Origin of the sequence: Corynebacterium sp. HMSC055D05, assembly GCF_001810365.1 — a bacterium.
In the GTDB taxonomy this organism is placed as follows: domain Bacteria; phylum Actinomycetota; class Actinomycetes; order Mycobacteriales; family Mycobacteriaceae; genus Corynebacterium; species Corynebacterium coyleae.
In genome coordinates, this window is record NZ_KV801051.1 from 1 (window position 1) to 57,671 (window position 57,671).

The following is a 57,671-nucleotide window of genomic DNA, read 5'->3' on the forward strand; positions in this document are numbered from 1 at the left end:
CTCAAACAACACCAGCACACCCAACAACCACAACTTTCAAAGTCACGGCCGTCTAAGCGGCGGAACCAGAGACTACAACACAACGTAAACCAAAGTCAAACCCAAGTTCAACCAGCGTTTACCTTGAACACGTAACCTCATGAAATTAACTCGTTCCCTCTCGCCAGCCCCTCAAGGCCGCTCGAAGCAACGGATGAAGATATAACCACGAACTCACAAACAACACAAACACCCAGGCAGATGGCGGTTTCTGCCTGGGTGGTGTCGTCGATAAGCAGTTGCTTATGCGCGCTTAGCGCCTGCGAAGTTCTTCTTGCCTCGGCGCAGGACCAGCCATGTGCCGTGGAGGAAATCCTGGTCAGACGGCGCCCACGCCTCGTCTTCGACGCGCTCGTTGTTCACGTACACGCCACCTTCCTTGATGGAGCGGCGCGCTGCACCCTTCGACTCTGCAAGACCAGCACCGACGAGAAGCTCCACGATATCCGTGGTTTCGCCGGCTGGGATCTCAAAGACAGAGGTTTCAGAGACTGCCGATGCGAGGGTCTTCTCGTCGAGGTCAGTAAGTTCTGCGCGACCGAACAGAGCTTGCGATGCGAGTTCGACAGCCTCACGGGCTTCCTTGCCGTGGACCAGATCGGTCATCTCCTGCGCCAAGCGACGCTGGGCTTCACGCTTGAATGGGCGCTCCGCCACTTCGGTCTCCAGGCGGTTGAGCTCTTCCTGGTCAAGGAAGGTGAACCAACGCAGGTAACGGATGACATCGGCGTCCGCAGTGTTTACGAAGTACTGGTACCAGGTGTACGGACTGGTCATCTCGGGATCCAGCCACAGCGAGCCGCCACCAGTGGACTTGCCGAACTTCTTACCTTCGGAATCCGTCACCAGCGGAACAGTCAACGCGTGAACCTGCTCGCCGTCCATACGACGATTCAGGTCAACGCCCGCAACGAGGTTGCCCCACTGATCGCCGCCGCCAACCTGCAGCACGCAATTGTGGTTGCGGCGCAGCTGCACGTAGTCATTCGCCTGCAGCAGCATGTAGGAAAACTCGGTGTAAGAAATGCCGTCGTTCTCCAGACGACGCTTCACCGTGTCGCGGCCGAGCATCGTGGACAGCGAGAAGTGCTTGCCCACATCACGCAGGAACTCGATAACGCCAAGGTCTTTAATCCAGTCGTTGTTGTTGACCAGGCGTGCTGCATTGTCGCCATCAAAGTGCACGAAGCGCTTGAGCTGGCCGCTGATCCGGTCCGCCCAATCACGGACGGTGTCCGCGGAGTTCATAGAACGCTCCCCCACATCGCGGGGGTCACCGATCATGCCGGTAGCGCCACCAGCAAGCACGATCGGTGTGTGGCCTGCTTCTTGGAAGCGGCGCAGCATGAGCAGCGGAACGAGGTGGCCGGCGTGCAGCGAGGGACCAGTCGGGTCGAAGCCGCAGTACAGCACGATCGGCTGCTCGGTTTCCTTCCGCAGTGCGTCGAGGTCCGTGGACTGGTTGATCAGCCCGCGCCACTCAAGCTCATCAATGATGTTTTTGCTCATTGGGTTTTTCTCCGTCTTCTACTTTGCCGAGATGTATGGCTCTGCTTCGTCGATGAGCAGAACTGGGATGCCGTCGTCAATGCGATAGGCAATGCCGAGGCGTTCGTTGACCAGCAGCTCCCGCTCTTGGTCATACTCCAGCGTTCCCTTGTCTTTGGGACACGCGAGGACGTTAAGAAGCTTCGGATCCAGACTCATGCTTTCGGATCGTACCCGCTGCCTCCGTGGTAGCTGTCGTCGAGTCCGGGCAACTCACCGAGCTCTTGACGCAGGAACTGCGCTTGTGAATCCATGGCGCGCAGATTGTCGTCCAAAATCCCCTGCTGCACCCGCTCAGCAGCGCGAGTGAGCGTGGTTAAAGAGTCCACAACCACGCTCACCGCAGACTTGTCTCGGTACTGAGGGGCATCAAGGTACGTATCGACGACCTCCGGGTAGTACACATTGACTACATTCCACATCGTCTGCCGGTGCTTAGGCGTCGGCTCGAGGTGTTCCCACTCGGACAATACGAACTTGGAGGCTTTTTCAAACGCTCGCGCCTGCATCATCACCTGACGTGGTGGCTTCGCCGATTCCAACCGATCAGTCGTTTGCCGCAGCGCATTCTCGAGAACTTGCGACGTGGGCAGGGTTGGTGCTGCTGGAAGTTCCTTGGTTTTCCGGGACGGCGCAAGAGCCGCGCCGGCGCCATACGCGGCCGCCGCGGCGACCGGCCAGAACAGTCCGATACCTACCGCAATATGAACCACAACCACGAGGGTAGCCAGCACCAACCCAAGCTGGTTCTTGGGTGAGGCGAAATACCGGGCTGCTTTTCCCGCAGACGAATTATTGGAATCCACGAATCTCCTTAAAGGCAGCAGCCAGGTCGCCACCAAGCGCGTCAAACACCTCACCACCGGTGAGATCTGCAAGTGCTTGCATCTCTATCGCATTAGCATCGCCGTACAAGATAACGAACACAGGCACGTTACGCAGCTGTTCTGGCAATGCTTCATACTGCCTCTTGAATTCGACATAGTCTGGGGCAACGGTGCTTTCACCATCACTCAGCAAAACTATCGACGGAATACCTCCGTTCGGGTCCGTATTCCTCAATGCCTTCAGCAAGGTTTCATACACCGCGGTTCCGCCCTCAGCCTGGAGACCATCGACGAAGTCAGATAGTTTTTCAGCAGACTTCGGATCTTCCCGGGAGAAGCGAACTGTCAACGGTTCGTGTGGTGCGAAATCAAAGGCTTGCAACGTGACGGTTTCCCGGTCGCGTAGGGAGACGTCACCGGTGAGTGTTGAAGCGGAGCCGTCGATAAGCGAGTGCATGATGCTTTTCAGCGACGCCAACCGCTGCCCTTCCATCGACCCGGAAGTATCTAGCACAAACGTTGTTCGTCCTGGTTTGCGGTAGGAGTTGTCGTACGCATAAAGCAGCTCATCGACGACTCCCTCGTTGGCTGGGAACGGCAGCTCGATGACGTGTTGGTTGGCTATCTCCACCGGCACGTTATCCACGCCGGTCACAGGCCTGCGATAGGTCTGAGCGATGTCCTCTTGGTGTTCCAGGAGCCAGCGCGACAGCTCTTCTACCCGACCCCGCGCGTCTGCATGCGCAGGGTTAGCCAGTGCCGATAACGGGTAATCTGCGGAAATCACGCCATCGGCGGGGACAACAACCTCAATAGGCACACCTTGGGCCTTTAGCTGGTGAAGTGTTGCTTCGTAGTTGATGATGCCATCGCCTCGGGACGAATCATTGACAAACGTCTCAGCCAGCCACCCGGAAGAACCGGAAACCATAGATTGCGCTTCGAACATTTCCTTGAGCTGTGGCCCAACGCGCTCCAAGTCAGTAGGGGAAATCGCATCGCCGGTGTCTGCGAGCGCAGTCGCCACCGAGACGAGTGCGGAGAATCCCGAGTTCGAGGCTTGCGGGTTGGTCATCCCGAACGTGAACTTGCCGCTTGCGGCAGCGTCGGCAAACTCGGCCCAGGTGGGCTGCTTGGTGTCCCAGCCGAGACGCTTTGCGCTGTCCTCCCATACACCGAACGCGACGGGGCTTGTGGCAATCTTTGTCTCACCGTCCAACTTGTCGGAGGCGCCGATCAGGTTGACGTAGCGGTTCGTAGCAAACCATGTGGCATCCACTTCCCCATCGAAACCTCCCTGTTTGAGCGTTTGGGAGTTTTCTAAAGTTCCGCCGGGGAACTGCATGTCGATAGTGAAGCCGAGCTCCTCTGCTGCACGATCAACCAATTCTTCGAGGTCTTTGAGCTCGGTTGCAGCGACAATGGTCAGATCGGCATTACCGCTGGGCCCTGCGCCGGATGTATCAGGAGTATTGGAAGTGCCTTCTTCGAAAGTGCTACACGCGACGAGCACCAGAGACATGAACGCAGCAAGCGCCGCGACGAGGCGATTCATTATTCCTCCTCCTTCACCGGTGCGGGTGCTCCGCCATAGCGTTGACCGACACCGTCGATGAGTTGTTCAAGCCTGTCGTAGGAGGGTGGGTCGATGGAATTGACGTAATCCGCAGGCGCATCGAGCCCTCGATCCTCCATCTCTTGGGCCAGGTTGCCTGAGGTCGCGGGCCGGAATCCGTGGTACGCGGCCAGCCTTTGTAGCTCGGGGTCGTTGGTGAGCAGACGACCGAGTTCTCTACCGCCCTCGCTCACCCCGACGATGCCGTGGTTAGCCAGCACTGTCGGACTGAGTTGCAGCAGCACCATATCGTCGCGGATTCGGGAATTATCTCGCATCTGCTCACCAATGAACTGTGCTTCGTACACCATCACCATCGGTACCGCTCCCATGCCTTGGCTGAGGTAGTCCGCAAAAGGGCCAGAGGATGAGGCTTCGCTGTATCCCTGAGCGGTGAAGAAGGGCGCGATCTCGTCGACAAGAAAACCAACGTCATTGGCGCGATCGGGTTCTCGCTGTGCTACCTCCCACGCCAACAGCGACAGATACATCGCGGCGGAGTTTGAGGTGCGGATATCTGTCGAGCGGACCTGTACATTGCGTGGCGACGGAAACGCGTCCCCGAGGTCGCGCCATCGTTTTCCGGAGCGGGCCAAGTCCATGTACTTGTTCACGTCCAGTGTGTAAGCGCCGTTCTGCTCAGCCACGACTCCCTCAGCTACCAGTAGATCCGCAATCGGCTTCCAGCTCGCTACCGCCATCGGGGAGAAAAACGGGAAATCCACCGAGTAGCCACTGCCCTGTTCGCGCACCTTTTGCGTGGCAGGCCCGGAAGACGGGAAAACGAAATCTTGTGCGGCAATATCCGTGGTGGTAGCTATCTGGCGGGACCCCGCTGTTGTCACGCTGACGCTGTAGCCCAACGCTGCAAGTCTGTCCTTGACCTGGGGATCTTCAAAGAAAGCCCGCTTTTCAGAGCCGATCACTCCGTGGAGTTGCTGCACGTCTCCATGAGACTGGCGATTTGATTCAGCGCCACTGTCTTTTTCGTCGCCATCACTGCCAAAGGGAAGAAGCCCCCGGCCTAACGCAACTGCGGCGATGACCACTGCAATAAAAATGAGGCCAAGCACCACGGAGACTGACCGTCCCCGGGGCTTGGCTTCATAGGTATTTGGCGCATCCATATCCCAATGCTAAAGGGAAACTCTGAACTGCGCTCTGCGAACGTGTATTTACTTCTTCCGAACTGGCTGCTCTGCCCACTGACGCGCAGCCTTGTTCGCTTCGCGGACACGCCCCCGCTGCTCCACCACACGCGGTTTCGCAGTACCGCCGCGGGTATCGCGGGATGCGACCGCCCCATCGACAGTAAGTACCTCGCGCACTTCGGGGAGCAGACGCTTATCGACGCCCGCTAGCTCCTCATCCGTCAGATCCACGAGATCGACACCACGGGATTCTGCGATGCGAACGCAGGCTCCCGAAGCCTCGTGTGCTTCGCGGAATGGAACGCCCTGGCGCACCATCCATTCGGCAAGGTCGGTGGCCAATGTGAACCCTGCTGGAGCCAGTTCGCGCATGCGGTCTTCGTGGAACGTCAACGTGGAAACCAGTCCAGTGAACGCCGGCAGGAGGATGGAGAGCTGCGTGACCGAGTCGACCAACGGCTCCTTGTCTTCCTGAAGGTCACGGTTGTACGCCAGCGGCATGGCCTTCAGCGTGGCGAGCAAACCGGAAAGGTTACCGATCAAGCGACCAGCCTTGCCACGGGCAAGTTCCGGAACGTCCGGGTTCTTCTTCTGCGGCATGATCGACGAGCCGGTCGACCACGCGTCATGCAGCGTGACGTAGCCGAACTCTGGCGTGGACCACGCGATGATCTCTTCGGCGAAACGAGAGATATCAATCGCAATCTGTGCCAGGACGTACGCGGATTCTGCAGCAAAGTCGCGCGAGGAGGTGCCGTCGAGCGAGTTGTCGGTTGCCGAATCGAAACCAAGCTCCTCTGCGATCGCCTCTGGGTCGAGGTGCAGCGACGAACCAGCCAGCGCTCCGGAACCGTACGGCGAGACTGCCAGTCGCTTGTCGGCATCCTTGATCCGGTCCAGGTCACGCAGCAGCGGCTGGGCATGCGCCAACAGCGAGTGCGCAAGCAGGATCGGCTGTGCTGCCTGGAAGTGGGTCTTGCCAGGCATGATCGCGTCTGGGTGGGCTTCCGCCTGTGCGACGATCGCGTCGATCAGATCGCTGACATCGAGTGCGACACCCCGCAGGGCATCGCGCAGCCACATCCGGAACATGGCCGCAACCTGGTCGTTGCGGGAACGTCCAGCACGCAGGCGACCACCGATCTCGGGCCCGACACGGTCGATGAGTCCACGCTCCATCGCACCATGGACATCCTCATCGGTCGGCAGCGGACCGAACGAGCCGTCGGCTACGTCGCGGCCAAGTTGGTCTAGGCCGTCGAGCATGACGGCGAGGTCGTCGTCGCTAAGCAAACCTGCCTTGTTCAGCACCTTCGCGTGTGCCTTGGATGCGAGCACATCGTATGGCGCAAGCACCCAGTCAATATGGGTAGACACGGACAGGGCGAACATGGCTTCCGACGGGCCGCCGGAAAAACGACCGCCCCAGAGCGCACCTTCGTTTGTCTTGTGCTGCTCCATTTACTTGCCGGCCTCGCGGTCGCGCTTGTTCGCGATCTGGGAGGACAGACCGTGCAAACGCACGAAGCCCTTGGCCAGGGTCTGGTCGAAGGTATCGCCGGTGTCGTAGGTAGCCAGGTTGAAGTCGTACAGCGAGTGGTTGGAACGACGGCCGTTGACCGTGATCTGGCCAGCGTGCAGGACCATGCGGATATCGCCGGTGACGTGCTCCTGGGTGGACTCGATGAACGCATCCAGGGAGCGCTTCAGCGGGCCGAACCAGAGGCCGTCGTACACCTCCTCGGACCAGCGTGCATCGATAAGACGCTTGTAGCGAGCCAGCTCGCGCTCAACGGTGACGTCCTCAAGAGCCTTGTGAGCGGTGATCAGCGCGACGGCGCCCGGCGCTTCGTAGACCTCGCGGGACTTGATGCCAACCAGACGATCCTCAACCATGTCGAGACGGCCAACACCCTGGGCACCTGCGCGACGGTTCATCTCTTCGATTGCTTCGAGGACCGTGACCTTACGGCCGTCGATGGCCACCGGCTTGCCGGACTCGAAGGAGATGATGACCTCGTCGGGAGCATTGCCGAGCGCCGGGTCCTCGGTGTAGGCGTAGAGGTCCTTTGTCGGCGGGTTCCACAGATCCTCAAGGAAGCCGGTCTCAACTGCGCGGCCCCACACGTTCTGGTCGATGGAGAACGGCGACGCGGCAGACTGCTCAATCGGCAAGTTCTTGCCCTCTGCGTACTCGATGGCCTTATCGCGGGTCCAGGCATAGTCACGAGCCGGAGCGATGATCTCCAGGTCCGGATCCTGGTTCAGGAATCCGACCTCGAAACGAACCTGGTCGTTGCCCTTGCCGGTGCAGCCGTGGGCGACGTGGGTGCCGCCGTACTTGTGACCAGCCTCAACGAGATGCTTGACAATCAGCGGGCGCGAAATCGCGGAAACCAGCGGGTACTCGCCCTGGTACATACCGTTTGCCTTGATGGTGGGCAGGCAATACTCCTCGGCGAACTCATCCTTGGCGTCCACAACAATGGACTCCACTGCACCGCAGTCCAATGCGCGCTGGCGCACTGATTCCATGTCCTCGCCGCCCTGTCCAAGGTCGAGGGAGACCGCGATCACTTCACCGCCGGTCATTTCAGCCAGGTATGGGATAGCAACGGACGTGTCCAAACCGCCTGAATATGCAAGAACAACGCGATTAGTCATGGTAGAACGATTCTCCTTCAAAAGATTTCATGAATAGTATGAGGTTACCTGCAGGGTAAAACTTTTTAGTCGCTGCCCCGGGCGTGTCCGCCGAAGAGTTCCACGGCAAGTTCTACGCCGGTGAGCGGTTCGCGTGCAAGAACAAAAATTGTGTCGTCGCCAGCAATGCAGCCGACAACCTGGTCGAGGCCTACGCGGTCAATGTAGCTGGCCAGGTACTGCGCCGCACCTGGGGGCGTGCGCAGCAGTGCAAGTTGACCCGAGCCATCCGCGGATACGACCAACTCGTCGATCATGCGGCGGAGCTTCTCACGGGGGCCAGTCTGCGCGTTTTCAAAACCATCGGCATCGCCGTTGATCGTGTAGTAGGCACGGCCGCCGCCAGATGGGCGGATCTTCTTCGCACCAAGTTCATCCAAGTCCCTCGACAGGGTCGCCTGCGTAATGTCGATGCCTTCTGCGAGCAGCAGCTCTGACAGCTGAATCTGCGAGGAAACACGAGTCTGCTCAAGCAACTCGAGGATCCGTGCTTGGCGTGCGGTACGGGATACAGGTTGGGACATTATTGGTGCTCCAGAAGCCAGGTCAGCAACGCTTTCTGCGCATGTAAACGGTTTTCAGCCTCGTCGAAGACGCGCGACTGCGGGCCATCAATGACCTCCGCGGCGACCTCGTTCCCGCGGTACGCGGGAAGGCAATGCAAGAATATTGCATCGTTTGCCGCGCGCGCCATCAGGTCCGCATCAACCTGGTAGGGCAAGAACGGTGTGCGACGATCCTTGCCGTCTTCTTCCATGCCCATCGAGATCCAGGTGTCGGTGATCACCACGTTTGCGTCTTCAGCAGCTGCAACATCATCAGTCACGGTGACTCGGGCGCCGGTTTCTGCGGCGCGCTTCTTGGCGCGCTCGACAAACTCGGCACGCGGCTGGAATTCCTTGGGCGCGATAACAGTGATGTCCATCCCCGCTGTAGCGAAACCGATCAGGTACGAGTTAGCCATGTTGTTGTCACCGTCGCCGAGGTACACCGCTTTCAGCCCCTTCAAACCAGCGGCACCTTCCTCGGGGCAGAACTCCTCGATGATGGTTTGCAGGTCCGCCAGGATCTGGCATGGGTGCAGGTCATCGGTAAGTGCATTGACCACAGGAACGGTGGCTGCCTCAGCCATGTCCACGAGGTTCTGGTGATCGTAGGTGCGCCACACAATTGCCTGTACGTAGCGGGACAGTACGGCACCGGTGTCCTGGAAAGATTCGCCCTTGCCCATCTGTGCGTGCCCAGTCTCAGTCACGATCGCCTGGCCGCCAAGTTGCGCAATACCGGCGTCGAATGAGAACCGCGTACGCGTCGAGGTCTTGTCAAACAGGACTGCCACTGAAAGCGGCCCTTCCAACGGCCTGTGCGACAGCGGAGCCTTTTTCAGCTCCGCTGCGAGTGCAAGGACTTCAGCCTGTTCTGCTGGGGTGAGATCGTCGTCTGCGAGAAAATGACGAGCCATTGGTCTAGTTCCTTTCTGCGGCTTGTACGATTGCGGCTGCGAGACGCTCAACCGCCTGCTGGATCTCGTTGTCGCTAATTACCAGGGGTGGGGTGAGTCGGATGACGGTGTCGGACGGCGCGTTCAGAATGACGCCGTGTTTGAGCCCATGCTTGACGACGAGCTTCGCAACCGGTTGCTCCAGCACAACGCCCAGCATGAGTCCCCGGCCGCGCACTTCCGCGACGCCGGGAACGTCCGTGGTTTCGTCGATAAGCACTGCTGCTTTGCGACGAACATTGGCCAGGAACCCATCGTCAATAGTGTCCAGCACCGCGTTGGCCGCAGCGCAGGCGACAGGGTTGCCACCGAAGGTTGTGCCGTGGCTGCCCGGAGTGAACAGTGTCGCGGCTTTACCGCGGGCTATCGTCGCGCCGATGGGCAGTCCCCCGCCGAGACCTTTGGCCATGGTGATGACATCCGGCACGACCTCTGCGTCTTCGAAGGCGAAGAAGGTGCCGGTGCGGCCGACTCCGGTTTGGACCTCGTCGGTGATGAAGAGAATGCCGTGCTCGTCGCAAAGCGAGCGCACCGCCTGCAAGAAGCCTTCGGGCGCCGGGATGACGCCGGTTTCGCCCTGAATCGGCTCCAAGATGATGGCGGCAGTATCGGTAGGGTTCTGCTCAACCAGAGCCGTCAGCGCATCAATGTCGCCATACGGGTAGAACTCCACGCCGGCGGGCAATGGCGCGAACGGGGCCTGCTTCTCTGGCTGTCCGGTCAGCGCGAGCGAGCCCATGGTGCGGCCGTGGAAACCATGCTCGGCTGCGAGGATGCGCCCCCGACCAGTGAGACGGGCAAGCTTAAACGCGGCCTCGTTGGCCTCTGCGCCGGAGTTGCTGAAAAACACACGGGCGGTCTCGTCGCCGACGCGTGCGCGCAGCTTCTCCGCTACTTCAACCACCGGATGGGAACCAAACAGGTTAGATACGTGGCCGAGAGTGGCCACCTGCTGCGACACCGCCTGCACGATGGCTGGGTTGGCATGTCCCAACGCGTTCACGGCGATGCCTGCGAGCATGTCGATGTACGTTTTCCCGTCGGCATCGGTGACGGTAGCGCCATCGCCAGAGACGAGTTCAACCGGCGGGGCTGGGTACGTGTCTAGCAGTGACTCCGACCAGCGTGTAGCGAAGTTGCTCATGCCTCATCCTTCCTAAAGATTGTGCCGTCTGGGTAGTGGGTGCGGTCGTAATCGTCTGGAAGCACCATCGTGCCCACACCACCCATGGTCAGTAGTTCGAGAAGCACTGAGTGGGCCACACGACCATCAATAACGTGTGCCGCTTTCACCCCGCCCTGGACCGCGGTCAGGCAAGCTTCCATCTTCGGGATCATCCCGGTGTCTAGGCCCGGCAGCATCTTCTCAAGCTCGGCCGCCTCGATCTTGGACAAAAGCGAATCGCGGTTGGGCCAATCGGTGTAAAGGCCCTCCACGTTGGTGAGAACTACGAGGCGTTCCGCGCCGATCGCAGCTGCCAGCGCGCCTGCGGCTTCGTCAGCGTTGATGTTGTAGACCTCGCCGTTTTCGCCCGGAGCGATGCCAGAGACGACCGGGATACGGCCGGCGTCGATGATGTCCATCACCGCTGCCGGATTCACGTCGGTGATGGTGCCGACCAGCCCGATATCGACGAGCTCGCCTTCCACTTCGACCTGACGGCGCTTGGCCGTAAACAAGCCGGCATCCTCGCCCGAGGTGCCTACGGCGTACGGTCCGTGCGAGTTAATCTTGCCCAGAAGATCTCGGCCCACCTGCCCAAACAGCACCATGCGCACGACATCCAGGATTTCCGGCGTGGTGACGCGGAACCCGCCGACGAACTCGCCGCCGTCGAGGCCCAAACGCTTGAGCATCGCGCTGATCTGCGGCCCGCCGCCATGTACGACCACGGGCTTCGCGCCCACAGTGCGCAGAAACACCATGTCTGCGGCGAACGCCGCCTTGAGGTCTTCATCAATCATGGCGTTACCGCCGTACTTCACCACCACAATCTTGTCGCGGTAGTGCTGCAGCCACGGCAGTGCTTCGGCAAGGACGGTGGCGCGCTGTTCACTCGTTAGATTAGGCATCAACTCACCCACCTCCTAGCTCGAGTACGCGGAATTGATCTCGACGTAGGCGTGCGAGAGGTCGGTTGTGCGCACGGTTGCGCTGCCCGCTCTCCCGGTGCCCAGGTCCACAACAACGTCGATGTCGGCTCCGCTCAAGTCAACGTCGCGGGCGCCCGGTGCGCCGGTCGACTGCTCGCAAACGGTCTGACCGTTGAAGGTTACGGAGATGTTCTCCGCATCCATCTCGGCATCGGCCATACCTACGGCTGCCAGCACGCGGCCCCAGTTCGGATCGGAGCCGAACATCGCAGTCTTGACCAGGCTGTCACGGCCGATCGCGCGCGCTGCGTTGAGCGCTTGTGCATCGTCGAGCGCTCCTTGGACGGTGATCGCGACACGCTTGGTCACGCCTTCCGCATCCGACTGCATCATCGCCGCTAGCTTCGCGCACGCTTCGTGCACTGCGGCGTTGAGTTCTGCTTGCGTTGGGGCCACGCCACTGGCACCGCTTGCCATTGCGACGACCGTGTCGTTGGTGGAAGTCGAGCCATCAATATCCAACGTGTTGAACGTCGTGGCACAGGCTTGCTCGAGCGCAGCCTGCAACGTGGCGCTGTCAGCCTTTGCGTCGGTGGTGATGCAGACAAGCATCGTCGCCAGCGACGGCGCCATCATGCCGGCGCCCTTTCCCATCGCCCCCACAGTCCAGCCGTCGCCCTTGACGACGGCTTCTTTCGCCACCGTATCTGTCGTCCGAATCGCGTCCGCAGCACCCGCTCCATCATCGCCGAGTTGCTTGACGACGACACCGATACCGGCTTCCACCTTGTCCATCGGAAGTGTGTCGCCGATCAGCCCCGTCGAGCAGACCGCAACGTGGGCTGGGTCGACCCCGATGCCTTCTGCGGTAAGACGCTGCATGGCCTTTGCGTCTTCGTATCCTTGTGCGCCGGTACACGCGTTCGCGTTTCCCGAGTTCACAATCAGAGCCTTAATGGTGCCGCCAGCTGCAGTCTCACGGCTCACTTTCACTGGCGCTGCAAACACTTTGTTCCGAGTAAATACGGCTGCACCAGCGAACTCCGGGCCTTCGTTGACAACCAATGCGAGATCACGGTTGCCAGACGCCTTGATCCCGGCGCTGATACCTGCAGCGCTAAAGCCCTTCGGGGCGGTTACTCCGGTGGTGGTCATGAATTGTTCGTTTTTCCTTTCAACAGGGGTGGAGAGTCGTTGTGAAGTGGCGGTTACGGAGCCACCGCAGCTCGCGATAGTCCTGCCCCTTCGTCCCACCCGAGTGCAAGGTTCATGCATTGCACAGCGGCACCACCAGTGCCCTTGGTCAGGTTGTCGATGGCACTCGTCGCCACCAACTTGCCGGCGTGCTCGTCCACTGCAACCTGCACGGCACACATGTTCGCGCCCACGACATGCTGGGTCTGCGGCTGCGAGCCTGCCGGAAGCAGCCTGACAAACTGTTCTCCCTGGTACGCCTGTTCGTACGCGCTTTTTACCGCCTCTGCTGTAACGCCCTGCGCCAATGGTGCGGTCACTGTGGTGAGAATCCCGCGCGGCAGCGGTGCCAGTACCGGGGTAAAGCTCACGGCAACGCTGGTGCCAGCAACCGACTCAAGGTTTTGTTGGATCTCTGGTGTGTGCCGGTGCGTCCCGCCGACGCCATAGGCTTTCAAGGAGCCCATCGTTTCCGCGCCAAGCAGATCGACATTGGCCTTCTTGCCGGCACCGGATACACCGGTAATAGCAACGATGGTCAGATCAGGCTCCACGAGCCCCGCTTCGAGTGCCGGCCAGGCCGCAAGCGTTGCCCCAGTGGGGAAACACCCCGGGACAGCGACACGGTTTGCCCCCTGCAGGGCGGCCCGCTGACCCGGCAGTTCGGGAAGCCCGTAAGGCCAAGATCCTGCATGCTCAGAGCCGTAGAAACGCGTCCATTGCTGCGCATCGCGCAACCGGAAATCTGCAGCGCAGTCGATCACGACGACGTCCTCGCCGAGCGCCTGTCCGATCTCGGCGGAGTGGCCGTGCGGCAAGCCGAGGAACACAACATCGTGGCCAGCGAGCACATCGATTGTTGTCGGCTCAATGACCCGATCTGCAAGTTCCGGCAGATGCTGCATAAGATCGCCGACCTGCTGGCCAGCGGTTGATGCTCCGGTTAGCGCACCAATCTCTAACGTTCCCGCCAGGTAGGCGGGGTGCCCGAGCAGCAGACGGAGAATCTCACCGCCTGCGTACCCGGTGGCTCCGGCGACCGCAACCTTGATCACACTTTCTGACATAGCGGACAGTGTATCAGTTATGCAGTGCGCCGTAAGTTATTCACGGATTAATATTTACCCGCGCATTTCTGCGCCGAAGCGCTCCTTAGCCAACTCGGCTGCCTTGAGGCGAGCCTCCGAGCCTTCCTCTTCCTTCAGCGTGCGATCGGGCGCACGGAAGGCCAGGCCGAATGCGAGAGACTTCTTGCCCTCGCCGAGGGATTCCGAACGGTAGACGTCGAAAAGCGTTACGTCCTCGACAAGCTCACCTGCGCCCTCAACGAGAGTGCGACGGACGTCTTCAGCCGGAACTTCCTCATCGACGACGAGCGCGATGTCCTGGTGCAACAGCGGGAACGACGACAGGCGCGGCGCCGGAAGACGCTCCTCCAGCGGGATCGCAGTCAGGTCGAGCTCCATCGCGCACGTGCGCGCTGGCAGGTTTAGCTTCTCCAGAATCTGCGGGTGCAGCTCGCCAGCATGGCCAACGACGATACGGTCGCCAGCAGCATCGCGGACAGAGAGTTCCGCACAGCGCCCCGGGTGCCACGGCAGAACCTCGGCAGCGACGATGTCGAGTTCAACACCGCATGCGCGGGCGACGATCTGCGCAGACTGGATCGCGTCCGACCACTCATAGGCGCGCCCATTGCCCCACGGCCCCTCGAGCTCAACGTTGCCGAGCGCCACCGTTGCGGCATGCAGATTCTGCTTTGGCAGCGACTGAATAAGTTCTGCGACAACGTCGTCTGCTGGACGCTGGGTAACGGCCGGCAACGGCGAAACATCCGCGCGCTTCTCAGAGGTCTGTGCAACCGAGTAGAGCGCAATATCGCCACGGCCGCGGGCAACATTGCGGCCTGCTGCCTCGAGCATCGACGGCAGAAGCGTCGTGCCCAAGATGCCGTAGTCAGCATCCAACGGGTTCTGCACCTTCACCGTGTTGCGGCGCGGATCGTCTGCGTCGAGCCCCCACACGTCGAACGTGTCGTTGGCAATAAACGGCGTCGGGATGATCTCCGCGTAGCCGGAGTACGCCAGCGCGTGCGTGACCGCGCGACGGCGACGCTGCAGCGGGCTCAAGCCGCGACCACCACGCGGTGTTGGCAGGATCGACGGGATATCGTCGAGTCCCTCAAGGCGCACGACCTCTTCGACAAGTTCCACCGGAACGGTGATATCGGTACGCCATGTCGGCGGCGTGACCTGAAGGTTCTCACCCTCGCCTGCGATAGTGCAGCCGACCTCCTCAAGACGGCGCACAACCGTATCGCGGGAGTAGTCCACACCGATGAGCTCCGACGGGCGCGAGGCACGCATGGCAATCGGCTCACGCGGTTTAACGTCACCGACAAGCGTACGGCCAGCCTCGATCGAGCCGCCAGCGATCTCGACGAGGAGCGCACAAGCGGCATCCAGAGCGACCTCGACGATGGCGGGGTCAACGCCGCGCTCAAATCGACGAGAGGCCTCCGAGCTCAGCTTCAGGCGACGTGCAGTACGAGCAACAGTCAGCGGATCCCAGGTTGCAGCCTCGAAGTGGACGTTCACGGTGTCGTCGGAAATCTCCGACGTCGTGCCACCCATAACGCCGGCGAGGGACTGGATGCCGTTGTCGTCGCTGATCACCACATCGTCTGCGGTCAGCGTCCGCTCAACGTGGTCGAGCGTTTCAAACTTCTGACCGACCTCAGCAGTGTGCACCCGTAAGCCGCCGGAGATCTTGTCGGCGTCGAATGCGTGCATCGGCTGACCAAGCAACAGCATGACGTAGTTAGTCACGTCAGTCGCCGCGTTTACAGAGCGAACACCGCTGAGCATGAGTTCACGCTGCATCCAGAACGGTGCCTGCGCCTTCGGGTCGATGCCCTTCACGGTGCGCAGACCGAAACGCTGCGCCTTCGTCGAGGCCTCAACCTCGACGGGGATGCTCTCGCCTGCCGGCTCCGGAACAACAGACATATTAACGCCTGCGATCGACGGATCCTGCGCGACATCCTTAAACGCCAGGTCGAAGGCGGATGCGATCTCACGGGTCAGGCCGCGCGCAGACAGTGCGTAGCCACGGTCCGGGGTGACGTTGACCTCGAACACGGTGTCGCCGGAGCCGAGGATCTCGCGAGCGTCATCGCCCGGGGTCGCTGCCCCCGCCTCCAGTGTGATGATGCCTTCGCTCTTTGTAGCCAGGCCAAGTTCTGCTGCGGATGCCATCATGCCGTTCGAAATGTGGTCGTAGGTTTTGCGCGCGGAGATAGCAAAGCCACCTGGCAATACCGCACCCGGAAGCGACACGATGACTAGGTCGCCTTCCTTGAAGTTTCGCGCGCCACAGATGATGCCCTGCAGTTCACCTGTGCCGTTGGCCTGTCCGACATCAACCTGGCAGTAGCGGATGGGCTTCTTAAACCCGGTCAGTTCCTCGATCTCGGCTACTCGGCCAATGACGAGCGGGCCGGTCACCTCAGGCAGCGGCTCGTAGCCCTCGGTCTCAAAACCGACGCGGACAAAACCGGCGTCCAATTCCTCGTCGGTGGGATTGAAGCCCTGGTTGCCTGCCTGATTAAGCAGGCGGGTGATCCAATTCTTGGAAATAAGCATTCTTGGTTCTCCTTTTACGCCTGCACGCCGAACGGAATAGTGAAACGGACATCGCCTTCGACCATGTCGCGCATATCCGACAGGCCATTGCGGAACTGCAGCGTGCGCTCAAGGCCCATGCCGAACGCAAAACCGGTGTACTCCTCCGGGTCGATGCCAACAGCACGCAGCACGTTCGGGTTGACCATGCCGCAGCCGCCCCACTCAATCCAGCCAGCGCCGCCCTTCTTGTTCGGGAACCAAACGTCCACCTCGGCAGACGGTTCGGTAAACGGGAAGTAGTTCGTACGCATACGGGTCTTGGTTTCCGGGCCGAACAGCACCTTAGCCAGGTGGTCGAGCGTGCCGCGCAGGTGCGCCATCGTCAGTCCCTTGTCCACAGCGAGACCCTCCACCTGGTGGAACACAGGGGTGTGGGTGGCATCGAGTTCGTCCGTACGGAACACACGGCCCGGGCACGCAATGTAGATCGGCACATCGCGCTCAAGCATCGTTCGCACCTGCACCGGCGAGGTGTGTGTACGCATGACCTGCTTGGAGCCTTCTTCGCCAATGTAGAAGGTGTCCTGCAGTGTGCGGGCCGGATGGTCCGGAATGAAGTTCAGCGCGTCGAAGTTGAAGTACTCCGCTTCAACCTCGGGGCCTTCGGCCACTTCCCAACCCATGCCGATGAAGATGTCGGCGATGTGCTCCGACAGTGTGGTGATCGGGTGCATCGCGCCGGCGTGAGCGCGTGCGGTAGGCAACGTAACGTCAACCTTTTCCTCACGCAGCTGCTTCTCGCGGTGCTCTGCTTCGCGGACCTGGCGCAGCTGGGCATAGACCTTTTCGGCGCGGCCACGCGCCATGTTCACAAAGCGACCAGCGTTCTTACGCTGATCCTTCGGAATGGACCCCAGCGACTTGCGCGCCTGCATGATTGGGGCCTTCTCCCCCAGGTGCGCGCGATGTGCCTCTTCGAGTGCTGCGAGATCCGCAGCTGCTTCGAAAGCAGCAACCGCGTCGTCTGCTGCCTTGTTCAGGGCTTCCTCGGTCAGTTCAATATCCGGAAGTTGTGTTGCGTTGTCGGCCACGCTTACGCTCACCCGCGCCTTTCCACAAGTGCTCTGCAGCTCAGGGCGTCTGCAGCGATGTCGGTTCAAAAGCGTCCACCACTTTACCCGTGGAGCCGACACATGAATGCGCTAGGGGGACATGCGATAGGTGTCGGTATCGTGATTACCTTTCGTCTGCGTCGAGCGCCTTGGAGGATTCCCAGAGGCACATGGATGCAGCGGTAGCGAGATTCAGCGATTCCGCGCTGCCCTTAATCGGGATGGAGATCCGGTGATCAGCATTGGTGAGAAGCTCATCGCTAAGCCCGTGGGCCTCGTTGCCAAACAGCCACGCTGTTGGGCGTGCAAGCACCTCGTCCGCTTGCGCGAGGGATGTCTCCCCCGACGCCGAGGTTGCCACCGTAGCTAATCCTGCAGAATGCAGCTGCCCAATTACCCGGTGGACATCACGGTCACGTGCCACTGGTACGTGGAACAACGATCCTGCGGTGGAACGCACCACTTTCGGCGACTCTGGATCGACGGTGTCCCCAGCGAAGATGACTGCATCCGCACCCAGCGCATCTACTAGGCGGATGATCGTGCCTGCGTTGCCCGGGTCGTTGGTCTCCACACACACTGCGACTAGACGGGGCCGGCCCTTGAGGATCGACGGCACCGTCCACAGCACCGGCCTACACACCGCGAAAATACCCGTGTTGGTCACCGCGTCGGCGAGGTGCTGAGCAGCTTTGTCGTTGATGGCATGCGTGTAGACATCCATGTAGCCAGCGGCGCGAACGATTTCCTCGAAACGCTCAGCCGCTGCTTCGGTGACAAACAAGTCTGTTGCTGCACCCGTAGCCACCGCCGCTTCCACGGCGTTCTCCCCTTCCGCGAGAAAAGCTTTTGCTTTGCGACGACCCGCCGCGCGTTTCAGCTTCGCAGCGTTGACCACACGCGGGGTGCGCTCAGTAAACGGCTGCTCAAAATCCAATGCCATGGCCGATTACCTTACCGCGAACAAAAACCGCCCCGTCCCACCTGGTGTGGTGGGACGGGGCGGTGTGTCGTCGAAAAGCGAAAGCGCTTACGCAGCGTTCTTCGGAGCGTTGACGTCCTCCGGCAGAGCGTTCTTTGCAACCTCGCACAGGGCGGAGAATGCAGCGAAGTCGCTGACAGCGAGCTCGGCGAGGATCTTGCGGTCGACCTCAACCTCAGCCAGCTTCAGGCCGTGGATGAGGCGGTTGTAGGTGATGCCGTTCATGCGGGCACCAGCGTTGATGCGCTGGATCCACAGCTTGCGGAACTCACCCTTGCGCTTACGACGGTCGCGGTAAGCGTAGGTCTGGGAGTGCAGCCACTGTTCCTTAGCCTTGCGGTAGAGGCGGGAACGCTGGCCACGGTAGCCCTTCGCGGACTTGAGGATTGCGCGGCGCTTCTTCTTAGCATTGACTGAACGCTTCACACGTGCCATGAGTCAAACTTCCTTTTCTTATCTCGTAATCGGTTGATTGATCGGGCAGTGCTTAGGACATGCCGAGGAGGCGCTTTGCGCGCTTGACGTCAGCCTTAGCGACGTCGGTGGTGCCGGAGAGCTTGCGGCGACGCTTCGAGGAGAGCTTCTCGTTCAGGTGGCGCTTACCAGCCTGCTCGCGGCGCAGCTTGCCCTTGCCGTTGACCTTGATGCGCTTTGCGGTGCCCTTGTGGGTCTTCTGCTTCATGGTGAAAGCCCTTCAGAGTGTCGGTTATTTCAAAACTTACTTTTTGCCCTTGCGAGCCGGTCCGAAGACCATCGTCATGTTGCGGCCGTCCTGCTTCGGGCGGGACTCGACCACACCCAACTCGCCGATATCCTCAGCGAGACGCTCCAGCAGGCGGTAGCCCAGCTCAGGGCGGGACTGCTCGCGGCCGCGGAACATGATGGTGACCTTGACCTTGTTGCCCTTCTCCAGGAAGCGCTCAACATTGCCCTTCTTGGTCTGGTAGTCGTGCTCATCGATCTTGGGACGGAACTTCTGTTCCTTGACCACGGTCTGCTGCTGGTTCTTACGGGCCTCGCGGGCCTTCTGATCCTGCTCGTACTTGAACTTGCCGTAGTCCATGATCTTGGCCACAGGCGGCTTAGCGTTCGGCGCCACCTCAACCAAGTCGAGATCCGCTTCGTACGCCAGCTTGCGGGCATCATCCGTACGGACAATGCCGACCTGCTCGCCGGACGGGCCGACAAGGCGAACTTCGGGGACGCGGATTCGATCGTTAATCCGAGCTTCAGCGCTGATGAGAACTCCTAGAGACTTCGAGAAACAATGTCGTTGCCGCTCTGGGTCACATTCGGGGTGATCTCACGCGAAAAACCCGCTCACCGGAAACGGTGGCGGGAGATCGTCCAGGTATGCCAACATGTGGCACACCGTTTGACCCGTATCCAACTGTGCTTTACAGCAAGCGGCTTGGGGTGGGATTCACTCCTCTTGTGGCCCGCGTGCCCGTCAAATGGTCACGCTGGGCGGTGCGGAGTGAATAGTACACGCATCACACGCGTGTACCAAATCGACCTTCCCTACCCTTTTGCCAACACATTCTCGAGGAACTGGCCGGTAAAGGATCCGTCGACCTTGGCCACCTCTTCCGGGGTGCCCTGCGCGACTACGGTGCCACCGCCTGAGCCACCTTCCGGGCCCATGTCGATGATCCAGTCGGCGGACTTGATCACATCCAGGTTGTGCTCAATGACCAGTACGGTATTGCCCTTCTCTACCAGACCATTGAGCACCAGCATGAGTTTACGGATGTCTTCGAAGTGCAGGCCGGTCGTCGGCTCGTCGAGAATATAGATCGTGCGACCATTGGAGCGCTTCTGCAGCTCCGCGGCGAGTTTCACGCGCTGTGCCTCACCGCCGGACAGCGTGGTTGCGCTCTGCCCGAGTCGGACGTAGCCGAGACCGACATCTACCAGCGTTTGCAGGTAGCGGTGGATCGAGGTGATCGGCTCGAAGAACTCGGTTGCCTCGGAGATCGGCATGTCGAGCACCTCGGCGATGTTCTTGCCCTTGTAGCGCACTTCGAGCGTCTCGCGGTTGTAACGTGCACCCTGGCACACTTCGCACGGGACGTAAACGTCCGGCAGGAAGTTCATCTCGATCTTGATCGTGCCGTCGCCACGACAAGCCTCACAGCGGCCGCCCTTGACGTTGAAGGAGAATCGCCCGGTCTTGTAACCTCGAACCTTCGCCTCCTGAGTCTCGGCGAACAGGTTACGAATTTTGTCAAACACGCCCGTGTATGTCGCGGGGTTCGACCGCGGCGTGCGCCCAATCGGGCTCTGGTCCACCTGCACGAGTTTGTCCAGGTGCTCCAGGCCTTCGACCTTCTTCACGCGCCCGGGCACTTGGCGCGCACCGTTCAGTTGGTTTTGCAGGGTTTTCGCCAGAATTTGGTTCACCAGCGTCGACTTGCCCGAGCCCGATACACCCGTGACAGCCACAAGTACGCCCAGCGGGATACTCACATCGACGTTGTCTAGGTTGTTCTCGCGGGCACCAACAACCTTGAGCATGCGCTGCGTATCGACGACACGTCGCTGCTCCGGAACCTCAATCTTCTTACGTCCCGCCAGGTAATCACCAGTGAGCGAGTCCTTCGCCTTCAGGATGCCCGCCGGGTCTCCCTGGTAGACCACCTCACCGCCATACTCGCCAGCCTTGGGTCCGATATCGACGAGCCAGTCAGCCTCACGGATCGTGTCCTCGTCGTGCTCGACTACAACGAGCGTGTTTCCGAGGTCGCGCAACTTCTTCAGCGTTGCGATCAGGCGCTGGTTGTCACGCTGGTGCAGGCCGATGGATGGCTCGTCAAGCACGTACAGGACGCCAGCCAAACCGGAGCCGATTTGCGTCGCCAAGCGAATGCGCTGTGCTTCACCACCGGACAGCGTGCCGGCAGAGCGCGCGAGCGTCAGATAGTTCAGGCCGACGTCGAGCAGGAAATGCAAGCGCGCCTGGATCTCTCGCAGCACTGCGCCAGCAATCATTTCCTCGCGGTAGCCCAACACCAGGTTGTCCAGGTACTCGGACGCATCCTCGATGGACAATTCCGTCAGCCCTGCGATGGACTTCTCCCCGTGCGTCGTTGATGCGAGACGCACTGCGAGGATCTCCGGCTTCAGGCGGGCACCCTTACAGGTCGGGCACGGCACCTCGCGGGTGAACGCAAGGAGGCGCTCTTTTTGCGTATCCGATTCGGCCTGTTCAAGCTTGCGCTCGATGTAGCCCACAATGCCCTCGTAGGCGGCGGTGTAGGAACGTTGACGGCCGAAGCGGTTCTTGTACCGGACGTTGATCTTGGTCGACGAGCCGTGAATCAGGTGTTTTTGCTGCGTCTTGGTCAGCGAGCTCAGCGGTGCGTTCGCATCAAAACCTTCTTCCTTCGCCAGCGCTTCGATGAGTTTGGTGAAGTACTTCTTGTTCGGGCTCGAGTTCCACGGCTGGAACGCGTCAACCGCAGGCGCATCTGGGTCGGGAATGATCAGGTCAACATCAATCTCTTTGCGCACGCCAAGGCCGTCGCAGGCCGGGCAAGCGCCGAATGGCGAGTTGAACGAGAACGCGCGCGGCTCGTACTCCTCCACGTTGAGCTTGTGCCCGTTCGGGCAGGCCATCTTCTCGGAGAAGATCTGTACGCGCTCCGGGTCGTCAGCGTCGAGATCCACAAAGTCGAAGCCCACGAGGCCGTCCGCCAGCTTCAGCGCTGTCTCCACGGAGTCAGTGAGACGCTGCTTTTGGCTCGCCTTGACCATCAAGCGGTCCACCACAACGTCGATGTTGTGCTTGATCTGCTTTTCCAACTTCGGCGGGTCGGTGAGTTGGTAGGTCTCCCCGTCCACGTTCACACGCGCATAACCCTGGGCGGCGAGGTCTGCAAACAGGTCCTGGAACTCACCCTTACGCTTGCGCACGATCGGCGCAAGCACCTGGAATTTCGTGCGCTCTTCGTACTCCAGGATCCGGTCAACGATCTGCTGTGGGGTCTGTCGCTCAATCACAGCGTCACATTCCGGACAGTGGGCGGTACCCGCACGCGAGTACAGCAAACGCAGGTAGTCGTAGATCTCAGTAATCGTGCCTACCGTCGAGCGCGGGTTGCGGTTGGTTGACTTCTGGTCAATGGACACCGCTGGGCTTAACCCATCGATGTAGTCGACGTCGGGCTTGTCCATCTGCCCCAGGAACATGCGGGCATAGGACGACAGCGACTCAACGTAGCGGCGCTGGCCTTCGGCGAAGATGGTATCGAAGGCCAGCGAGGACTTGCCCGAGCCCGACAGTCCGGTGAACACCGCCATTTTGTCGCGGGGCAACTCGACATCTACGCCCTTGAGGTTGTGTTCCCGAGCACCACGCACAATAAGTTTGTCGGCCACGTCTTCGCCTTTCGTCGATTCGTACTCCCAAGAAACTACCAACGTCGCGCGCTATACAAACATTCCTTACTACTGTGGCGGGCATGAGTACTTCGCTGAAGCTGCACCAGGTTTCCGTATCCGCCATGGACAACAACTGCTACCTTCTCTCTTCCGGGGAGCAAGGTTTGCTTATCGACGCCGCCGATGAGCCCGAAACCCTCTTCGCCATGGCCCGCGACGCCGGCGTGGAAATTACCGCGGTTCTCACAACACACCGCCACCACGACCACACCCGCGCTCTGGAAGCAGTGCTGGAGGCAACCGGCGCCACACACTACGCACCGTTTTTGGATGCCCCGGCACTTCCCGTCGCCCCCGATGTGGAACTGCGCGACGGTGACACCATCGAGTTCGCCGGCCATCGCATTCCTGTGGGTATCTTGCGCGGGCACACTCCCGGCGGCGCGTTTATCGCGGTAGACATCGACGGCACCCCGAACCTTTTCGTGGGCGACTCCCTATTCCCGGGGGGCTTGGGCAAAACCCAGTCCGAGGGTGATTTCGTGCGACTCTTCAACGATGTGAAACAGAAGCTTTTCGACGCCTTCCCCGACGACGCAATCGTTCGCCCTGGCCACGGAAAACCCACCACGCTGGGCGCAGAACGGCCGCACCTTGACGAGTGGTGGGAGCGTCGCTGGTAAGTGGCGTTGTGCAATAGGACACAGCTGGCCTGGCGCAAAATCGCTACACTCGGTGGGAGCACAATCAGCTACAAAACGTAAGGATTTGGGTACATATATGATTCGCAAAATCGCACGCCCAATGCTGGCATCGGTCTACGTGATCGACGGCGTTGAGACGTTGTTGAACCCGGCAGCCCACAAGGACTCCGCAAATACTGTCCTGAAGAAGCTGCGCACCGCTGTTCCAGCCGAGTACCGCGGCTTCGTTCCGGAGGATCCGGAATCCGCTGCAAAGATTGTCGGCGGCGTTAAGGCTGGCGCTGGTTCCCTGTTCGCAATCGGCAAGTTCCCGCGTCTGTCCGCTACCCTGCTGGCTGCAACCGCGATCCCGACGGTGATTGGCCGCCACGCATTCTGGGAGGCCGACAGCGAGGAAGAGAAGGCTCGTCGTCGCAGCGGCGCCCTGACCGACCTTGGTCTTGCTGGTGGCGTGCTGCTGGCAACTGTTGATACGGCTGGCAAGCCGAACATGAAGTGGCGTGCGCAGAACGCCGCTTCCGTTGCGCAGAAGAACATCAAGCAGGCGCTGCCAACCAAGTCTGAGACCGAGAAGGCCTTTGACAAGGCTGGTGACTGGTTCTCTGACCGCACCGACCAGGTTGCCGATTACATCGACGACAACAAGGGCGACTGGAAGAAGGCCGCTTCCAAGGCCGGCGATACCGCTAGCGACTGGTTCGACGACGCTAAGAAGCAGGCTTCGAGCTTCCTTTCCGACGCTGGTGACTGGCTCGATGACGCTGCAGACAAGGCAGAGGGCAAGGTCGATGACCTGAAGCCGTCGAAGATCCAGCAGTTCAAGGCGAAGCGCAAGGTCAACAGCGTTGTTGGTGACCTGCAGGATCAGCTCAACGATCTGCAGCCGTCTACTCTGGACAAGTTCAAGGCGAAGCGCAAGGTCAACAAAGCAACCGCGAAGGCTCAGGACAAGGCGCAGGGTGCCATCGACAAGCTGGAGAAGGCTTGGGACAAGCTCGATGCTGATCCGTCCTGGATCACCAAGCTGAAGTGGAAGCGTAAGGCCAAGAAGGCTGAGAAGCGCGCGAAGAAGCTGGTGAAGAAGGCTCAGAAGAAGCTCAGCTAAGCACTGAACTTAGTTGAACGTTACGGCCCCGAGGCGTTGGGAATATTTCCCGCCTCGGGGTTGTTTGTTTTGAGGATGCAGGATTTACAGCACAATCTTTCACCTGACCCCGTCGCCGACGAGCAGTCTCACGCGGATACGTTGTTCGCACACCTCGACGCCGAGGTGGCTCGTGCCCGTGCGAGGCTCGAAGAGGTTCAGCGTGATGTTGACCCGGACAACCCGGATTCGGACGCTCTTGTGCGGCGAGAAACTGAGTACCACGGCCTCAATGCCAAATTGGACACGCTTGGCGTTGCTGAAGCCGGGCTTGTCTTTGGGCGCATTGACGTTGCAGACGATGAGCCCGAAAATCCAGTGCCGGGGCGTGAGGATTTGGACCGGCGCTACATTGGTCGACTCGGCATTGACGACCGCGAGGATAACTACCGCACGTTGTTGCTCGATTGGCGTGCCCCGCTCGCACGCCCCTTCTACCTTGCGACGACCGCCCACCCAGAGGGCGTGGAGACGCGCCGAAATATCCGCATGCGGGGGCGCAAGGTTACTGCGGTAGATGACGAGGTGCTGTCCGGCGACAACGCAGACACATCGGTGGCCGGGGTTGGCTCTGAGGCTGCGCTTCGCCGTGCGATGAATGAAGCGCGCACGGGTCATATGCGCTCAATCGTGGAGACGATCCAGCGCGAGCAGGACGAAATCATCCGCGATCCAACCCGCGGCGTGATGGTTGTACAGGGCGGTCCGGGTACGGGCAAGACTGCGGTTGCCCTGCACCGTATTGCCTATTTGATGTACACGTGGCGCGAGCAGCTCAGCCGCACCGGCGTGCTTATCGTGGGTCCGAACCCGGCGTTTTTGGAGTACATCTCCCGTGTGTTGCCGGAGCTCGGCGAGACTGGCGTAGTGCTTTCCACTGCTGATCAACTCGTCCCCGGGTTTACGCCTACGGGCAGCGATTCGATCGCGGCTCGGGAGGTGAAGGGGTCGGAGGAGATGGTGACGATTCTCAAGCGCGCCGTGCAAGCCTACGAAACTGTTCCCGACAAGCCGGTCGTGCTGACGATTGATTCAGTAGCCATTGAGGCCACGCCCGCCATGATCAAGGCCGCGCGCACTCGCGCACGTCGCTCCCGCCGGCCGCACAATCAGGCGCGTCCGTTCTTTGCAGAACACCTCACCCAATCGCTGGCGGAGGCTTTGGCCCAAAAGATTGGTGAAGATCCCCTCGGTGGTGCCAACCTGCTGTCTGCTGCAGACGTAGATCAGCTCCACGATGACCTCGCCGATGAGCCACAGGTGCTAGCGCTTATCGACGAGCACTTCCCCGAGCTCGACCCCACCGACCTACTCGGTGAGTTCCTCACCGATGAGGATGCGATTGCGCACGCTGCTTACGACTACGACGACTACACACGTGCGGCGCTGCTGCGCTCCCCGGAGGAGGACTTCTCCCCCGCCGATACTGCACTTGTGGACGAACTGGCGGTGCTGATCGGCACCGTCGATCCGGAAGAAGCCCGCCGCAAGGAAGAAGCCGAGTGGCGCGAACTCGTGGAGGAGGCCGAAGACGCGCTGGATATCCTTGCCTCGTCCGAGTCCACCGATAACGATGACGACCAGTTTGAGGCGGAGATTCTTTCTGCGGCTGACGTGATCGACGCAGAGACGCTCGCTGCTCGTCAGCGGGTCACTGATAATCGTTCTACCGCGCAGCGCGCCAGTGCGGATCAAACATGGGCCTATGGACACATCATCGTCGACGAGGCGCAGGAGTTATCCCCAATGGAATGGCGCATGGTGTTTCGCCGGTGCCCGGCAAGGTGGATGACCCTTGTCGGAGATACCGCGCAGACTTCCTCGCCAGCAGGCGTGGACGATTGGACCGCAGCACTCGAACGCTTTGTGGGTCAGCGCTTCCGTCTCCACGAGCTGACGGTGAACTACCGCACGCCGAAGGAAATCTCAGATTATGCGGCGGAAGTTCTGACACAAATTGATCCGGAGGCGACTGCACCGACGGCAATCCGATCCACCGGCATTCCGGTTGATTTTCTTCCGGCAGGTGCGGAGGTCGCCGACAAGCGGGATGGGTTGCATGCGGTGATCGATGTGCACAACGTCGACGAGATGAAAGGCCTCGAATTCGACCACGTCACCGTGGTGGAGCCACAAAAAATCGTAGAGGCCTCGCCACAAGGGTGGCAAGACCTCTACGTCGCTGTCACCCGCGCCACGCAGACGCTGACGGTGATCGGGAACTAAGCGAGAAACCGCTTAGTTCACGGTGTGGACGATCATGACGTCGCAGTTGGACTGACGCGCGACATCAGCCGGCACCGAACCGAGCAGACGGCCGGTCAGCGAGTTGATGCCACGGTTACCGACGATGAGCAGGTCAGCGTTGTTGTCGTTGACGATCGCCATGAGCGCCTCAACCGGGGTACCCGGACGGGTCGCGGTCTGGACGTCGGGTGCACCGAAGGAACGTGCGTGCTCAGCGGCACCCTCAAGGTTCTCTAGAGCCTTCTGGTCACCGAGGATGGTCACGGAGTCCTGGCGCAGGGCCTTGGCAGCCTCATCCTCGTTCTCGTAGTAGGCGGTGCCGATAACGAGGGTGGAGCCGAATGCAGCAGCCAACTTAGCGGCACGCTCTACGGCCAGGAGGGACGACTTGGACCCGTCGGAGCCAACAACAATGGTCTTGTACGGGGAATCGGCCATGTGGAAATCACCTTTCAAGATTACGGCGCGGATATCGGGGACATTCTACCCACGAAGGATTTAATTGTGTCCCTCAGACCGGGTATCGACGAGCATGACATCCACCGGCGCCTTCTTCGCCACGTTGCCCGGGATATTGCCGAAGATCCGGCCCGCCATGGAACGCATGCCCTTGTTACCTACAACGAGCAGATCAACGTCATATTCCTGCACCGATTCCACCAGCACGGTCGCGGGTTGGCCGCCTGAGGAGACCAGGTTGATTTCCTTCGCCTGCTCCTCTTCAGCAATCTTCTTTGCCTCAGCCAAAATGTTGCGCGCGTTCGTCTCCGTCACGATGTCGACACGGCTGAGCTCCGCGTTGGTGGAGTTCAGCATCGACCCAGACGCCGTGTAGTGCGCGCAGATAATCGTGAGTTTCGCGTCGTACACGCGTGCAAGGCTTGCGGCGGCACGCACGGCGACCATGGAAGTCGGTGAACCGTCAGTACCGACGGCGATAGAAGTGTAGGTGTGCATGAGGATTCTGTCCTTTCGCTAATTTCCTGTGTCTTTAATACCACGCAGTTCGCGTTTGAGGTCAGCGATCTCATCCCTGAGGCGTCCCGCCAGCTCAAACTTCAGTTCCCGAGCGGCGTCGCGCATCTGGACGGTGAGGTCGTCGATAAGCTTTTGCACCTCGTCAGAGGCCATGTTCGCCACATCTGGCTTCTCCGCGACAGCGGTGTCTGAACTCAGCGACGCTGGCGCGTCCGCATCCGCGTTCTCGTAGACCTGATCCAAAATGTCGGCGATAGCCTTGCGCAGTGGCTGCGGGTCGATGCCGTGTTCCTTGTTATATGCGATTTGTTTTTCGCGGCGACGCTCGGTCTCGTCGATTGCTTCCTGCATCGATTCGGTGATCTGGTCCGCGTACATGATGACCTCGCCGGAGACGTTTCGGGCTGCACGACCGATCGTCTGGATGAGCGACTTCGTCGACCGCAGGAAACCTTCCTTATCGGCGTCGAGGATGGCGACGAGCGAAACTTCAGGCAGGTCGAGGCCCTCACGCAGGAGGTTAATGCCGACCAAGACGTCGAACTCGCCAAGGCGCAGCTGGCGTAGCAGTTCGACACGCTGCAGGGTATCAATGTCCGAGTGCAGGTAGCGGACCTTGATGCCGTTATCCAGCAGGTAATCGGTGAGATCCTCGGCCATGCGCTTTGTCAGTGTGGTCACAAGCACGCGTTCGTTTTTGTCCGTGCGGCCGCGGATTTCGTCGATAAGGTCATCGATCTGTCCCTTCGTCGGCTTCACGGTGACCTTCGGGTCTACCAGGCCAGTCGGGCGGATGACCTGCTCGACGAACTCGCCTTGCGCTGCCTCAAGCTCGTAGTCGCCCGGGGTCGCGGACATGTAGACCGTCTGGCCGACGCGCGCTTCGAACTCATCAAACGTCAGCGGGCGGTTATCCACCGCGGACGGCAAACGGAACCCGAACTCCACCAGGTTGCGCTTTCGCGACATATCACCCTCGAACATGCCACCGATCTGTGGGACGGTGACGTGCGACTCGTCGATAATGGTGAGGAAGTCTTCCGGGAAGTAGTCGATCAGTGTCGCCGGCGCAGAGCCCGCGGGGCGACCATCCATGTGGCGCGAGTAGTTCTCAATGCCGGAGCAGAACCCGACCTGCTGGATCATCTCCAGGTCATACTCAGTGCGCATACGCAGGCGCTGAGCCTCCAACAACTTTCCTTTGTTCTCCAACTCCTCGAGGCGGTCTGCAAGCTCTTCTTTAATCGCCTCGATCGCCTTTTCCATGCGCTCGTCAGTGGCCACATAGTGCGTTGCCGGGAAGATCCGGACCTCGTCTTCCTGGCTGAGCACATCGCCCGTCAACGGGTGGATGTAGTAAAGCGAATCCACTTCGTCGCCAAAGAACTCCACACGCACCGCGACTTCTTCGTAGGCCGGAATAATGTCCACGGTGTCGCCTTTGACGCGGAAGGTACCGCGCTTGAAGTCGATGTCGTTGCGTTCATATTGGACGTCGACAAGCAGGCGGAGGAAGCGATCACGTTCCACCTCTTCCCCGACGCGCAGGACAACGGAGCGATCCAGGTACGACTGCGGGGTACCCAAGCCATAGATGCAGGACACCGAGGACACCACGACGACGTCGCGGCGCGACAACAATGCGGAGGTTGCGGAGTGACGGAGGCGCTCGACGTCGTCGTTAATCGACGAATCCTTTTCAATGTAGGTATCCGTCTGCGCGATGTAGGCCTCCGGTTGGTAGTAGTCGTAGTACGACACGAAGTACTCCACCGCATTGTTCGGCAGCAGTTGGCGAAGCTCGTTGGCCAACTGCGCAGCCAACGTCTTGTTCGGCGCCATCACAAGGGTGGGGCGCTGTTGCTTTTCGATCAGCCATGCCGCAGTTGCGGACTTACCGGTACCGGTCGCACCCAGTAGCACGACATCGCGCTCGCCGCGGTTGAGGCGTTCATCCAACTCGGCAATGGCGCGCGGCTGGTCGCCAGAGGGTTGGAACTCTGACACCACCTCGAATGGTTTTTCGCGCCGCTCAATCTCACCGACAGGGCGAAACTCGGACTGCGCGAGGACTGGATGTTCAGCAGCAAAAGCCATGCTCGCCAGTGTATCGACGAAACCAAAAACTGGATCTATAAGTAAATCTGCTTGCAGGCAATCACTAAAGACAATACCTTTGTACTTATAGATTTAACAGCGCACTACCAGCGCACGTCGGAAAGTACAGGTGAAGCGTTCTATGCAGATGACTCGAAGACAGATGCTGCGGGCGACCGTGCTGGGTGGAGCGACCCTTGCCTTGGCGTCGTGTACCACCGCCCCCGTCGAGGAGATAAACACCTCTGGTCCACCTCGTCGCGGCGGCAGGCTCCGGGTGGGGCTCGTCGGAGGTTCTTCCACCGACACCGTAGATGCGCACATTCCAACGAGTGCTTCTGACGGCACGCGTTTGATCAACATGTACGACTCGCTCGTACGCTACGACACCAACTACGACCTGCAGTACCGCCTCGCCACGGCTATTGAGCCAAACGACGACGCGACGGTGTGGACCATCACGCTGCGCGATGGTGTGCAGTTCTCAGACGGTCGACCGGTGCGCCCTGAGGACGTCATATTCTCCTACGACCGTATTCGCGATCCCGACAACCCGAAGTCCGGTGCTGCATCGATCAACCACATCGAATCGATGGAGGTCACCGGACCGAATGAGTTGCGCATCTACCTCAATGCCCCGGACGCGACGCTCATTGACAGTCTTGCCGAGTATCAAATGGGCATCGTGCCGGAGGACTACGATCCCAAGAACCCGATCGGCAGCGGCCCTTTCAAGCTTGAGCACTTCTCCCCCGGCCAGTCGACGAAGATGGTGCGCAACGAGAACTTCTGGGGAGAGACTCCCTACCTAGACAGCGTTGTCATCATCGACTTCCAGGAGGAGGACGCCATGCTCAACGCATTGCTGTCTTCCCAGGTTGACGCAATCGGCAGCCTGAACCACTCGCTTGCACGTGTGATCGATGCAGACCCGCGCTTGGACACCCTCATTTCGCAGACCGGCATGTGGTTGCCGCTGACGATGCGCGTGGACGTTGCACCGTTTGATGATGTCCGCGTGCGCCGCGCCATGCGCCTTGCCGCGGACCGCCCGCAATTGGTGGACCAGGTCTACTCCGGCGAAGGTCAAGTGGGCAACGACATGTTCAGCCCGTACGACCCCGCCTACCCGGAGGACATTCCCCAGCGTGGGCAGAATATCGAGGAGGCCAAGCGTCTTCTCGCGGAGGCGGGCTACCCGGACGGTATCGATGTCACCCTCAACGCCGCTGAAATCCAGACCGGCGCGTTACGTAGCGCCCAGGTATACGCAGAGCAGGTCCGTCCTGCTGGCATCAACGTAACTATTAACCAGGTTGATTCCTCGACATTCTTCGCCGACGGCAACTACCTGGAGTACCCGTTCGCGTTGTCGTTCTACTACACGCGAAACTTCCTCCAGCAGGTCAACCAGTGTGCAACGGCGGATTCACCGTTTAACGAGACCCACTGGGTGGACCCGGAGTTCACTGCGTTGGCCAACGAGGCCCGAACGATTGTCGACGACGAAAAACGCAGCGAAATGATCCACGAGCTGCAGCAGCGTCTCTACGACGACGGCGGCTACATCATCTGGGGCTTTGCCAACCAGATTGACGCGTACCACAAATACGTGGTGGGGCTTCAAACCCACCCCGGCGGTATGCCGCTGGGCCAGGCCATGTTCGAGCGAGTTTGGATTGCGGAGGCATAAGCACACATGGGCAAGTTCATTCTTCGCAGGCTCGGGGTGAGTGTCTTCATCCTGTTCGCTGTATCCGTCATCATTTTCTGCGCGACGTTGCTTCTGCCTGGCTCGCCGGCCACGGCAATTTTGGGCCAGCAGGCAACGCCGGAACGTATCGCGGCGCTCGAGGCAGAAATGAATCTCGACCAACCTCCGCTCACCCGCTACTTGCTGTGGCTGGGAGGCATTTTCACCGGTGACTTGGGCACATCGACGTCCACCGGTGGCCCAGTTTCTGAACTGCTTGGCGAGCCACTGGTGAATTCGCTGGTACTCATGCTGCTCGCCGCGGCAATTTCGATCCCTGTCGGCGTGCTCCTGGGTGTGTATGCGGCGTGGTGGCGCGGTTACAAGCGCGATTCGGCGATCACCTGGGTGACGTTGATTCTCGCTGCGCTGCCGGAGTTCGTCATCGGTATCGCACTGGTCACGTTGTTCGCTACCTCGGTGTTCCAAATTTTGCCGGCAGTGACCATGTCACCTCCGGGCAGTCGTGTGTGGGAGTTCCCAATGCAGCTGGTGTTGCCAACCTTGACTCTCGCGTTCGTCGTCACGCCTTATGTGGCGCGTATGACTCGCGCAACGATGATCGAGGCACTGGAATCGGGCTACGTCGAGATGGCGCGACTGAAAGGCGTGCCCGAGCGTCGCGTGGTGTTCCGTCATGCGCTGCCCCACGCGGTCGGGCCCATTGCACAGGTCGTCGCAATCCAGCTCGCGTGGCTGGCTGGCGGCATTGTGGTCGTCGAGTATCTGTTCCGCTACCCCGGCCTCGGCGTCGCGCTCATCGATGCGGTGAACTACCGCGACGTACAAGTTGTTCAGGCTGTCTCACTGCTGATCGCCGCGGTATATGTCGTGGTCAACCTACTGGCGGATCTTGTCAGCATTGCGGCTAACCCGAAGTTGAGGAGTAACTGATGTCTGCACCAGTACACCCCCAAGAACCAGGGAAAACCCCGAAACCCGTGGTCGACGATTCTGAACTGAAAACGTCGGTGTCCAAGCCGGAACCATTGCTGTCCCGAATTTGGGCACAGTCCGAAGGCAAGGTCGGACTCGTCTTGACGGGGCTTGTCATCGCGTTGGCGGTCGTCGGGTATTTCTTCGCCGAGCAGATCACCGGTCGCAGCACAACGGAGTTCATCGGCCTGCCATTTACGGACATCGGAGTGTTTGGCACCGATAACCTTGGCCGTTCGGTGCTGTCTCGCTTCGTTGCCGGTGGCCTCATCCTGTTGGTGACCGCGTTTTTGGCCACGGTCCTCGGCATGGTTGTCGGCACCATCATCGGCATGATTGCGGGATACGCAGGTGGCAAAGTCGATTCGGTGCTGATGCGGCTCAACGACGTGATTTTGGCGTTCCCACAGCTAATTTTTGCCATGTTGGCCATCGTTATTTTTGGCCCCTCAGCAACCGTGCTCGTCCTGGTCATTGGTTTGACGCACGCGCCTCGCATTGCCCGTGTGGCACGTGCTGCGACGATGTCCGTGACAAACGAGGACTACATCCGCGCCGCCCAGATGTATTCGGTGCCGCACTGGAGAATTCTCATCCAGGAGATCGCGCCCAACATCACCGGCCCGCTGGCTGTGGAGGCGGGTCTGCGTCTGACCTACTCCATTGGTTCGATTGCCTCGCTGTCCTTCCTTGGCCTTGGCATCCAGCCGCCGGCTGCGGACTGGGGTTTGATGATCAACGAGAACCGCATCGCACTATCGCTGCAGCCGTGGGGCGTGCTTCTGCCGGTGGCTGCGGTTGCTGTGCTGACTATCGGCACCAACATGTTGGCCGACGCCACAGCGCGCGCCACCGCAACCACTGCTACACCGCCAAAGCGCGGCCGCAACCAGACCATCGACCCGGAACGGGTGCCGAAGCACGAGCCCATCCGCCACAACGGATAGCAGCAAAGGGGAATGACGAATGACTACCGCGATATCCGCGAACCAAGACGGCAACACCAAGTCGTCAGATGATTTTGTGCTCAGCGTGAGCGACCTTCGCCTGGGCACGTTGGAAGGCGCTGAGATCCTCCACGGTGTGGACTACACGCTGAAACGGGGCGAGATTGTCTGTCTAGTCGGCGAGTCCGGCTCGGGCAAAACTACTGCCGGTTTGGCTGCTATGGGTCATCTTCGCCCGGGACTGATGCTTTTCGACGGCACCGTGACCCTCCATTCCGCAAACGGAACCGACTATGACGTCCTCAACCTCAGCGAAGCTGATCTGCGGGAACTTCGCGGCAGCCGCATCGCGTATGTGCCGCAGGATCCGGCACTGAGTTTGAACCCGACGATGCGTATCGGTGAACAGATCCGTGAAGTGCTCGACGTGCACTCCTTCGATGGCGATGCTGGTGCTCGTGTCCGCGAAGTCATGCGCGACGTGGATTTGCCGGACACCGACGAATACTTGGCCCGTTGGCCGCACCAGCTCTCTGGTGGCCAACAGCAGCGCGTCGGTATCGCAATGGCGTTCGCCATGTACCCGGACGTGCTGATTCTCGACGAGCCTACGACCGGCCTCGACGTATCCACCCAAGCCCACGTGCTGGACACCGTGCGCGAGATGACGCACAAGAACGACATCGCTTCGTTGTACATCACGCACGATCTTGCAGTGGTGGCTGAGTTGGCGGACCGTGTCGTGGTTATGCTGCGCGGTGACATCGTCGAAGAAGGCCCTGCGCAGGCGGTGCTGTACAACCCACAGCACCCGTATACTCAAAAGCTTCTCGCCGCGATTCCAGATTTGCCGGGTCGAAAGAACATCACCGGCCACGGCATCGCCTCTGCCGTCCAGGTTGAGGAGCGCGATAGCGCTGCCCCGCTGCTGCAGGTGAACAATCTGGAGATGGCCTACGGCGACAACAAGGTCCTCCACGGCATTGATCTCACGCTCGAGGAGGGTGAGTCGATTCTTCTGCTCGGCGAGTCTGGCTCCGGCAAGACAACGTTGGCTCGATCAATCGCAGGTCTCAACCCTGGCTACACCGGAGAGGTGCGCCTGCGGGGCGAACTGCTTGAGCACGGCAGCCGCGAGCGCACCGTGGATCAGCGTCAGTACGTTCAATACATCTTCCAGTCGCCGTTTTCCTCGTTGAACCCGCGGCGCACGATCGGTGAGTCGCTGAGCGTGCCACTTGTCATGTCGGGCAAGTTGTCGCGGAAGGAGCACCGCAGGGTCGTCGAGGACGTCTTGGAAGCTGTCCAGCTCGACCGGAGTTTCTACGACCGTCGCCCGGGTGATCTGTCCGGTGGTGAGCGCCAACGCGCTGCGATTGGGCGTGCGCTCGTGAATGCTCCTGACGTGTTGGTGTGCGACGAGATCACGTCGGCTCTCGATGTGTCGGTCCAGGCATCGATCCTCGAGCTTCTTGCAGACCTTCGCGCAGAGCGCGGTCTATCGATGCTGTTTGTCACCCACAACATTGCGCTGGCACGTCACACCGCCACGCGTATTGCGGTGCTGAACAAGGGCGTTATCGTGGACGAAGGGCCAGTCGATGATGTTCTTGAGCGGCCAACGCACGAGTACACCAAGTCCTTGTTAGCAAATATCCCGGAACTTTAACTCTCTTTGAAGAAAGGCTTTTAAGTGCCCATTACTCCGCACCCGTTGACGCGCGATCTGAAAGCTTTGCCAGTTCCGGATCTTTCGTCCACGCTCGAGGCTTACATTCATGCGCTTGAGGCGGTTCTCGACGAGACCGAGCTTGCAGAAGCGAAGGCGATCGTCGCTGACTTCGCGCAGTCGCAAGCCCCGCGTCTCGACGAGGCACTGCGGCAGCGCGCAGCAACCCGTGAGGCCGAAGGCACGAACTGGCTTTCCGACGAGTGGTATTCGAGCTACCTGGCAACCCGTGGGCCACTGACACTGACGACGAACGTGGGTTTCCAGCTGGCGCTGCCATCTGAGGAGACTGGCTTGGACCGTGTGGTTGACGGCATCCGGCGAGCGTTGGTTGTTCACCTCCAAGCTGCGGGAGATGACTTGCCGGACTACGTGGACGCGCGCGGCAACCGCATTACCCAAGACCAGTGGTTTGTCTTTGGCGGAGGGCTGCGCCACCCGAGTGCCGGTGTGGATGAGATCATCGTCGCCACCGCAGGCACTGCCAACCGCGAGATCGGCGTGTTTGTCGATGGGCACCTTTACGCAGTACCCGTGACCGACGAGGCTGGCGAGCCGATTGCAGCTCCGAACCTGCGAAACGCGCTTGAGACGGTTCTGGACGCCCCGCGCAAGCAGAGCGTGGACTTCAACGCGGCATCGCTGCTCGGCTCCGAAACGCTTGCAGAAGTACTGCCGGACATGTTGGCACAGGGCGACAACGGCGATGTGTACAAACGTCTGCAGGAGTTCCTCTTCACCGTCGACCTGATCGACTACGGAGTAACCACACACGCTTCCGACGAGGAGCGGATCAACGAACTGACCTTCCTCCCCCGTGGTGCATGGACGTACAAGCCGCTGAGCTACCAGTTCAGCCTGACAGATCCCTGGAGTGCAGTGCACGTTGAGCACTCGTGCCAGGACGGCGGAACCCTCGTTACCGCGATCACGCGCATGCAAGAAGCGGAGATCGGTGTCGGCGCAGATTTCGTCGCAAAGCCGCAGGAACTGCGCTGGGATCTCGATAACGCGCTCACCACGCGCATCGAGAAGAGCGTTGCCGAGGTTGCGGGCGCGGCGGAGAAATTGCGTACCCGCATCGTGCACGTGCCGTTTGACCAGCCTGCGGACCTGCCGTTGAAGTTCAGCCGCGATGCTTCAGCGCAGTTAATGATGACTATCGCGCAGCAACTGACCTACGGCCGAGTACGCGCGGCATATGAGGCCGTTGACATGCGTGAGTTCCGTGCCGGACGCACGGAGTGCTTGCGCGCCGCCACACCCGAGGCTGCTGCTTTTGCGCGAGCGCTTGTGGAGGGTACGGCTGAACAGGCTGGCCTCGAGGACGCCATCAACGCGCATCGGGCATGGGTGAAGCGGTGCAAGTCTGGCAACGGCTTCGACCGACATATCCAGATGATGGCGACTATCGACGACACTCACGCATTCTTCAACGACACGCGTGTAACCGCTGCTCGTCGCGATTTCTTATCCACGACCTCGATCGGCGGCGCTGCTCAGATCGTTCGCTACTGCTTCGCACCGGCGTTGCCAGAAGGGTTCGGCATCGCGTATACCCCGCTGCACGACGATACGGAGTATTGCGTCTCCTGGAACGCAGCGACTGCCGAACAGCCGGAAGAGTTCCTGGCCAACCTGACAAAGGCCGGCGAGTTGCTCTGGCAGTTCTGCGCTACGTTGAGCACAAACGCTGAGTAGGGACAGTCAGACGGCGTACTTTCGCACTTCGGCAAGCCACTGGTCAAGTTCGCCTGCGTCCTCCCACATGGAGTAGAGCTCCGAGCCACCTGGTCGAAGAATCGAACGGGCGCGCCGTCTGATCCACTGCCGATCGTCGAATGTGAACGGCGAATCGACGCCGGCACCACTATGTCGCTCGGGGAGATGTCCGTTAAGCATGGCAGCAAGCGCGATGACGGATGCAGCCTCATCAGTTCCCAGCGACCCAAGCCCACAATCGAAACGGAATTGGGCAATGTCGAATGTGCCGTTGACCACTGCGTCAACCGCTTCGATTGCGGGGTCGTTATCAAACGGCCCTGTATCCCAAGTTCCCATACCGCGTCACGCTAAAAGGCGTAGGTAAATCAATGATTGCCATAGAGTGAATTTCCGCGGTATTTCCAGTGAGAAACTCACGCGTCAATCATCCGTACGACCTTTTCTACCTGTGCTGCAAGTGCCTCGAGCGGCCCGTTGTTATCCACAACGATGTCGGCTGCCGCCCGTCGGGTGTCGTCGTCAACCTGCTGCGCGATGCGCGCCCGCGCGCCCGCTTCAGTGAGCCCCCGCTTGTCGACGAGCCTGCGTACCCGCTCGTCCACATCAACATCGACGACGACCGTCATGTCCATGTCGTGGTGTAGGCCGAGATCCACAAGCAACGGCATGTCGTAAATCACCGCGCGAGCGCCTGCCTTCTCTGCCTCATCGAATCGCCGGTTGGATTCAGCGCGGATGGCCGGGTGCGTTAAAGCGTTCAATTTCTCCGTTTGCTCCGTCGAAGAGAAAGCGCGTTTCGCCAGCTCTGCGCGGTTTAAGGCGCCGGTGTCGTCGATAAGGTCCTCGCCAAAAACCTCCGCGACCTGTGCGAGCACCGGTGAGCCTGGTTCCATGATCTCTCGTGCGATCTGGTCGGCGTCCACTACTGGGAAGCCTTCGTCTGCCAGCATTCGTGCGACTGTGGATTTGCCGCTGCCGATTCCGCCCGTGAGTCCAACTTTCTTCATGCATGTGAAGATAGCAAAGCGCCCCGCCCACCATGACGGTGATGCGGGGCGCTGACGCTGATTGCTTAAAGGCAATCCCTAAGCACGAACTCGTCGTGGCTTAGTTGCCAGCAAGCTTGTCGCGCAGAGCAGCGAGCTGCTCGTCGGAAGCCAGCGAGCCGATGTTCTCCTCAGCCTGGTCAGCTGCCGGAGCTGCAGCTGCAGACTCAGAGGAGTAATTGGCCTGATCGCCAGCCTGCTCTGCAGCCTCGGCTGCAGCGGCGCGGTGACGCTCGATCTGGGCAGCGTGTGCCTGGTGGCGACGCTCTGCCTCGGCGTAACGAGCCTCCCACTGCTGGCGAGCCTCGTCGTAGCCTTCCATCCACTCGTTGGTCTCCGGGTCGAAGCCCTCCGGGAAGATGTAGTTGCCCTGCTCGTCGTAGGAGTCGGCCATGCCGTAGCGGGACGGATCGAACTCTTCGACGAAGTCCTCGTCAGCCTGCTTGAGCGACAGGGAGATACGACGACGGTCCAGGTCGATGTCGATGACCTTGACCATGACCTCTTCGTTGACGTTGACAACCTGGTCCGGAACCTCGACGTGGCGCTGAGCCAGCTCGGAGATGTGGACGAGGCCCTCGATGCCCTCTTCGACGCGGACGAACGCACCGAACGGAACCAGCTTGGTGACCTTGCCCGGGACGATCTGGCCCACAGCGTGGGTGCGGGCGAAGACACGCCACGGATCCTCCTGTGTCGCCTTCAGCGACAGGGAGACGCGCTCGCGGTCGAGATCGACGTCGAGCACCTCGACAGTGACCTCGTCGCCAACAGCGACAACCTCAGACGGGTGGTCGATGTGCTTCCAGGACAGCTCGGAGACGTGGACGAGGCCGTCAACGCCGCCGAGGTCAACGAATGCACCGAAGTTGACGATGGAGGACACAACGCCCTTGCGGACCTGGCCCTTCTGCAGCTGGTGCAGGAAGTCGGAGCGGACCGCGGACTGGGTCTCCTCCAGGTAAGCGCGGCGGGACAGGACCACGTTGTTGCGGTGCTTGTCCAGCTCGATGATCTTCGCCTCGAGCTCCTGGCCGATGTACGGATCCAGGTCGCGGACGCGACGCATCTCGACCAGCGATGCCGGCAGGAAGCCGCGCAGGCCGATGTCGAGGATGAGGCCGCCCTTGACGACCTCGATGACGGTACCGGTAACCGGCTGGTCGTTGGCCTGCAGCTCCTCGATGGTGCCCCAAGCACGCTCGTACTGAGCACGCTTCTTGGACAGCATCAGGCGGCCTTCCTTGTCCTCCTTGGTCAGGACAAGCGCGTCGATCTCATCGCCGACCTCGACCACGTCCTCCGGGTCAACGTCGTGCTTGATGGAGAGCTCGCGGGTGAGGATGATGCCCTCGGTCTTGTAGCCGATGTCGAGCAAGACCTCATCGTGGTCCACCTTGACCACGGTGCCGGTGACGATGTCACCGTCGTTGAAGTACTTGATGGTCTCGTCGACTGCGGCAAGGAATTCCTCAGGGCCACCGATGTCGTTGATGGCAACCTGGGGTGCGTTGGTAGTGCGCATAAGTAGTATGTGCTCCGAAAAAATAGGAGATCGTGATTGGACAGAAGCGTCTCTCTCAGCAGCGTAAGCGCCGAAACGCTCGCGAGTGCTGATCTCGCAGCGGGCTGGTCGCCACACCCTCCTATTACGATGGACGCCAAGCTCGCGCGTAGACACGCCCGCACGAGTCTAGACACTTTCCGCAGCTAGAGCAAATGATCTGGGCCCCCGGGCACTGCAACGCAGTTTACAAGCAAGGGACTACCATGACGTAAGTCCATAACTCTACAACTCAGAAAGTGTGTTCACCCTATGTGGAAACGCAGCCTTGCCGTCGCAGCATCGTTCGTCGGCATCGTCGTCGGAGCGGGTTTTGCCTCCGGCATGGAAGCACTCCAATACTTCGTCGCCTACGGCACCCAGGGCTTTTGGGGTGTAATCGTTGCTGGCGTGACCATGCTGCTAGCCGCCACCGCATTTGTCACATTCGGGTCGTATTTCCTCGCCGACGAACACAATGAAGTCTTCTACAAGGTGGCATCGAAGCCTGCCGCGTTCCTCATGGACTGGTCTGCGGTTATCTGCATGTTCTCCGTTGGCTTCGTCATGTTTGCTGGCGCAGGCTCGAACCTGAACCAAGCATTCGACTGGCAGATTTGGGTGGGCGCGGTACTCATGCTTGCACTGATGCTTATCGTCGGCCGATTCGACGTTGACCGCGTCGCCTCTGTCATCGCTTGGGCAACTCCCCTGCTGGTGATCTTTGTGCTCATCGGCGCGATCTATTCGTTCACCCAGATCAGCGTCGACTGGTCTGAGGTGGATAACTTTGCGCGCAACGAAGTAAACCGCGCTGACGGCACCCCGTACTGGTTCTTGGGTGCACTCAACCACACGGGACTAAACGCCCTATGCGGTGTCTCGATGGCGATCGTGATGGCCGGTGATGAGTTTGACACTAAGAGCACGCGGATTGGCGGAGTCCTTGGTGGACTCATTTACGTGGCACTTCTTGCCCTTCTTGTAGCCGCGCTGCTCATGCAGGTCGAGGCAGTAAACGGCCACGACATGCCACTTTTGACCGTGCTGGATAACGTCCACCCAGTCCTGGGCTTCATCATGACCTGGGTGATCTTCCTCATGGTGTTCAACACCTGTTTGGGCATGTTCTACGCGCTGGCAAAGCGACTCACCAGAAAGAACCCAGAGCGCTTCTACCCGGTCTATGCCATCGCCTGCATTGTCGGTTTTGGCCTTTCCTTCGCCGGCTTCCAGCCGCTCGTTTCCAACCTGTACCCGATCCTGGGCTACCTCGGCCTGTTCGTGATGACAGTGATGACCGTCGTCTACTTCCGCCACCGCACCCGCCTGAAAGAAGAAGGCGAGCGCCGCGCTCATGCGGTCGAAGCAGCGCTTGACGACGACACCTCGGACGAGATTGAAGATCTCGCTGAAGACTCCAATCTCGAGGAGGATGAATTTAAAGAAGCAGTTGAAGACGCCGTCGAGGATGCCTCCGACGAGAAAACCGTCAGTGACGTGTAGGCCAATCAGGCCTCGCTAACACCCCAGCGGGGGTAGGTGTCGGGGGTAGAATTTTGGCACTTACCCCCACGTAACTAAAGGATCCAAAAAGCCGTTCACCTGTCCACATAAGCTGCGACTTATTAGACATTCCGTCACATGCTTAACAGTTACTGTGTATTGCTTGTGCGCCCGCTCAGTAGCAATTAAGGTTTTACCTGGTTCTTGAGGAATAGCCCCAGAACAGAGTGAAATATAAGCACTGTCTGAGGCTCGGTACCTAATCGAGAATCCCGCCGCTAGGTGGTAACAAAATAGAAAAAGGAAATGGCCTGGGGGGTTGGGCCACGTCGGGGGATACGGTAACTGGGGACGCCGTACTCGAGGCGGGCATCAGATGAAGTTTGCGTGCTTCACGTGATGCCCGCCTCGTGCTTTCCCGAAACGTACTCGCGGTTAGTGCGCCGCCTCTTCCCAGTTTGCGCCAGTACCTGCAGACACCTCTAGCGGGACGAGGAGTTCGATTGCCTTGTCCATTTCGCGCTCCACGATCGCTTGGACGGCGTCTAGCTCGCCCGGGGCAACCTCGAGCACCAACTCATCGTGCACCTGCAGGAGGACACGTGATGCGTAGTCGCGCAAGGCGTCGTCGACACGAAGCATCGCAACCTTGATGATGTCCGCAGCAGTGCCCTGGATCGGGGCGTTCAGCGCCGCACGCTCGGCGTTCTCCCGCGCGATTCGGTTGTCACTTGTGAGTTCCGGCAAGTAGCGGCGGCGACCGAACACCGTCGAGGTGTAGCCGTCGCGACGCGCCTGCTCGACGACCTCATCAAGGTAGCGCTTTACCCCGCCGAATCGTTCGAAGTAGTTCTCCATAATGCCCTTCGCCTCACCGGCAGAGATCGACAACTGTTGCGACAGGCCGTAGGCAGACAAGCCGTAGACGAGGCCGTAGGACATTGCCTTGACCCGGCGACGTAGCTCTGGCGTGACCTGATCGATCCGAACATCAAACACGCGGGAGCCAACGAAGTTGTGCAGGTCCTCCCCCGCCCGGTACGCCTCGATCAGGCCCTCGTCTTGGCTGAGGTGCGCCATCACACGCATCTCAATCTGCGAGTAGTCGGCGGTAAGCAGGCATTCGTAGCCCTCGCCAACTACAAATGCAGAGCGGATCTTGCGCCCGGCCTCAGTACGCACCGGAATGTTCTGCAGGTTCGGCTCCGCCGAGCTGAGACGCCCCGTCGAGGCCACAGTCTGATTAAACGTGGTGTGGATCCGGCCATCCGGCTGCACCGTCTTAATCAAGCCTTCCACCGTGGACTTCATCTTCTGGTGCTCACGGTGCGCGAGCAGATAATCAAGGAACGGGTGCGGATTCTTCTCTGCGAGTGCTTCGATCTCAGCCGCAGCAGTCGAGTAACCCGTTTTCGTCTTCTTCGTCTTCGGCAGCGCAAGCTTGTCAAAGAGCACGACAGAGAGCTGCTTCGGGCTAGATAGGTTCAGGTCCGGCTCGTCGACCAGCTGACGCGCCTGCTCTTCGACCTGCTCAACCTTGTGCGTCAGGTCCTTGCGCAGCCCCTCCAGAACGTCCAGATCAACGGCGATGCCAATGTGCTCCATTTCCGCGAGCACCGTGACCAGTGGCAGTTCGAGGTCCGCGTACAACTCGTAGGAGTTGATCTCGCGCAGGTCCTTGGACAACTCTGCGGCAAGCTCCAGAATCGCCGCAGCCGCATCCACGTCGCCCGAATCATCCAGCAAGCTCAGCTGATCAGAGCTGGTGCTGAGCTGGCGCTGCAGGTGACGCTGGTACACATCCTCGAGCGCATACGTGCGCTGGCCGGGACGCAGCAGATACGCCGCGATCGCAGTGTCGTGTGCGATACCGCGCAACTCGATGCCACGGCCACGCAGCATGTGATAGGCAGCCTTGGCTTCGTGCAGGAACTTCGGGTCATCCGACTCGAGCCAGGTCTTCAGCGCCTTGTCCTCATCAGCCGACAGATCGGCGGCAAGTTTCGCAATGCCGTGGCGCTGCTTATCGACGATAGCCAGCGCCGTCAGATCACCCGATCCAGGCGTCGCCGTACCGGAAAGGTACAGGGCAAGGCCTTGACCTTCATGAGACTTCAGCCAGGTGTCCAGAGACTCGTTATCAACCGTCACGTCAGCCAGCTCCACCGTCTCAGGTTCGGGTGCGCTGCCATCGGTCGGTACCGCGGCGAGCACGCGTTCGCGCAGATTCACGCCGAACTCGAGGTCGTCGAAACGCGCCGCAACCTGGGCGACATCGGCTGGCTTGAGTTCGAGATCACCCGGCGCCACGGGCAGTTCCACATCGGTGACCATTGCGGTGAGTTCGCGGTTCAATCGCACCTGGTCAATGCGTTCGCGGAAGTTGTTGGCTGCTTGCCCCTTCAACTCATCCGCATGCTCGATAAGCCCCTCGAGCGTGCCGTACTGCGTAATCCACTTGGTGGCGGTCTTCTCCCCCACTTTCGGCACATTCGGCAGGTTGTCTGACGGGTCGCCACGCAGGGCCGCGAAGTCCGGGTACTGCTCAGCCGTCAGGCCATATTTCTTCTCCACCTCCGCCGGGTTAAAGCGCGTCATCGTAGACACGCCACGCATTGGGTACAGGAGGGTCGTAGTGTCGTCGACAAGCTGGATGTAGTCGCGATCACCACTGACCAGAACAATCTCGTAGTCACCATCTGCACGAGCCTGGGTCACAAGCGTGGCGACGATATCGTCCGCCTCAAAGTTCTCCTTGCTCAACGTCACAATGCCGAGATCCCCCAGCACGTCCTCAATCAGCGGAACCTGGCCTTTAAACTCAGGTGGAGTAGCCTCACGCTGCGCCTTGTACTCCGGGAAACGCTCCGTACGGAACGTCTTTCGGCCCACGTCGAACGCGACGGCAGCGTGCGTCGGCTTTTCGTCGGAAAGAATATTGGCAAACATGGACAAGAATCCGTACACCGCATTCGTGTGCTGCCCACCCGACGTGGAGAAGTTCTCCGCAGGCAACGCATAGAACGCGCGGAAGGCCATCGAGTGGCCGTCGATCAACAGCAAACGCTTGGATTTTTCCGATGTTGTAGTCACGGTCAGCCAGTCTAGCGGGCGCCACGACACGACCTTCCGCACCTAATCAACCTGCGATTTCACACATCGGGATGAACTGCGATACACTTTCGCGCGTCGCCCCAGTAGCCCAATTGGCAGAGGCAACGGATTCAAAACCCGTCCAGTGTGAGTTCGAGTCTCACCTGGGGCACCATCTCGGGAGAGGGTTTTCGGAAAGTTTTCCGGAACCCCCTCCCCTTTCGTTTTCAGCAAGAAGTGACACGGCTTGCTGGTAAACATCGCTTTCCTAAACCTCAAAACCCGGAAATTCACCACCAGGCCGAGTCGGAAGCAAGCAACGACACGTTGACAGCAGCACAGGAGATCGCGGTCGCCAATGGTGGTCCGGCCCCGCCCCGCATGAGGCGAACCAAGAGCGCTATAGAGAATTAGCGGAGGTAATCGAGTACCAGCTCACTGAGACGAAAACGGCATAAGCGAAAGGAAGAACGAGCGGAACGAAGGCACCTATAGCAATACAGACCGCAAGCAAGCCGACGGACTTAAGTCCACCTTTGAGCTCTGTAGATGACGCAACGAGAAGCACTGTCGGTATGGCAACGACGAAAAGAAGAGCGATGAGCAGAAGAGCAGGCGCCCCGTGTAAATACCCCGCAAGAAGAGTCCCGATGCCCGCGCAAATCCACAAGAGCTTTTGCAAACTCACAACTCGTACCTCCGGCTACTTGTTAGGCGTATTTGCACGAGTCTAGTTAACCCTTCTTTTCCTTCCTGCGGGCTTCTCTGCGTTCGCGGCGTCGAGCGCGTTTGGCTTTGCGGATATCGACGACCCAACGCGGTACGAACGGCCACGGAAGTGGAATCCCGAACGCGCCCGTAAAACCAATGATTCCGATGCCCCCGGCAGCCATGCATAAAACAAGCAACACCGTTTCAACAGGCTCGGGAAGGTTCATAATTCCGAACAAAACGAAGGCACTGGCAGTACCAATAACCAGCGATCCGTAGGGATAGACGAAGAGCGCGCCATCGCTCTCTGAACCGTTTACATCGCCCTCGTCGTACCATTCCTCCGTTTTGGGCGCCCTTCGCACGCCCTGGATGTAGAAGGTCCAGCAAGCGATCATCAACAGGACTCCACCGATACAGACCAGCAGCACAGTAATATCAAGATCCCTGCTCATAGAGTATGACCTCCAAAGCTTGAGTGCCAGGTACCAAACAAGCTACCAGCGTCTGATCAAGCAAGCTCGGGAGCAATTTGAAGGTTCGCGGCTAGTTGATCAGGCCGTAGCTGCGCCAAATCTTGAGCATCTTAGGCCGGTTTTTGTAACGGATGGCTAGCTCTTCCATCTTTTCCAGCACTGCCTTACGCGCGACTGGATCGGCCGGGAAGCAGTTGATGATTTGCGTCGCCGATGCGGCAGCCTGCTTGTACGCCCTGTCGCCACTTGCCCGAGCAATGTGCTCAGGTTCCCTGAGCATGATTTCAAGTGCACGTTCCGGATCGTGACTGGATAGCACTGAACGGGCGAATTCAAATGCAGAGTGAACGTCGGCCTCGTCGCCATCTACCACCGACAGGCCCAATTCCGGATCGTTGAATCTCATTGCCGCTTGCAGGAGCATCACGTCTCTGCCCGGGATGCCCTCTGGGATGAGGTCGATCACGTCTTCGGTCACTCCCGGTCCATGGATCACGCGGTCAAATGTCACTGTTCCCGGGTTTTCTTTGAACTTTTCAATGCGGTAGTCCAACAACGCTTTGTCTCCCAGGTAGGCGCGCAATCGGTTTTCAAAGAAATCGATTTCGTTCCACTGGATCGGTGTATCCCACTTCGAAAGGACTGCTTTGACCTCATCTTTCCTGCCCCGTGACTCATAGAACTCGATGAGGTCCTTCACGGAGTTACCGTCGAGCAGTATTGATTCGATCTGGTCGTCGTCGCCACGCAAGAATGCAACATCGAGGAAGAGCGCCTTGGCACCGTACTTCGGTGGATTCGCCTCAAAGGCTGCGGCGATTGATTCGACCGCATCAGCGCCGAGAAGTCCCGCGTAGGCCCTCAGATCAGGCTCAACAAACGGCGCTTCCAGTGTCTCCTTCACCAACCACTTGGCAAGTTTTTGTTGGTCCTCAACGCCGTCAGCGCATGCTCGCGCGTGCAGGTCGAAGCATCGATGCAGCTCGTCGCCGAGCATCCCGGAAGAATCATCCGCACGTTGCAAAACCGCATTCAACCTCGTGATCGCGCGCTCAATTTGGGGGCGTACTGCGACGCCACGGTGCTCATCAACGTACGCCTCCACCACGTCAAGGGCATCGCTCCAGTGCCGTGCGAGTTCCATACTTTGCCAATAATCCCGAAATCCACTGCTCTTCCGCGATGCAGCGGTGATCGCCGATTTCACGTGTTCACGGACTTGTTTGTCATCGCCCGAACTCTTCAAGGCGTTAAACTCCAGCATCTCTTCGACCTCTGGAATCTGCCGCAGATGGTGAATGAGTCGCCGCAGTTCATCTGGGCTGGCAGAATCCACGTAGGTGTCCACCGCGTCTGGAGCCGACTCGTTGGAGGTAGCAGAGGAATCGGTAACCGCGGAATCGTCGAACGAGAGCTCGTTCGGGATGAGCAGCGCAAGTGCGACTGCCACCGCGTGTTTACACCATTGCGTGCCCACCGGGCAGTCGCACGTAGTGCCAACCCGATCCCCTTGCACAAACAATGTCGTTCGGTATGTCCACGTCCCTTGGACTGCGGCCTGAACTTCAGATTCAGTATCGCTAAGGATGGTGACATCTGCGGAGGAGATTTTTTTCCCTCGGTTAAATGCTCCTGAACCTGCGGCGTCTTCGATGGTTTCTTCTGTCAGCCAGCCCAAAATGGTGGTAGTCATTTCGCCAGTCTAACGCAGGTAGAGAAGAGCAACATGGGCATTAGGCGATGGCTTGGTTAGACTACGGCGCATGCGCCAGACCTATATCGCCGGCTTTGTCGCCGGAGCACTCATGTTGACCACGCTGACGGTTCCCGCACATGCACAGGAAGGGGCAGCGCAAGAGGACGCTCCAGTCTCCCCGAGCAACGCACTGAAGGACACCATCGATTCGTTTGCTGCGCTGTCTGACGCGACCAGCTCGGCAAAGAAGGACGCTGAGAGCAACAAGGACAGCACAGACGGCAAGGACTCCAAGGACAAGCCGAAGGGGCTCATCGAGGCTCTTGAGCCGAACCCGGAGAAGGATCCGATGTACATCGATCCGGAGAAAAACCCGCTGAAGAAGGTGTCTAGCTCCGAGATGTTTACCGAGTGGACCGACGACATGGAAGAAGGCGAAGGCAAGGAGGTCGTCCAAGCTTGGGCAAGGGGCTCTTCCATCCCGGATACTGCTAACCCGGTTGAGCTGTGGAAGATGGAAGCCCAGGGCTCCGCAAAGATGGGCAAAGGGCTTTTCACCGGCGATTTCGCCCTGAGCTCAGAAGGATCCAGCCAGCGTACTTCCGTGTGGATCCCGGTCGTCCTCGGCATGATGGTCATTGGCCAGATCATTGAGCTGGCTATGCGTGGTATTCGTATGGCAACACAGTAGTTTCTACTGCTCGGGCGGTGCGTTTTATCATCCCGCATTCGGCGCGTAATATACGGGACTACGCAAGTATTCATCGTATGCGGGAGACCAATGCATTACCCACCCCACGCAAAGCGGCGTCTTTTCGCCGCTGTGCTCGCCGCGGCCCTGCCGCTCGCGGGCTGCGTTACTAACACAGAGGGCGGCAACCCGGACGGCTGGGAGCCGATCGTTCCGGACGCCGTACCTGAGATTGCGGCGATGGTGCCGCCAGAAATTGCCGCAGACGGCGTGCTCAACGTCGGCGCGAACCCACCGTTCGCCCCGTTCGAGTTCAAAGACTCCACCGGGCAGGTCATCGGTGTGGAGATGGACATTGCCCGTGCACTCGCTGGTGTCATGGGGATGGACTTCGATGTTGCAGACATGGACTTCTCGATGATCCTGCCCGCTGTCTCCAGTGGCAGCCTCGACGCCGGTGCTTCAGGTTTTACCGATAACGAGGAACGCCGCCAGACCTTCGACTTCATCAATTTCCTCTACGCGGGTATTCAGTGGGCTGCCGCTCCTGGCGCCGACGTGGATCCGAATGATGCGTGCGGTTTGACGGTCTCGGTGCAGCGTACGACGGTTTCGGAGACCGACGACGTTCGTCCGAAGTCAGAAGCCTGCGAAGCAGCGGGCAAGGACCCGATTACTGTGCTTGCCTTCGACACAGCAGACAACGCAGCGCTTGCAACGCTTGTCGGGCGCGCCGATGCTTACAGCGCCGACTCCCCTGTTACCGCGTGGGCTGTGGAGCGCTCCGACGGCAAGATGGAAATGATCGGCGACATGTTTGACGCCGCGCCGTACGGCATTGCTGTGCCGAAGGGTTCTGCGCTTGCGCCGGCGATGGCTGCCGCGATGCAGCACCTCATCGATACCGGCGATTACCAGCGCATCCTTGCGCAATGGAATATCTCGACAGGTCTGCTCGACCAGGCTTTGATTAACGAACAACCAGTGGGAGAACACTAAGCATGAGCACCCCATATTCCCAGTACGTCGCCTCTCAGGGCGAACGCAAGCGTCCTGAGCGTATCGAGGCGAAACCGTTGCGCCACCCTGGACGGTGGACGCTCGCAGTGATTCTTGTGCTGCTTGTGGTCTGGTTTGTCATCGGCGCGGCCCGAAACGAGGCTTACGGCTGGGACATCTACTTCCAGTACCTGCTGGATACCCGCATCGCTATGGCGGCCCTGCACACCATTGCAATCACGGTGCTGGCGATGCTGCTCGGCGTTGTCGGCGGTGTGCTGTTGGCCGTCATGCGCATGAGCCCGAACCCGGTGTTCAAGACAGTGGCGTGGGTGTTCCTGTGGATCTTCCGTGGTACCCCGGTCTACGTCCAGTTGATGTTCTGGGGCTTGATTGGCGCGATCTACGACTCGATCAACGTCGGCTTCGCCCAGATTCCGCTTGAGCCGTTTACCTCTTCAGCGTTTACCCTGGCCGTTGTTGGCCTCGGTTTGAATGAGGCCGCCTACATGGCAGAGATCGTCCGCTCCGGTGTCTCCGCAGTGCCGGAAGGCCAGGTTGAGGCCTCGAAGGCATTGGGCATGAGCTGGGGGCAAACGATGACCCGTACGGTGTTGCCGCAGGCAATGCGCATCATCATTCCGCCGACCGGCAACGAGTTCATCTCCTTGCTTAAGACCTCCTCGCTCGTCGTTGCTGTGCCGTACTCGCTTGAGCTCTACGGCCGTTCGATGGATATTGCCGCCGCCCTGTTTCAGCCGGTGCCGCTCCTGCTGGTGGCTGCAACCTGGTACCTAGTGATCACGTCGTTGCTCATGGTCGCCCAGCACTACCTGGAGCGCTACTTCGACCGCGGTGCCACCCGCCAGCTCACTGCTCGCCAGCTCGCCAGCTTGGCTGATGCAGAGGGCACCATTCCGAACAACGTTGAAATTGTCGAAGAACCGCAGAAGAAGGGACAGCGCTAATGACCGTCAAGGAAACTCCTATGATCCAGGCGGTTGATGTCTGGAAGTCTTTTGGCAACCTTGATGTGCTTAAGGGCATTGATCTTGAGGTCGCCGCCGGCGAAGTGACCTGTCTGATTGGCCCGTCCGGTTCCGGTAAGTCCACGTTGCTGCGCTGCGTCAATCACCTGGAGAAGGTCACCGCGGGTCGTCTTTACGTCGACGGAGAACTCATCGGCTACAAGGAGCGCGATGGCGCCCTGTACGAGATGAGTGAGAAGGACGCCGCCAAGCAGCGCCGCGAGATCGGCATGGTGTTCCAGAACTTCAACCTGTTCGGCCACCGTACTGTTTTGGACAACATCATCGAGGCTCCGGTCCATGTGAAGGGTCAGCCGGTCGCGGAAGCTACGGCGCGTGCCAAGGAATTGCTTGCCATGGTCGGTCTTGAGTCGAAGGCAGACGCGTACCCGATTCAGCTCTCTGGTGGTCAGCAGCAGCGTGTGGCGATTGCTCGTGCGGTTGCGATGGATCCGAAGCTGATGCTTTTCGACGAGCCCACCTCCGCCCTCGACCCCGAACTCGTCGGGGAGGTACTGCGCGTGATGCGCAAACTCGCTGACGATGGCATGACCATGCTGGTGGTGACCCACGAGTTGTCGTTCGCCCGCGAGGTAGCAGACAAGGTGGCGTTTATGGATGGCGGCCAGATCATCGAGTACGGCACGCCGGAACAGGTGCTGGATAATCCGCAGCACGAACGCACGAAGTCGTTCGTCTCCACATTGTTCTAGCCGGGCACTCCCCTTACGCGAAACGGCCGCCCACATCCGGGCGGCCGTTTTTCATTCCTACACCAAGCCTGCGAGGCCGCGGACCAGTGTGGTTGCACCGCCGAAGAAAGCGAGCCCCAGCGCGATGTTGTGGGCTTTTGCTGAAGGCACACGAGGCGACAGACGTTTCCCGGCAGTGATGCCGATAACCAGACCACCGAACGTCGCCACCCACAACCACGGGCTAATCGATGAAATATCTGCAGCACCGGAGAGTTCTTTAGCACCGAACGATAGCGCACCGGCAACGAAGAACAACGGCTGCAAAGTCGCCGCATAGACCCGCTGTGGCCAACGTGCCGCATGCGCATAAACCGTAAAGGCGGGGCCTGCAACGCCGGCGAGAGTGTTCATGAAGCCACCGACTGCACCGGCGGTCGCTGCAGGGACCATGCCTTCGATCTGGGGGACGTAGCGTTTACCAAGCGTCACCACGGACAAGGCGATAATGAGCAGGGTGCCGACGATGATCAGCAGGGCGCTCGTCGATACGCGGGAGACCACCCACACACCTGGGACGACACCGACGATGAGTGCTCCGGCAATCGGCCAGAACTTTGACCAGTCGATGTCGCGTCGCATCCCCCAAGTGTTGAAGACCGCATTGACCATGGCGATGACATTGATCATGAGAATGCCGACCACTGGTCCAAGGAGCAACGACAACACCGGGCCTGTGATCAAGCCGAGTCCCATGCCGGAAATGCGCTGCAGTCCCGCCCCCATGACGACTGCGAGCGCAACAGCGACGACGACCATCACTTGCTGTATTTCTCCATGATTGCGTCGCGGACCGTCTCTGGCACGAGCCCAGAGATATCGCCGCCGAATTTTGCAACTTCCTTGGTCAAGGACGAGGAGATGTAGCCGTATTTCTCATCTGTGAGTAGAAAATACGTGTCCACACCGGTGAGGCGTCGGTTCATCTGTGCCATTGGCAGTTCGTACTCGTAGTCAAGCGAGGAACGCAGCCCCTTGATCAACGCACTGATGTCGTGCTGGGTTGTGTAATCGACCAGCAGGCCCGCCCAGCTATCCACCCGAACGCCATCGAGGTGTGCGGTGGCTTCGCGGATGAGGTCGACGCGCTCGTCGATAGTAAATAGCCCCGAGGTTTTCGTCGGGTTGCCGGTGACCAGCACGATCACTTCGTCGAAATGGCGAAGCGCACGGGTGACAATGTCGAGGTGACCGTTCGTGATCGGATCGAACGAGCCAGGGCAGACTGCGATGGTCAATTTAGTTGTCCTCTGCTTCCGGGTCGGCGTAAACCGCCATATCCATACGTGCAATACCGTAGATGCGACGCTTGAGCTTCTGGCCGGTCGGGGTGAACTCTGCGGGCCACGCGGTCTCCGGACTATCACGGTGGCGCTCTACAACGACCACTGCCCCATCAGCCAGCGCAGGTTTCAGTGCCTCAACCATCTCTGCAACGGCCTCATCGGCCAACTCGTACGGCGGGTCAGCGAGCACCATGTCGAAGTGTTTCTTCGGCGCCGATGCAACGTAGGTCGACGCCTTCATCTGGTGGATGTGCACGTTGGGGTGCTTGACCACGCCAGCGTTGTACTCGATGATCTTTGCCGCTTCTGGGGCACTTTCCACCAGCACGACCTCTGCCGCACCACGCGACGCGGCCTCGAGCCCGAGCGCACCCGAGCCTGCAAACAGGTCGAGCACATGCTTATCGACGAACCCGAAACGCACCTGCAACGACGAATACAGCCCCTCGCGGGCCCGGTCGGATGTAGGTCGCGTTCCTGCCGGCGGCACTTTGATCTTCCGGCCGCGGGCTTCTCCCGAAATGATGCGGTTCATTCCCATAACTTTAACCAGCTAACTCTTGTCCAAATATTCGAAGTCTTCTGCCACAAACCCGGCGGTGGCTGCCCTGGCGAACTCGGGTTGGTTTGCTACCAAGGTGGCGGCGTCGTCGTAGGCACGTTTAACGATGTCGTAGTCCTCAACCAAGTTAATCAACCGCAGCGTGCGTTTGATGCCGGACTGGCCTGTGCCAAGCACGTCACCTTCGCCGCGGTTAAGCAGGTCAAGCTCCGCGAGCGCGAACCCGTCCGCTGTCGCCGCTACCTGGGATACGCGGGTGAAGCCGGGGCTGCCTTCCTCCGCGAGCGTGTGGAACAGACACAGCGACTGGTTGCCGCCACGCCCAACTCGGCCGCGCAGCTGGTGCAACTGGGAGACACCGAAATGCTCCGACTCGCGCACGACCATCACCGTGGCATTCGGCACATCCACGCCGACCTCGATCACCGTCGTGGACACCAGCACGTCGATGCCGCCTTTGGCGAAGTCCGCCATGACGTTGTCTTTCTCGTCGCCTTTGAGGCGTCCGTGCAGGATGCCGACGGTCAGGTCCGCAAACTCCGTTGCGGCGAGATGCTCGGCAACCTCAAGTACGCCGCCTTCGCCGTCGATACGCGGACACACAATGTAGGCCTGGTGCCCGGCTGCAACTTCTTCGCGGATCTTCTCCCAAGCGCGCTCCACCCAGCGCGGTTTGAATTCCGGGACCACCGCAGACTGGATCGGTTTGCGCCCACCGGGAAGTTCGCGCAGCGTGGATACTTCCAAGTCGCCGAACACCGTGATCGCAATGGTGCGTGGGATCGGCGTTGCCGTCATCACCAGCAAATGCGGTGTGGTCTCCCCCGCTTTGGCACGCAGGGCGTCGCGTTGCTCTACGCCGAAGCGGTGTTGTTCGTCGACAACGACAAGCCCCAGGTTGAAAAAGTCCACGCCCTCTTGGAGCAGGGCGTGCGTACCGACGACAATGTCGGCCTCCCCGGAAACAATCTTCAGCAGTGCCTCTTGGCGCTGCGCGACCGTCATCGATCCTGTCAGCGCAACCACTCGGGTGGGGAGACCCGCACGCATGAGAGTGAACGTTAGCGAACGCGCGTGTTGCAGCACGAGAACTTCCGTCGGAGCAAGCAATGCCGCCTGCGCGCCGTTATCGACGGCCTGGAGCATCGCCATCAGCGACACCACCGTCTTTCCGGAGCCAACCTCGCCTTGGAGCAGGCGACTCATCGGCACCGTCTTGGACATATCAGCCGTGATGTCCGTGATCACTTCCTTCTGGCCGCGGGTCAGCGGGAACGGCAGACCGTCCAGCAGCTTGTCCTCATCGCCCCCCTTCACATAGGGCATCTCGGGCGCCCTGTGAGCGGAGGTGTCGATGCGTCGCACACCCATCGCCAGCGCGACCGAGAGCGCCTCGTCGTACTTCAGTCGCTCCTTCGCCCGTGCAGGGCCTTCCGCACCAGGCTCGTGAATCTGGCGGACCGCTGCATTGAGGGGTAGCAGGCCGATGGGGGTGAAGCCAAGGGGCTCGTCGATACGCGGCAGCGATTTCAACACCGCATGCACAGCCCCCATAATCGTCCACGTGCTGACCTGCTTCGACGCCGGATACAGGGGAAGCCACTGGCGGCCACGCAGCATTTCTTCCAGATCGCCGAAGTGAGACAGCTGACGCATGGAACCGGTCGCCTCAGTAGGACCGTCCATGAGCACGAAGTCAGGGTGCTGCAGCTGAGGCTGATTACGGTAGAAATCCAACTTGCCCGTCAGCATCGCGCGCCGACCCGGCTTCAGCACCCGTTGGGCATATTGGGAGCCGAAGAAGGTGGCTTGGAACTCCGTCCGCCCATCGTGGATCATCACCTTGGTAATCGGCCGCTTGGGCGTCTTTTTGGTGTAAAACGTGTTGGCGTCGACGACCTCGCCGATCACGGTGATAGTATCGCCTGCTTCGACCCCGGTCAGGTCAGCACCGGTGCCGTAGTGCAGGTAGCGTCGCGGATAGTGCCGAAGCAGCTCGCCACACGTGGAAATGTTGAGGTGTTTCTCAATCGCCCGTGCCTGCTTCGCAGGAATAACCTCAGTCAGTGGCCGATTGTCCTCAAACCCCAGCATTTACTCCACCCCGATCTCCGCACATGCTTGCAATCCATCTGCAGGATAAACCATGACCTGGACGCCGAGCTCAGTGTTCAGCGTGCGAAGCTCCTCCTCCGACAGCTCAGCTGGGTCAAACAGCACCGTGACTTGCTCCCCGCCGTGTTCGAGCAGGCGTTTGCATGCCCGCTTCACAGCATCGAGCGGGTCTTCGGCGATAAGCAGCGTCTCCCCACGTGCGGTGACCACCACATCACCCTTGGCAACCGCGCCGCTGAGTGTCAGCGCGCCCTTCTTTGCGCGGTGAGCCACTGCCGTACGCATCTCGCCAGCCGCCTCAGACATGGAAAACGCGGCGGTAGCCAGCGGCTGGTTCGGATCGTGCACAGACAGCGCTGCAATACCGGAGACTAACCGGACTGTAGGAAGCAGTGTGATCGTCTGTTCCAGCGCTCGGGTTGCTTTCTCCACGGCAGCGAGATTCCGGTTACTGAGCAGCCCATTCGGCAGCACGATGATCTCGTTGCTGCCCGAACGCCGAATCACGGAGAGCATGTCCGAGATCACCTCGTCGCCCGGGGCAACAGTGACCACACCTGCTTCCTTATACAGCTCTGTCAGGGAGCCGGGAGGAGTCACGGCCACAATCAAGCGATCGGGGTTTCGCACCACTGGGGCACCCGGGAGCACTTCAAGGCGCAGGTTTTGGACCTTGCCGAGGCGATACGCCGTCTCAATCACAGCACCTGCATCGAGCGAGTGAATGTGCACAGTGGCTTCCGTATCAGATAGCCGAGCGATGACCAGGCTGTCGCCCAAGGGGCGCAGCTCGGTTTCCAACTCCGCAATATCGCCCTGAAACCCAAAGAGCACCTCAAGGGAGTGCTCCCGACCCGACGGCCCCGCATGCGCCATGTCAACGTGCACGTCGCGGTCTGCCCCTTCAGCAGGTGCCGGGGTGCTTTCTGCACTGGCTTCTGTGCTGCTTTCTGCGCTGCGTACGGCGCTCTCTTGGACATCACCATCGGGTGCCGTTGCGGGACTATCCTCTACCTCTTCCAACAGCGCCTCGAGCAGAATCACCACACCGGTACCGCCGGCATCAACCACTCCGGCCTCGCGCAGCACTGGCAGCTGCGACGGCGTGTTGGCCAAGGCCACCCTGGCCGCGGATGTCGCAGGTGCTGCAACATCGAGCAAACTCAACGGACGCCCAATGTCCTCCACCGCTTGTTGGGCAGCCACAGACGCCGCTCGGAGCACCGTAATCACGGTGCCTTCCACCGGATCCGCAATGGCTTGGTCCACAAACTTCACGGCATGCGCCAATGCGTCCGCGACCATCTCCCCGTCCGAAGCATCGTCTTTGACAGACTGCGCGATTCCACGCATCACCTGGGACAACACCACACCTGAGTTGCCGCGTGCTCCACGTACAGCGCCGACGGCCAGGGCTTCGGCGACATCGACGGCGCTGGCGTCGTCGCCAAGCAAAGCTGCTTGCTCGCAGGCTGAACGCATCGTGTGCGCCATGTTGGAGCCCGTATCGGAGTCCGGCACGGGAAAGACGTTGAGGCTGTTGATCTCCACTCGGCGCCGCTCCAGCTCGGCGGAGGCGCGTTGGGCCCACGCACGCAACCCTGCGGCGTCGATAAGCGGAGTGACAGACATGAAGCGAAAGCTTACAGGGAGCTGTTACAGACTCCAGTCGATGGGATTCGCACCCTGTGCTTGAAGCGCTTCATTTGCACGCGAGAACGGGCGCGAACCGAAGAAACCGCGCGATGCTGATAACGGCGACGGATGCGGCGACTCAATCCGGGGAGTATCCCCCAAAAATCTCGCAGCTGTCTGTGCGTCACGGCCCCACAAGATAGCTACGAGTGGCGCATCTCGGCGGACAAGCGCCTCAATTGCGGCCTGGGTAACCTCTTCCCAGCCTTTGCCACGGTGTGACGCGGGCTTTCTCGGACGCACGGTAAGCACCCTGTTGAGCAGCAAAATGCCTTGCGACGACCACGACGACAGGTCCCCATCCGCCCGGGGCGGGATACCCAGATCAGCCTGCAGCTCTTTGTAGATATTCACCAGCGACCTTGGCGCCGCCACCCCAGGCTGGGTGGAAAACGCGAGCCCCATCGGGTGTCCTGGGGTCGGATACGGGTCTTGGCCCAAGATGAGGACCCGGACATCGTCGAACGGATCCGCAAAAGCCCGCAAAATATCGTGGCCACGCGGCAGGTAGTCGTCCTCTGTGCGCAAAAACTGCCCCATTGCGTGGATTCGATCTTCCACCGGAGCGAGCGGTTCCTGCCAAGATTCGTGCACGGGCAACATTTAGAAACTCTCCCATCCGGTGGTCAATTCTGGGGCCTCGCCGTCGATGCGCACCCCGGGCTTGCGGGTGACTGCGCCAATCGAACGGAACCCAACCGGTGCGGACCCATCGATCGTGCCGATGAGGGTGTGGTCCTCCCCACCTGTGAGCACCCACTCCCACGGGTCGACGCCAAGGAGTACGCCCGCAGCCTGCAAGGTCGCATCCGGGCGCAGCGCCACCTTTGACAGTTCGATGCCTACCGAAGATGCCTTTGCCAGCGTCGTCACATCCCGGATGAGCCCATCCGAGTTGTCCGTCATCGCGGTCGCGCCTGCCGCGCGCGCCACCACGCCACGCCCCGGGGTAAGCACCGGGGCCTGATGCGCCTTCACAAGCACCTCGAGCTCCTCCGGCACATCAATCCCGGCCTGCAGCAGCGCGAACCCTGCGGCTGAATAACCGATATTGCCGTGCGCGACCACTCGCTGACCGGGGCGTGCCGCGTCTAGCGTCAGCGGCGGACGATTACCACCAAGCGAGCCGATTGCGGTTACGGAGACCACAAGTTCTTGCCCGTCGGTCAGATCCCCGCCGACGAGTTCACAGCCATACTCCCCGGCCATATCCCCAATGCCGCGGGCGATCTCTTCGACCCATGCTGCCGGCGCATCGCGGGAGACAGACACCCCCATCAGTGCTGCAATCGGGCGCGCGCCCATTGCCTCGATATCCGCGAAGTTTTGCACCGTCGCCTTGCGGCCCAAAAGGTACGGAGTTGTGGTCGCACGAGTGAAGTGGTGGCCTTCCACCAACATGTCGGTGCCTGCGACAACTCTCGAGTTTGGCACTGA

The 57,671-nt window shown here is 60.1% G+C and carries 49 protein-coding genes and 1 tRNA gene (1 of these 50 running past the window's edge); 14 read left to right on the forward strand and 36 right to left on the reverse strand.

Annotated elements, in window-relative coordinates; all coding sequences use genetic code 11:
- Positions 1-282 precede the first annotated feature (282 nt).
- The 20 genes from tyrS to uvrA form a co-directional block, all read right to left on the reverse strand.
- Complete coding sequence (gene tyrS, locus HMPREF2734_RS03365; RefSeq protein WP_070422900.1) at positions 283-1,548, reverse strand: tyrosine--tRNA ligase; 1,266 nt, start codon at positions 1,546-1,548, stop codon at positions 283-285.
- Positions 1,549-1,566: 18 nt separating this feature from the next.
- Complete coding sequence (locus HMPREF2734_RS03370; protein WP_070422901.1) at positions 1,567-1,746, reverse strand: Trm112 family protein; 180 nt, start codon at positions 1,744-1,746, stop codon at positions 1,567-1,569.
- Entirely contained in the window at positions 1,743-2,393 is a 651-nt protein-coding gene (locus HMPREF2734_RS03375; protein WP_070422902.1) for a hypothetical protein, read from the reverse strand. The genes HMPREF2734_RS03370 and HMPREF2734_RS03375 overlap by 4 nt, the downstream gene beginning before the upstream one ends.
- The gene (locus HMPREF2734_RS03380) at positions 2,380-3,969 is read right to left on the reverse strand and encodes a VWA domain-containing protein (RefSeq protein WP_070449945.1); all 1,590 of its coding nucleotides are present in this window, start codon (positions 3,967-3,969) and stop codon (positions 2,380-2,382) included. The genes HMPREF2734_RS03375 and HMPREF2734_RS03380 overlap by 14 nt, the downstream gene beginning before the upstream one ends.
- Entirely contained in the window at positions 3,969-5,156 is a 1,188-nt protein-coding gene (locus HMPREF2734_RS03385) for a hypothetical protein (RefSeq protein ID WP_070569199.1), read from the reverse strand. The genes HMPREF2734_RS03380 and HMPREF2734_RS03385 overlap by 1 nt, the downstream gene beginning before the upstream one ends.
- Before the next feature lie 48 nt (positions 5,157-5,204).
- A complete protein-coding gene (gene argH / locus HMPREF2734_RS03390; protein ID WP_070569202.1) occupies positions 5,205-6,641 on the reverse strand; it encodes an argininosuccinate lyase in 1,437 nt (478 codons plus the stop codon).
- On the reverse strand, positions 6,642-7,844 hold the full coding sequence (locus tag HMPREF2734_RS03395) for an argininosuccinate synthase (RefSeq protein WP_070422906.1): 1,203 nt from the start codon (positions 7,842-7,844) through the stop codon (positions 6,642-6,644).
- 65 nt (positions 7,845-7,909) lie between these two features.
- Positions 7,910-8,407, reverse strand: coding sequence for an arginine repressor (locus HMPREF2734_RS03400; RefSeq protein WP_070449951.1), 498 nt, complete (start codon positions 8,405-8,407; stop codon positions 7,910-7,912).
- Positions 8,407-9,345 carry an ornithine carbamoyltransferase gene (argF, locus tag HMPREF2734_RS03405; RefSeq protein WP_070569205.1) on the reverse strand — a complete coding sequence of 313 codons (939 nt, stop codon included), beginning with the start codon at positions 9,343-9,345 and terminating at the stop codon, positions 8,407-8,409. Before argF ends, HMPREF2734_RS03400 begins: the two co-directional genes overlap by 1 nt.
- A gap of 4 nt (positions 9,346-9,349) precedes the next feature.
- Positions 9,350-10,528 carry an acetylornithine transaminase gene (locus HMPREF2734_RS03410; RefSeq protein WP_070569208.1) on the reverse strand — a complete coding sequence of 393 codons (1,179 nt, stop codon included), beginning with the start codon at positions 10,526-10,528 and terminating at the stop codon, positions 9,350-9,352.
- The gene (gene argB, locus HMPREF2734_RS03415) at positions 10,525-11,457 is read right to left on the reverse strand and encodes an acetylglutamate kinase (RefSeq protein WP_371326033.1); all 933 of its coding nucleotides are present in this window, start codon (positions 11,455-11,457) and stop codon (positions 10,525-10,527) included. Before argB ends, HMPREF2734_RS03410 begins: the two co-directional genes overlap by 4 nt.
- Before the next feature lie 15 nt (positions 11,458-11,472).
- Positions 11,473-12,633 carry a bifunctional glutamate N-acetyltransferase/amino-acid acetyltransferase ArgJ gene (argJ, locus tag HMPREF2734_RS03420; protein ID WP_070569210.1) on the reverse strand — a complete coding sequence of 387 codons (1,161 nt, stop codon included), beginning with the start codon at positions 12,631-12,633 and terminating at the stop codon, positions 11,473-11,475.
- Between the two features lie 53 nt (positions 12,634-12,686).
- Positions 12,687-13,739, reverse strand: a complete 1,053-nt coding sequence (gene argC / locus HMPREF2734_RS03425; protein WP_070569213.1) for an N-acetyl-gamma-glutamyl-phosphate reductase — start codon at positions 13,737-13,739, stop codon at positions 12,687-12,689.
- A gap of 54 nt (positions 13,740-13,793) precedes the next feature.
- On the reverse strand, positions 13,794-16,316 hold the full coding sequence (pheT, locus tag HMPREF2734_RS03430; RefSeq protein WP_070569216.1) for a phenylalanine--tRNA ligase subunit beta: 2,523 nt from the start codon (positions 16,314-16,316) through the stop codon (positions 13,794-13,796).
- Between the two features lie 14 nt (positions 16,317-16,330).
- A complete protein-coding gene (gene pheS, locus HMPREF2734_RS03435) occupies positions 16,331-17,401 on the reverse strand; it encodes a phenylalanine--tRNA ligase subunit alpha (protein WP_083308063.1) in 1,071 nt (356 codons plus the stop codon).
- Positions 17,402-17,534: 133 nt separating this feature from the next.
- Positions 17,535-18,353 carry a TrmH family RNA methyltransferase gene (locus tag HMPREF2734_RS03440; protein ID WP_070422915.1) on the reverse strand — a complete coding sequence of 273 codons (819 nt, stop codon included), beginning with the start codon at positions 18,351-18,353 and terminating at the stop codon, positions 17,535-17,537.
- A gap of 87 nt (positions 18,354-18,440) precedes the next feature.
- Entirely contained in the window at positions 18,441-18,827 is a 387-nt protein-coding gene (gene rplT / locus HMPREF2734_RS03445; protein ID WP_070422916.1) for a 50S ribosomal protein L20, read from the reverse strand.
- A 52-nt stretch (positions 18,828-18,879) separates the two neighbouring features.
- Positions 18,880-19,074 carry a 50S ribosomal protein L35 gene (rpmI, locus tag HMPREF2734_RS03450; protein WP_070422917.1) on the reverse strand — a complete coding sequence of 65 codons (195 nt, stop codon included), beginning with the start codon at positions 19,072-19,074 and terminating at the stop codon, positions 18,880-18,882.
- A gap of 36 nt (positions 19,075-19,110) precedes the next feature.
- On the reverse strand, positions 19,111-19,632 hold the full coding sequence (gene infC, locus HMPREF2734_RS03455; RefSeq protein WP_083279489.1) for a translation initiation factor IF-3: 522 nt from the start codon (positions 19,630-19,632) through the stop codon (positions 19,111-19,113).
- 281 nt (positions 19,633-19,913) lie between these two features.
- Positions 19,914-22,772 carry an excinuclease ABC subunit UvrA gene (gene uvrA / locus HMPREF2734_RS03460; protein ID WP_070569222.1) on the reverse strand — a complete coding sequence of 953 codons (2,859 nt, stop codon included), beginning with the start codon at positions 22,770-22,772 and terminating at the stop codon, positions 19,914-19,916.
- A gap of 83 nt (positions 22,773-22,855) precedes the next feature.
- Between uvrA and HMPREF2734_RS03465 the strand changes: the two genes are divergently transcribed.
- From HMPREF2734_RS03465 to HMPREF2734_RS03475, 3 genes are all read left to right on the forward strand, one after another.
- Positions 22,856-23,458, forward strand: coding sequence for an MBL fold metallo-hydrolase (locus tag HMPREF2734_RS03465; protein WP_070483619.1), 603 nt, complete (start codon positions 22,856-22,858; stop codon positions 23,456-23,458).
- 97 nt (positions 23,459-23,555) lie between these two features.
- On the forward strand, positions 23,556-24,584 hold the full coding sequence (locus HMPREF2734_RS03470) for a DoxX family protein (RefSeq protein WP_070422920.1): 1,029 nt from the start codon (positions 23,556-23,558) through the stop codon (positions 24,582-24,584).
- Between the two features lie 75 nt (positions 24,585-24,659).
- The gene (locus HMPREF2734_RS03475; protein ID WP_070569225.1) at positions 24,660-26,849 is read left to right on the forward strand and encodes a HelD family protein; all 2,190 of its coding nucleotides are present in this window, start codon (positions 24,660-24,662) and stop codon (positions 26,847-26,849) included.
- A gap of 12 nt (positions 26,850-26,861) precedes the next feature.
- On the opposite strand, the gene HMPREF2734_RS03480 is transcribed toward HMPREF2734_RS03475, so the two are convergent.
- From HMPREF2734_RS03480 to uvrB, 3 genes are read right to left on the reverse strand one after another with little or no spacing between them, the layout of a single operon-like run.
- The gene (locus tag HMPREF2734_RS03480; protein WP_070422922.1) at positions 26,862-27,308 is read right to left on the reverse strand and encodes a universal stress protein; all 447 of its coding nucleotides are present in this window, start codon (positions 27,306-27,308) and stop codon (positions 26,862-26,864) included.
- 60 nt (positions 27,309-27,368) lie between these two features.
- Positions 27,369-27,827: a universal stress protein gene (locus tag HMPREF2734_RS03485; RefSeq protein ID WP_070422923.1), complete on the reverse strand. Its 459-nt coding sequence runs from the start codon at positions 27,825-27,827 to the stop codon at positions 27,369-27,371.
- Positions 27,828-27,845: 18 nt separating this feature from the next.
- Positions 27,846-29,945, reverse strand: coding sequence for an excinuclease ABC subunit UvrB (uvrB, locus tag HMPREF2734_RS03490; protein ID WP_070422924.1), 2,100 nt, complete (start codon positions 29,943-29,945; stop codon positions 27,846-27,848).
- A gap of 148 nt (positions 29,946-30,093) precedes the next feature.
- Here uvrB and HMPREF2734_RS03495 point away from each other — a divergent pair, with 148 nt between their 5' ends.
- From HMPREF2734_RS03495 to HMPREF2734_RS03515, 5 genes are read left to right on the forward strand one after another with little or no spacing between them, the layout of a single operon-like run.
- Complete coding sequence (locus HMPREF2734_RS03495; protein WP_224212741.1) at positions 30,094-31,638, forward strand: ABC transporter substrate-binding protein; 1,545 nt, start codon at positions 30,094-30,096, stop codon at positions 31,636-31,638.
- A gap of 6 nt (positions 31,639-31,644) precedes the next feature.
- Positions 31,645-32,592 (forward strand): ABC transporter permease, encoded by a 948-nt coding sequence (locus tag HMPREF2734_RS03500; RefSeq protein WP_070483613.1) that lies wholly within the window; start codon positions 31,645-31,647, stop codon positions 32,590-32,592.
- Positions 32,592-33,581 carry an ABC transporter permease gene (locus HMPREF2734_RS03505; protein ID WP_070422927.1) on the forward strand — a complete coding sequence of 330 codons (990 nt, stop codon included), beginning with the start codon at positions 32,592-32,594 and terminating at the stop codon, positions 33,579-33,581. The genes HMPREF2734_RS03500 and HMPREF2734_RS03505 overlap by 1 nt, the downstream gene beginning before the upstream one ends.
- A gap of 19 nt (positions 33,582-33,600) precedes the next feature.
- Entirely contained in the window at positions 33,601-35,250 is a 1,650-nt protein-coding gene (locus tag HMPREF2734_RS03510; RefSeq protein ID WP_070422928.1) for an ABC transporter ATP-binding protein, read from the forward strand.
- A gap of 24 nt (positions 35,251-35,274) precedes the next feature.
- Positions 35,275-37,011, forward strand: a complete 1,737-nt coding sequence (locus HMPREF2734_RS03515) for a choline/carnitine O-acyltransferase (protein WP_083308064.1) — start codon at positions 35,275-35,277, stop codon at positions 37,009-37,011.
- A gap of 6 nt (positions 37,012-37,017) precedes the next feature.
- On the opposite strand, the gene HMPREF2734_RS03520 is transcribed toward HMPREF2734_RS03515, so the two are convergent.
- The 3 genes from HMPREF2734_RS03520 to rpsA all read right to left on the reverse strand — a co-directional run bounded on the left by HMPREF2734_RS03520 (position 37,018) and on the right by rpsA (position 39,606).
- The gene (locus HMPREF2734_RS03520) at positions 37,018-37,371 is read right to left on the reverse strand and encodes a DUF4259 domain-containing protein (RefSeq protein WP_070483611.1); all 354 of its coding nucleotides are present in this window, start codon (positions 37,369-37,371) and stop codon (positions 37,018-37,020) included.
- A gap of 77 nt (positions 37,372-37,448) precedes the next feature.
- Positions 37,449-38,042: a dephospho-CoA kinase gene (gene coaE, locus HMPREF2734_RS03525; protein ID WP_070569231.1), complete on the reverse strand. Its 594-nt coding sequence runs from the start codon at positions 38,040-38,042 to the stop codon at positions 37,449-37,451.
- A gap of 100 nt (positions 38,043-38,142) precedes the next feature.
- A complete protein-coding gene (rpsA, locus tag HMPREF2734_RS03530) occupies positions 38,143-39,606 on the reverse strand; it encodes a 30S ribosomal protein S1 (protein WP_070422931.1) in 1,464 nt (487 codons plus the stop codon).
- Between the two features lie 291 nt (positions 39,607-39,897).
- Here rpsA and HMPREF2734_RS03535 point away from each other — a divergent pair, with 291 nt between their 5' ends.
- Positions 39,898-41,130, forward strand: coding sequence for a YkvI family membrane protein (locus HMPREF2734_RS03535; protein ID WP_070569234.1), 1,233 nt, complete (start codon positions 39,898-39,900; stop codon positions 41,128-41,130).
- A gap of 435 nt (positions 41,131-41,565) precedes the next feature.
- Here the strand turns inward: HMPREF2734_RS03535 and polA are convergent, their stop codons facing one another.
- Positions 41,566-44,169, reverse strand: coding sequence for a DNA polymerase I (gene polA / locus HMPREF2734_RS03540; protein ID WP_070569406.1), 2,604 nt, complete (start codon positions 44,167-44,169; stop codon positions 41,566-41,568).
- Positions 44,170-44,321: 152 nt separating this feature from the next.
- On the opposite strand from polA, the gene HMPREF2734_RS03545 reads away from it, so the two are divergent.
- Positions 44,322-44,398 (forward strand) — tRNA-Leu (locus HMPREF2734_RS03545).
- 559 nt (positions 44,399-44,957) lie between these two features.
- On the opposite strand, the gene HMPREF2734_RS03550 is transcribed toward HMPREF2734_RS03545, so the two are convergent.
- A complete protein-coding gene (locus HMPREF2734_RS03550) occupies positions 44,958-45,389 on the reverse strand; it encodes a hypothetical protein (RefSeq protein ID WP_070569237.1) in 432 nt (143 codons plus the stop codon).
- Between the two features lie 91 nt (positions 45,390-45,480).
- Positions 45,481-47,103, reverse strand: coding sequence for an SWIM zinc finger family protein (locus HMPREF2734_RS03555; RefSeq protein ID WP_141750414.1), 1,623 nt, complete (start codon positions 47,101-47,103; stop codon positions 45,481-45,483).
- 70 nt (positions 47,104-47,173) lie between these two features.
- Here HMPREF2734_RS03555 and HMPREF2734_RS03560 point away from each other — a divergent pair, with 70 nt between their 5' ends.
- The 4 genes from HMPREF2734_RS03560 to HMPREF2734_RS03575 all read left to right on the forward strand — a co-directional run bounded on the left by HMPREF2734_RS03560 (position 47,174) and on the right by HMPREF2734_RS03575 (position 50,537).
- Positions 47,174-47,797 carry a hypothetical protein gene (locus HMPREF2734_RS03560; protein WP_070422942.1) on the forward strand — a complete coding sequence of 208 codons (624 nt, stop codon included), beginning with the start codon at positions 47,174-47,176 and terminating at the stop codon, positions 47,795-47,797.
- A 90-nt stretch (positions 47,798-47,887) separates the two neighbouring features.
- Positions 47,888-48,796: an ABC transporter substrate-binding protein gene (locus HMPREF2734_RS03565; RefSeq protein WP_070422943.1), complete on the forward strand. Its 909-nt coding sequence runs from the start codon at positions 47,888-47,890 to the stop codon at positions 48,794-48,796.
- Positions 48,797-48,798: 2 nt separating this feature from the next.
- Positions 48,799-49,764 carry an amino acid ABC transporter permease gene (locus HMPREF2734_RS03570; RefSeq protein WP_070422944.1) on the forward strand — a complete coding sequence of 322 codons (966 nt, stop codon included), beginning with the start codon at positions 48,799-48,801 and terminating at the stop codon, positions 49,762-49,764.
- 20 nt (positions 49,765-49,784) lie between these two features.
- Entirely contained in the window at positions 49,785-50,537 is a 753-nt protein-coding gene (locus tag HMPREF2734_RS03575) for an amino acid ABC transporter ATP-binding protein (RefSeq protein WP_141750415.1), read from the forward strand.
- A gap of 57 nt (positions 50,538-50,594) precedes the next feature.
- Here HMPREF2734_RS03575 and HMPREF2734_RS03580 read toward each other — a convergent pair whose 3' ends face one another.
- The 7 genes in view from HMPREF2734_RS03580 to HMPREF2734_RS03610 are tightly spaced (at most 24 nt apart) and all read right to left on the reverse strand, a layout consistent with a single transcriptional unit that may run on beyond the window.
- Complete coding sequence (locus HMPREF2734_RS03580; protein ID WP_070569246.1) at positions 50,595-51,335, reverse strand: sulfite exporter TauE/SafE family protein; 741 nt, start codon at positions 51,333-51,335, stop codon at positions 50,595-50,597.
- Complete coding sequence (gene coaD, locus HMPREF2734_RS03585; protein ID WP_070569249.1) at positions 51,335-51,814, reverse strand: pantetheine-phosphate adenylyltransferase; 480 nt, start codon at positions 51,812-51,814, stop codon at positions 51,335-51,337. The genes HMPREF2734_RS03580 and coaD overlap by 1 nt, the downstream gene beginning before the upstream one ends.
- A gap of 1 nt (position 51,815) precedes the next feature.
- Positions 51,816-52,397 (reverse strand): 16S rRNA (guanine(966)-N(2))-methyltransferase RsmD, encoded by a 582-nt coding sequence (rsmD, locus tag HMPREF2734_RS03590; protein WP_210384727.1) that lies wholly within the window; start codon positions 52,395-52,397, stop codon positions 51,816-51,818.
- A gap of 18 nt (positions 52,398-52,415) precedes the next feature.
- The gene (locus HMPREF2734_RS03595) at positions 52,416-54,518 is read right to left on the reverse strand and encodes an ATP-dependent DNA helicase RecG (protein WP_070569253.1); all 2,103 of its coding nucleotides are present in this window, start codon (positions 54,516-54,518) and stop codon (positions 52,416-52,418) included.
- Entirely contained in the window at positions 54,519-56,171 is a 1,653-nt protein-coding gene (locus tag HMPREF2734_RS03600; protein ID WP_083308066.1) for a DAK2 domain-containing protein, read from the reverse strand.
- Between the two features lie 24 nt (positions 56,172-56,195).
- Positions 56,196-56,837, reverse strand: coding sequence for a uracil-DNA glycosylase (locus HMPREF2734_RS03605; protein ID WP_070422949.1), 642 nt, complete (start codon positions 56,835-56,837; stop codon positions 56,196-56,198).
- Positions 56,838-57,671, reverse strand: the 3' portion of a protein-coding gene (locus tag HMPREF2734_RS03610) for a thiamine-phosphate kinase (RefSeq protein WP_070569256.1). The gene runs 129 nt beyond the window's last position; the window shows 834 of its 963 coding nt (coding positions 130-963); its start codon lies off the right edge, out of view; its stop codon occupies positions 56,838-56,840. It abuts the gene before it with no gap.

Excerpts from the sequence above, each read along its gene's own strand:
- tyrS (WP_070422900.1), bottom strand. The coding sequence starts at position 1,548 with ATGAGCAAAAACATCATTGATGAGCTTGAGTGGCGCGGGCTGATCAAC.
- HMPREF2734_RS03370 (WP_070422901.1), bottom strand. The coding sequence starts at position 1,746 with ATGAGTCTGGATCCGAAGCTTCTTAACGTCCTCGCGTGTCCCAAAGAC.
- HMPREF2734_RS03380 (WP_070449945.1), bottom strand. The coding sequence starts at position 3,969 with ATGAATCGCCTCGTCGCGGCGCTTGCTGCGTTCATGTCTCTGGTGCTC.
- HMPREF2734_RS03385 (WP_070569199.1), bottom strand. The coding sequence starts at position 5,156 with ATGGATGCGCCAAATACCTATGAAGCCAAGCCCCGGGGACGGTCAGTC.
- argH (WP_070569202.1), bottom strand. The coding sequence starts at position 6,641 with ATGGAGCAGCACAAGACAAACGAAGGTGCGCTCTGGGGCGGTCGTTTT.
- HMPREF2734_RS03395 (WP_070422906.1), bottom strand. The coding sequence starts at position 7,844 with ATGACTAATCGCGTTGTTCTTGCATATTCAGGCGGTTTGGACACGTCC.
- HMPREF2734_RS03400 (WP_070449951.1), bottom strand. The coding sequence starts at position 8,407 with ATGTCCCAACCTGTATCCCGTACCGCACGCCAAGCACGGATCCTCGAG.
- argF (WP_070569205.1), bottom strand. The coding sequence starts at position 9,345 with ATGGCTCGTCATTTTCTCGCAGACGACGATCTCACCCCAGCAGAACAG.
- HMPREF2734_RS03410 (WP_070569208.1), bottom strand. The coding sequence starts at position 10,528 with ATGAGCAACTTCGCTACACGCTGGTCGGAGTCACTGCTAGACACGTAC.
- argB (WP_371326033.1), bottom strand. The coding sequence starts at position 11,457 with ATGCCTAATCTAACGAGTGAACAGCGCGCCACCGTCCTTGCCGAAGCA.
- argJ (WP_070569210.1), bottom strand. The coding sequence starts at position 12,633 with ATGACCACCACCGGAGTAACCGCCCCGAAGGGCTTTAGCGCTGCAGGT.
- argC (WP_070569213.1), bottom strand. The coding sequence starts at position 13,739 with ATGTCAGAAAGTGTGATCAAGGTTGCGGTCGCCGGAGCCACCGGGTAC.
- pheT (WP_070569216.1), bottom strand. The coding sequence starts at position 16,316 with ATGCTTATTTCCAAGAATTGGATCACCCGCCTGCTTAATCAGGCAGGC.
- HMPREF2734_RS03440 (WP_070422915.1), bottom strand. The coding sequence starts at position 18,353 with ATGGCATTGGATTTTGAGCAGCCGTTTACTGAGCGCACCCCGCGTGTG.
- rplT (WP_070422916.1), bottom strand. The coding sequence starts at position 18,827 with ATGGCACGTGTGAAGCGTTCAGTCAATGCTAAGAAGAAGCGCCGCGCA.
- rpmI (WP_070422917.1), bottom strand. The coding sequence starts at position 19,074 with ATGAAGCAGAAGACCCACAAGGGCACCGCAAAGCGCATCAAGGTCAAC.
- HMPREF2734_RS03465 (WP_070483619.1), top strand. The coding sequence starts at position 22,856 with ATGAGTACTTCGCTGAAGCTGCACCAGGTTTCCGTATCCGCCATGGAC.
- HMPREF2734_RS03470 (WP_070422920.1), top strand. The coding sequence starts at position 23,556 with ATGATTCGCAAAATCGCACGCCCAATGCTGGCATCGGTCTACGTGATC.
- HMPREF2734_RS03475 (WP_070569225.1), top strand. The coding sequence starts at position 24,660 with ATGCAGGATTTACAGCACAATCTTTCACCTGACCCCGTCGCCGACGAG.
- HMPREF2734_RS03480 (WP_070422922.1), bottom strand. The coding sequence starts at position 27,308 with ATGGCCGATTCCCCGTACAAGACCATTGTTGTTGGCTCCGACGGGTCC.
- HMPREF2734_RS03485 (WP_070422923.1), bottom strand. The coding sequence starts at position 27,827 with ATGCACACCTACACTTCTATCGCCGTCGGTACTGACGGTTCACCGACT.
- uvrB (WP_070422924.1), bottom strand. The coding sequence starts at position 29,945 with ATGGCTTTTGCTGCTGAACATCCAGTCCTCGCGCAGTCCGAGTTTCGC.
- HMPREF2734_RS03495 (WP_224212741.1), top strand. The coding sequence starts at position 30,094 with ATGACTCGAAGACAGATGCTGCGGGCGACCGTGCTGGGTGGAGCGACC.
- HMPREF2734_RS03500 (WP_070483613.1), top strand. The coding sequence starts at position 31,645 with ATGGGCAAGTTCATTCTTCGCAGGCTCGGGGTGAGTGTCTTCATCCTG.
- HMPREF2734_RS03505 (WP_070422927.1), top strand. The coding sequence starts at position 32,592 with ATGTCTGCACCAGTACACCCCCAAGAACCAGGGAAAACCCCGAAACCC.
- HMPREF2734_RS03510 (WP_070422928.1), top strand. The coding sequence starts at position 33,601 with ATGACTACCGCGATATCCGCGAACCAAGACGGCAACACCAAGTCGTCA.
- HMPREF2734_RS03520 (WP_070483611.1), bottom strand. The coding sequence starts at position 37,371 with ATGGGAACTTGGGATACAGGGCCGTTTGATAACGACCCCGCAATCGAA.
- coaE (WP_070569231.1), bottom strand. The coding sequence starts at position 38,042 with ATGAAGAAAGTTGGACTCACGGGCGGAATCGGCAGCGGCAAATCCACA.
- rpsA (WP_070422931.1), bottom strand. The coding sequence starts at position 39,606 with ATGCGCACTACCAACGCACCCCAGGTTGCCATCAACGACATCGGTGGC.
- HMPREF2734_RS03535 (WP_070569234.1), top strand. The coding sequence starts at position 39,898 with ATGTGGAAACGCAGCCTTGCCGTCGCAGCATCGTTCGTCGGCATCGTC.
- polA (WP_070569406.1), bottom strand. The coding sequence starts at position 44,169 with ATGGCCTTCCGCGCGTTCTATGCGTTGCCTGCGGAGAACTTCTCCACG.
- HMPREF2734_RS03550 (WP_070569237.1), bottom strand. The coding sequence starts at position 45,389 with ATGAGCAGGGATCTTGATATTACTGTGCTGCTGGTCTGTATCGGTGGA.
- HMPREF2734_RS03555 (WP_141750414.1), bottom strand. The coding sequence starts at position 47,103 with ATGACTACCACCATTTTGGGCTGGCTGACAGAAGAAACCATCGAAGAC.
- HMPREF2734_RS03560 (WP_070422942.1), top strand. The coding sequence starts at position 47,174 with ATGCGCCAGACCTATATCGCCGGCTTTGTCGCCGGAGCACTCATGTTG.
- HMPREF2734_RS03565 (WP_070422943.1), top strand. The coding sequence starts at position 47,888 with ATGCATTACCCACCCCACGCAAAGCGGCGTCTTTTCGCCGCTGTGCTC.
- HMPREF2734_RS03570 (WP_070422944.1), top strand. The coding sequence starts at position 48,799 with ATGAGCACCCCATATTCCCAGTACGTCGCCTCTCAGGGCGAACGCAAG.
- HMPREF2734_RS03575 (WP_141750415.1), top strand. The coding sequence starts at position 49,785 with ATGATCCAGGCGGTTGATGTCTGGAAGTCTTTTGGCAACCTTGATGTG.
- HMPREF2734_RS03580 (WP_070569246.1), bottom strand. The coding sequence starts at position 51,335 with ATGGTCGTCGTCGCTGTTGCGCTCGCAGTCGTCATGGGGGCGGGACTG.
- rsmD (WP_210384727.1), bottom strand. The coding sequence starts at position 52,397 with ATGAACCGCATCATTTCGGGAGAAGCCCGCGGCCGGAAGATCAAAGTG.
- HMPREF2734_RS03595 (WP_070569253.1), bottom strand. The coding sequence starts at position 54,518 with ATGCTGGGGTTTGAGGACAATCGGCCACTGACTGAGGTTATTCCTGCG.
- HMPREF2734_RS03600 (WP_083308066.1), bottom strand. The coding sequence starts at position 56,171 with ATGTCTGTCACTCCGCTTATCGACGCCGCAGGGTTGCGTGCGTGGGCC.
- HMPREF2734_RS03605 (WP_070422949.1), bottom strand. The coding sequence starts at position 56,837 with ATGTTGCCCGTGCACGAATCTTGGCAGGAACCGCTCGCTCCGGTGGAA.